General features: G+C 71.1%; 53 protein-coding genes and 2 pseudogenes (1 of these 55 only partly in view). 25 read left to right on the top strand and 30 right to left on the bottom strand.

The window, feature by feature from the left end:
- Both TN53_RS05330 and TN53_RS05325 read right to left on the bottom strand, forming a co-directional pair.
- A protein-coding gene (locus TN53_RS05330; protein WP_046257185.1) for a DUF11 domain-containing protein crosses the window boundary here: on the bottom strand, positions 1–36 show its 5' portion. 2016 nt of this gene lie to the left of the window's left edge; 36 of the gene's 2052 nt are visible here — the first part of the coding sequence; its start codon is at positions 34–36; the stop codon falls past the left edge of the window.
- 108 nt (positions 37–144) lie between these two features.
- Complete coding sequence (locus tag TN53_RS05325; protein ID WP_046257184.1) at positions 145–552, bottom strand: DUF5997 family protein; 408 nt, start codon at positions 550–552, stop codon at positions 145–147.
- A 58-nt stretch (positions 553–610) separates the two neighbouring features.
- Here TN53_RS05325 and TN53_RS05320 point away from each other — a divergent pair, with 58 nt between their 5' ends.
- Positions 611–1363, top strand: coding sequence for a LysR substrate-binding domain-containing protein (locus tag TN53_RS05320; RefSeq protein ID WP_046257183.1), 753 nt, complete (start codon positions 611–613; stop codon positions 1361–1363).
- A gap of 3 nt (positions 1364–1366) precedes the next feature.
- On the opposite strand, the gene TN53_RS05315 is transcribed toward TN53_RS05320, so the two are convergent.
- Positions 1367–4183 (bottom strand): beta-L-arabinofuranosidase domain-containing protein, encoded by a 2817-nt coding sequence (locus TN53_RS05315; RefSeq protein ID WP_046257182.1) that lies wholly within the window; start codon positions 4181–4183, stop codon positions 1367–1369.
- A gap of 209 nt (positions 4184–4392) precedes the next feature.
- Between TN53_RS05315 and TN53_RS49090 the strand changes: the two genes are divergently transcribed.
- On the top strand, positions 4393–7011 hold the full coding sequence (locus tag TN53_RS49090) for a helix-turn-helix transcriptional regulator (RefSeq protein ID WP_046257181.1): 2619 nt from the start codon (positions 4393–4395) through the stop codon (positions 7009–7011).
- 109 nt (positions 7012–7120) lie between these two features.
- On the top strand, positions 7121–8536 hold the full coding sequence (locus TN53_RS05305) for an FAD-binding oxidoreductase (RefSeq protein ID WP_046257180.1): 1416 nt from the start codon (positions 7121–7123) through the stop codon (positions 8534–8536).
- A gap of 111 nt (positions 8537–8647) precedes the next feature.
- On the opposite strand, the gene TN53_RS05300 is transcribed toward TN53_RS05305, so the two are convergent.
- Both TN53_RS05300 and TN53_RS05295 read right to left on the bottom strand, forming a co-directional pair.
- Positions 8648–9343, bottom strand: coding sequence for an HAD family hydrolase (locus TN53_RS05300; protein ID WP_046257179.1), 696 nt, complete (start codon positions 9341–9343; stop codon positions 8648–8650).
- Between the two features lie 13 nt (positions 9344–9356).
- Positions 9357–9833, bottom strand: coding sequence for an Lrp/AsnC family transcriptional regulator (locus tag TN53_RS05295; protein WP_046257178.1), 477 nt, complete (start codon positions 9831–9833; stop codon positions 9357–9359).
- Between the two features lie 211 nt (positions 9834–10044).
- Here TN53_RS05295 and TN53_RS05290 point away from each other — a divergent pair, with 211 nt between their 5' ends.
- A complete protein-coding gene (locus tag TN53_RS05290; protein ID WP_046257177.1) occupies positions 10045–11538 on the top strand; it encodes an FUSC family protein in 1494 nt (497 codons plus the stop codon).
- Between the two features lie 168 nt (positions 11539–11706).
- Positions 11707–12732 carry a lactonase family protein gene (locus TN53_RS05285; protein WP_046257176.1) on the top strand — a complete coding sequence of 342 codons (1026 nt, stop codon included), beginning with the start codon at positions 11707–11709 and terminating at the stop codon, positions 12730–12732.
- Between the two features lie 89 nt (positions 12733–12821).
- Here the strand turns inward: TN53_RS05285 and TN53_RS05280 are convergent, their stop codons facing one another.
- From TN53_RS05280 to TN53_RS05265, 4 genes are all read right to left on the bottom strand, one after another.
- Positions 12822–13742, bottom strand: coding sequence for a sirohydrochlorin chelatase (locus TN53_RS05280; RefSeq protein WP_095046303.1), 921 nt, complete (start codon positions 13740–13742; stop codon positions 12822–12824).
- A gap of 119 nt (positions 13743–13861) precedes the next feature.
- Positions 13862–14848 carry an N-acetylglucosamine kinase gene (locus TN53_RS05275; RefSeq protein ID WP_046257300.1) on the bottom strand — a complete coding sequence of 329 codons (987 nt, stop codon included), beginning with the start codon at positions 14846–14848 and terminating at the stop codon, positions 13862–13864.
- Positions 14849–14868: 20 nt separating this feature from the next.
- Positions 14869–15546 (bottom strand): uracil-DNA glycosylase, encoded by a 678-nt coding sequence (locus TN53_RS05270; protein ID WP_046257174.1) that lies wholly within the window; start codon positions 15544–15546, stop codon positions 14869–14871.
- A 72-nt stretch (positions 15547–15618) separates the two neighbouring features.
- Positions 15619–16704 (bottom strand): WD40/YVTN/BNR-like repeat-containing protein, encoded by a 1086-nt coding sequence (locus TN53_RS05265; protein ID WP_046257299.1) that lies wholly within the window; start codon positions 16702–16704, stop codon positions 15619–15621.
- A 283-nt stretch (positions 16705–16987) separates the two neighbouring features.
- On the opposite strand from TN53_RS05265, the gene TN53_RS05260 reads away from it, so the two are divergent.
- Positions 16988–17587, top strand: coding sequence for a hypothetical protein (locus TN53_RS05260; protein WP_046257173.1), 600 nt, complete (start codon positions 16988–16990; stop codon positions 17585–17587).
- An 11-nt stretch (positions 17588–17598) separates the two neighbouring features.
- Here the strand turns inward: TN53_RS05260 and TN53_RS05255 are convergent, their stop codons facing one another.
- Both TN53_RS05255 and TN53_RS05250 read right to left on the bottom strand, forming a co-directional pair.
- Positions 17599–19602, bottom strand: a complete 2004-nt coding sequence (locus TN53_RS05255) for a hypothetical protein (RefSeq protein ID WP_046257298.1) — start codon at positions 19600–19602, stop codon at positions 17599–17601.
- Between the two features lie 123 nt (positions 19603–19725).
- On the bottom strand, positions 19726–21381 hold the full coding sequence (locus TN53_RS05250; RefSeq protein WP_046257172.1) for a DNA alkylation response protein: 1656 nt from the start codon (positions 21379–21381) through the stop codon (positions 19726–19728).
- Between the two features lie 65 nt (positions 21382–21446).
- Here TN53_RS05250 and TN53_RS05245 point away from each other — a divergent pair, with 65 nt between their 5' ends.
- Positions 21447–22178, top strand: coding sequence for a PaaX family transcriptional regulator C-terminal domain-containing protein (locus TN53_RS05245; RefSeq protein WP_046257297.1), 732 nt, complete (start codon positions 21447–21449; stop codon positions 22176–22178).
- Between the two features lie 63 nt (positions 22179–22241).
- On the opposite strand, the gene TN53_RS05240 is transcribed toward TN53_RS05245, so the two are convergent.
- Both TN53_RS05240 and TN53_RS05235 read right to left on the bottom strand, forming a co-directional pair.
- Entirely contained in the window at positions 22242–23045 is an 804-nt protein-coding gene (locus tag TN53_RS05240; RefSeq protein WP_046257171.1) for a pectate lyase, read from the bottom strand.
- Between the two features lie 33 nt (positions 23046–23078).
- A pseudogene (locus tag TN53_RS05235) lies at positions 23079–23330 on the bottom strand (pectate lyase); the annotation flags it as partial.
- Between the two features lie 294 nt (positions 23331–23624).
- On the opposite strand from TN53_RS05235, the gene TN53_RS05230 reads away from it, so the two are divergent.
- Positions 23625–24977: a PHB depolymerase family esterase gene (locus TN53_RS05230; protein ID WP_095046301.1), complete on the top strand. Its 1353-nt coding sequence runs from the start codon at positions 23625–23627 to the stop codon at positions 24975–24977.
- Positions 24978–25282: 305 nt separating this feature from the next.
- Here TN53_RS05230 and TN53_RS05225 read toward each other — a convergent pair whose 3' ends face one another.
- The gene (locus tag TN53_RS05225; protein WP_046257168.1) at positions 25283–26362 is read right to left on the bottom strand and encodes an NADH:flavin oxidoreductase/NADH oxidase; all 1080 of its coding nucleotides are present in this window, start codon (positions 26360–26362) and stop codon (positions 25283–25285) included.
- Between the two features lie 120 nt (positions 26363–26482).
- Here TN53_RS05225 and TN53_RS05220 point away from each other — a divergent pair, with 120 nt between their 5' ends.
- The gene (locus TN53_RS05220) at positions 26483–26836 is read left to right on the top strand and encodes an ArsR/SmtB family transcription factor (protein ID WP_046257167.1); all 354 of its coding nucleotides are present in this window, start codon (positions 26483–26485) and stop codon (positions 26834–26836) included.
- Here TN53_RS05220 and TN53_RS05215 read toward each other — a convergent pair.
- On the bottom strand, positions 26756–28144 hold the full coding sequence (locus TN53_RS05215; protein WP_046257296.1) for a nucleobase:cation symporter-2 family protein: 1389 nt from the start codon (positions 28142–28144) through the stop codon (positions 26756–26758). The genes TN53_RS05220 and TN53_RS05215 overlap by 81 nt on opposite strands.
- Before the next feature lie 88 nt (positions 28145–28232).
- Positions 28233–29576 carry an FAD-dependent oxidoreductase gene (locus TN53_RS05210; RefSeq protein ID WP_046257166.1) on the bottom strand — a complete coding sequence of 448 codons (1344 nt, stop codon included), beginning with the start codon at positions 29574–29576 and terminating at the stop codon, positions 28233–28235.
- A gap of 199 nt (positions 29577–29775) precedes the next feature.
- Here TN53_RS05210 and TN53_RS05205 point away from each other — a divergent pair, with 199 nt between their 5' ends.
- Positions 29776–30237: a DUF6214 family protein gene (locus TN53_RS05205; RefSeq protein ID WP_046257165.1), complete on the top strand. Its 462-nt coding sequence runs from the start codon at positions 29776–29778 to the stop codon at positions 30235–30237.
- Between the two features lie 28 nt (positions 30238–30265).
- On the opposite strand, the gene TN53_RS05200 is transcribed toward TN53_RS05205, so the two are convergent.
- On the bottom strand, positions 30266–30904 hold the full coding sequence (locus tag TN53_RS05200) for a DUF305 domain-containing protein (RefSeq protein ID WP_046257164.1): 639 nt from the start codon (positions 30902–30904) through the stop codon (positions 30266–30268).
- 97 nt (positions 30905–31001) lie between these two features.
- Between TN53_RS05200 and TN53_RS05195 the strand changes: the two genes are divergently transcribed.
- The gene (locus TN53_RS05195) at positions 31002–32501 is read left to right on the top strand and encodes an LVIVD repeat-containing protein (RefSeq protein ID WP_046257163.1); all 1500 of its coding nucleotides are present in this window, start codon (positions 31002–31004) and stop codon (positions 32499–32501) included.
- Here the strand turns inward: TN53_RS05195 and TN53_RS05190 are convergent.
- The 6 genes from TN53_RS05190 to TN53_RS05165 form a co-directional block, all read right to left on the bottom strand.
- A complete protein-coding gene (locus tag TN53_RS05190; RefSeq protein ID WP_046257162.1) occupies positions 32489–33166 on the bottom strand; it encodes a TetR/AcrR family transcriptional regulator in 678 nt (225 codons plus the stop codon). The genes TN53_RS05195 and TN53_RS05190 overlap by 13 nt on opposite strands.
- A gap of 153 nt (positions 33167–33319) precedes the next feature.
- The gene (locus tag TN53_RS05185; protein ID WP_046257161.1) at positions 33320–34036 is read right to left on the bottom strand and encodes an HAD family hydrolase; all 717 of its coding nucleotides are present in this window, start codon (positions 34034–34036) and stop codon (positions 33320–33322) included.
- A gap of 9 nt (positions 34037–34045) precedes the next feature.
- Complete coding sequence (locus TN53_RS05180) at positions 34046–34546, bottom strand: hypothetical protein (RefSeq protein WP_046257160.1); 501 nt, start codon at positions 34544–34546, stop codon at positions 34046–34048.
- A complete protein-coding gene (locus TN53_RS05175) occupies positions 34543–35214 on the bottom strand; it encodes a phosphatase PAP2 family protein (protein WP_046257159.1) in 672 nt (223 codons plus the stop codon). Before TN53_RS05175 ends, TN53_RS05180 begins: the two co-directional genes overlap by 4 nt.
- 56 nt (positions 35215–35270) lie before the next feature.
- The gene (locus TN53_RS05170) at positions 35271–36206 is read right to left on the bottom strand and encodes a M56 family metallopeptidase (RefSeq protein WP_046257158.1); all 936 of its coding nucleotides are present in this window, start codon (positions 36204–36206) and stop codon (positions 35271–35273) included.
- A gap of 75 nt (positions 36207–36281) precedes the next feature.
- The gene (locus TN53_RS05165; RefSeq protein WP_046257157.1) at positions 36282–36812 is read right to left on the bottom strand and encodes a DUF5134 domain-containing protein; all 531 of its coding nucleotides are present in this window, start codon (positions 36810–36812) and stop codon (positions 36282–36284) included.
- A gap of 163 nt (positions 36813–36975) precedes the next feature.
- Here TN53_RS05165 and TN53_RS05160 point away from each other — a divergent pair, with 163 nt between their 5' ends.
- The 4 genes and pseudogenes from TN53_RS05160 to TN53_RS48145 all read left to right on the top strand — a co-directional run.
- Positions 36976–38586, top strand: coding sequence for an FUSC family protein (locus TN53_RS05160; protein WP_046257156.1), 1611 nt, complete (start codon positions 36976–36978; stop codon positions 38584–38586).
- Positions 38583–39119 (top strand): MarR family winged helix-turn-helix transcriptional regulator, encoded by a 537-nt coding sequence (locus TN53_RS05155; RefSeq protein ID WP_046257155.1) that lies wholly within the window; start codon positions 38583–38585, stop codon positions 39117–39119. The genes TN53_RS05160 and TN53_RS05155 overlap by 4 nt, the downstream gene beginning before the upstream one ends.
- A gap of 85 nt (positions 39120–39204) precedes the next feature.
- Positions 39205–41754, top strand: coding sequence for a cellulosome protein (locus tag TN53_RS05150; RefSeq protein ID WP_046257154.1), 2550 nt, complete (start codon positions 39205–39207; stop codon positions 41752–41754).
- A 132-nt stretch (positions 41755–41886) separates the two neighbouring features.
- Positions 41887–42168, top strand: a pseudogene (locus TN53_RS48145) (cupin); the annotation flags it as partial.
- A gap of 27 nt (positions 42169–42195) precedes the next feature.
- Here the strand turns inward: TN53_RS48145 and TN53_RS05145 are convergent.
- From TN53_RS05145 to TN53_RS05135, 3 genes are all read right to left on the bottom strand, one after another.
- The gene (locus TN53_RS05145) at positions 42196–43248 is read right to left on the bottom strand and encodes an aldo/keto reductase (RefSeq protein WP_046257153.1); all 1053 of its coding nucleotides are present in this window, start codon (positions 43246–43248) and stop codon (positions 42196–42198) included.
- A 100-nt stretch (positions 43249–43348) separates the two neighbouring features.
- Positions 43349–44113: a VOC family protein gene (locus TN53_RS05140; protein ID WP_046257152.1), complete on the bottom strand. Its 765-nt coding sequence runs from the start codon at positions 44111–44113 to the stop codon at positions 43349–43351.
- A gap of 191 nt (positions 44114–44304) precedes the next feature.
- A complete protein-coding gene (locus TN53_RS05135) occupies positions 44305–44697 on the bottom strand; it encodes a VOC family protein (RefSeq protein WP_046257151.1) in 393 nt (130 codons plus the stop codon).
- Positions 44698–44766: 69 nt separating this feature from the next.
- Here TN53_RS05135 and TN53_RS05130 point away from each other — a divergent pair, with 69 nt between their 5' ends.
- A complete protein-coding gene (locus TN53_RS05130; protein ID WP_046257150.1) occupies positions 44767–45297 on the top strand; it encodes a GNAT family N-acetyltransferase in 531 nt (176 codons plus the stop codon).
- A 15-nt stretch (positions 45298–45312) separates the two neighbouring features.
- On the opposite strand, the gene TN53_RS05125 is transcribed toward TN53_RS05130, so the two are convergent.
- Complete coding sequence (locus TN53_RS05125) at positions 45313–45996, bottom strand: glycerophosphodiester phosphodiesterase (RefSeq protein ID WP_046257149.1); 684 nt, start codon at positions 45994–45996, stop codon at positions 45313–45315.
- Positions 45997–46377: 381 nt separating this feature from the next.
- Here TN53_RS05125 and TN53_RS05120 point away from each other — a divergent pair, with 381 nt between their 5' ends.
- From TN53_RS05120 to TN53_RS05095, 6 genes are all read left to right on the top strand, one after another.
- Complete coding sequence (locus TN53_RS05120) at positions 46378–47775, top strand: DUF6421 family protein (protein ID WP_046257148.1); 1398 nt, start codon at positions 46378–46380, stop codon at positions 47773–47775.
- A gap of 50 nt (positions 47776–47825) precedes the next feature.
- Positions 47826–48575 (top strand): SDR family NAD(P)-dependent oxidoreductase, encoded by a 750-nt coding sequence (locus TN53_RS05115; RefSeq protein ID WP_046257147.1) that lies wholly within the window; start codon positions 47826–47828, stop codon positions 48573–48575.
- A complete protein-coding gene (locus TN53_RS05110; RefSeq protein ID WP_046257146.1) occupies positions 48572–49642 on the top strand; it encodes a threonine aldolase family protein in 1071 nt (356 codons plus the stop codon). The genes TN53_RS05115 and TN53_RS05110 overlap by 4 nt, the downstream gene beginning before the upstream one ends.
- 83 nt (positions 49643–49725) lie before the next feature.
- Entirely contained in the window at positions 49726–50319 is a 594-nt protein-coding gene (locus TN53_RS05105; RefSeq protein WP_046257145.1) for a transglutaminase domain-containing protein, read from the top strand.
- A gap of 8 nt (positions 50320–50327) precedes the next feature.
- Complete coding sequence (locus TN53_RS05100; protein WP_046257144.1) at positions 50328–51032, top strand: B3/4 domain-containing protein; 705 nt, start codon at positions 50328–50330, stop codon at positions 51030–51032.
- A gap of 26 nt (positions 51033–51058) precedes the next feature.
- The gene (locus tag TN53_RS05095; protein ID WP_159038098.1) at positions 51059–52252 is read left to right on the top strand and encodes a hypothetical protein; all 1194 of its coding nucleotides are present in this window, start codon (positions 51059–51061) and stop codon (positions 52250–52252) included.
- Positions 52253–52258: 6 nt separating this feature from the next.
- Here the strand turns inward: TN53_RS05095 and TN53_RS05090 are convergent, their stop codons facing one another.
- The 3 genes from TN53_RS05090 to TN53_RS05080 all read right to left on the bottom strand — a co-directional run bounded on the left by TN53_RS05090 (position 52259) and on the right by TN53_RS05080 (position 54684).
- Positions 52259–53281 carry a hypothetical protein gene (locus tag TN53_RS05090; protein WP_046257142.1) on the bottom strand — a complete coding sequence of 341 codons (1023 nt, stop codon included), beginning with the start codon at positions 53279–53281 and terminating at the stop codon, positions 52259–52261.
- A gap of 69 nt (positions 53282–53350) precedes the next feature.
- The gene (locus TN53_RS05085) at positions 53351–54079 is read right to left on the bottom strand and encodes a lysophospholipid acyltransferase family protein (RefSeq protein WP_046257141.1); all 729 of its coding nucleotides are present in this window, start codon (positions 54077–54079) and stop codon (positions 53351–53353) included.
- A gap of 188 nt (positions 54080–54267) precedes the next feature.
- A complete protein-coding gene (locus TN53_RS05080) occupies positions 54268–54684 on the bottom strand; it encodes a DUF4395 domain-containing protein (protein ID WP_046257140.1) in 417 nt (138 codons plus the stop codon).
- Positions 54685–54760: 76 nt separating this feature from the next.
- Between TN53_RS05080 and TN53_RS05075 the strand changes: the two genes are divergently transcribed.
- The 3 genes from TN53_RS05075 to TN53_RS05065 all read left to right on the top strand — a co-directional run.
- Positions 54761–55174, top strand: a complete 414-nt coding sequence (locus tag TN53_RS05075; protein ID WP_095046300.1) for a TlpA family protein disulfide reductase — start codon at positions 54761–54763, stop codon at positions 55172–55174.
- Between the two features lie 208 nt (positions 55175–55382).
- Positions 55383–55892 carry a flavin reductase family protein gene (locus TN53_RS05070; protein WP_046257138.1) on the top strand — a complete coding sequence of 170 codons (510 nt, stop codon included), beginning with the start codon at positions 55383–55385 and terminating at the stop codon, positions 55890–55892.
- A gap of 214 nt (positions 55893–56106) precedes the next feature.
- A partial coding sequence (locus tag TN53_RS05065) for an electron transfer flavoprotein subunit beta/FixA family protein (RefSeq protein WP_046257137.1) occupies positions 56107–56466 on the top strand: 360 nt, incomplete at its 3' end.

Here is a 56466-nt window from a genome sequence, read left to right as displayed (position 1 = left end):
TCGGCGCCGTGCCGACCGCACATGAGGTGTGAGCATGCGCGACAGCCTTGCGTCGCCGGGTCACACAGGCGGCCACCACGAGCGGCGTTGCACTCCCCGGACGCGGGAATCCATCCGAGCGGCGGATCGCGGGGGCACCTGAGGTCAGTCGCGGGTGTCGCGCTCGGCCTTCTCCGCCTCCTCGGCGTGCTTCTTCTTGATCCGGACCGTCTCGTTGCGGACGTCGGCCTGGGTGGCGCGCTCCTTGGCCAGCCACTCGGGCTGCTCCTGCTTCAGCGCCTCGATCTGCTCGGTGGTGAGCGGCTCGGTGACACCGCCGCGCGCCAGGCCCGCGATGGACACGCCGAGCTTGGCCGCGACCACCGGACGGGGGTGCGGGCCGTTGGCACGAAGATCCTGGAGCCACTGGGGCGGATCGGCCTGGAGCTCGGTGAGCTGTGCCCGCGAGACGACACCCTCACGGAACTCGGCGGGGGTGGCCTCGAGGTACACACCCAGCTTCTTCGCCGCGGTCGCGGGCTTCATCGTCTGGGTGCTCTGGTGCTGCGTCATGGTGCCAAGGGTATCGACTGGGTGAACGTCCGCCGACCACGGCCGGTAGCCTGGCCAGGTGACAGGCTCGGAAGAACCCCCGCAGTTCCGGCTCGCCTACGTCCCGGGCGTGACCCCCTCGAAGTGGGTGCGGATCTGGAACGAGCGGCTGCCCGACGTCCCGCTGACCCTTCTCCAGCTCTCCGTCGCCGAGGCGCGCGACGCGCTGCGGGGCGGGGCCGCGGACGCCGGTCTCGTACGGCTGCCGGTGGACCGTACGGTGTTCAGCGCCATCCCGCTCTACGACGAGACCACGGTCGTCGTCGTCCCGAAGGACCACGTCGTCGCCGCGGTCGACGAGGTCACCACCGAGGACCTGGCCGACGAGATCGTGCTGCACCCCCTGGACGACGTCCTGGAGTGGTCGCGGCTGCCGGGCCGGCCCGCCTTCGAGCGTCCCGCGACCACGGAGGACGCCGTCGAACTGGTCGCGGCCGGCATCGGCGTCCTCGTCGTCCCGCAGTCGCTCGCCCGGCTGCACCACCGCAAGGACCTCACCTACCGGCCGGTCACGGACGCCCCGGTGTCCTCCATCGCGCTGTCGTGGCCGGAGGACGCGACCACGGACATGGTCGAGGACTTCATCGGCATCGTCCGCGGCCGCACGGTGAACAGCACCCGCGGCCGCCCGGCCGCTCAGGACAAGGCCAAGGCGAAGGCCGAGCCGAAGAAGCAGCCCAAGCGCCCCGACGCGGCCGGCGGACGACGCAAGCCACCGGCCGCCAAGAAGACCCAGGGCGCCAGGCGCGGCAAGCCCCGGCGCCGCTCGTAGGACTCAGTTCACGTAGGTCGCCTGCCCCGCCGTGTTGATCACCACCTGGCCGCTCGCCTGGGAGAGCAGCCCGGCGGACACCCAGGCGTTCACGGTGCTCGTCACCTTGGTCACGAGCGCGTTCTTGCTCGCGAACGGCGCTCCGGCCCAGATCTCGTCGAGCAGCGTGGTGCCGTCGGACTTGGCGGGGTTGGCGATCCCGGAGTCGAGGGTGCCGAAGACGACCTTGGGCTCGGAGCGCCGGAAGTAGGCGTGCGTCGGATTCTCCGACCCCTCCAGGAAGGGCGCGAACTCGGTGCCGTCGAGGGTGTGGTGGAGGGGTTTGCCGCTCACCGGGGCGAGGGTGGGCAGCAGGTCCCCGGACAGGGCCGCGTTGGCGTACAGCCCGAACGACAGATAGCTGGTGGCCGAGTTGCGGGCGACCAGGTTGACCGGCCCGTAGAAGAGGGTCTGCAACGCCGGGTCGTCCAGGGCCTTTTCGACGCGCAGCCGGAACGGGACGGTGATCCGGACGACGTCGCCCGCCTTCCAGGTCCGGGACACCGTGAAGTAACTCCCGGCGGCCGGAGTCCCGCTCGCCGCACTGCCGTTGACGGTCACCTGGAATCCGGCCGTGGCCCACGACGGCACGCGCAATTTCAGGGCGAAGGCCGCGCTGCTGCCGCCGAAGGTGAGGGTGGTGCCCTGCTCGCGCGGGTAGTCGGTGGCCTGAGTGACCGTCACTCCCTTCTCGGCCCAGGTGAGTTGGGAGGCGATGTAGAGGTTGACGTGGAGCGCGCCGCCGTCGGCGGCCTTGAAGTACACCGAGTCCTGGTACTTGGTGGCGCTCTCCATGCCGGTGCCCTCGCAGCAGGTCGTGCCCTGCTTGGGTGTGTAGTCCCGCACATGACCGGGGGTCAGGCCGATGAAGTAGGTGACGAGCGGCTTCTCCGCGTCGGCCTTGTCCTGTTTGGAGCCGAGTACCTGGTTGAGCAGCGCCCGCTCGTAGTAGTCCATGTACTTCGGGGTCTGCTCGTGGAAGAACAGCGTCCGGCTGAGCTTGAGCATGTTGTACGCACAGCACGTCTCGGCGTTCGTGTCGCTGATCGTGCCCGCGATCAGCCCGGAGGCCTTCCAGAACTCGCCGGTGCTGGTGCCGCCGATGCCGTACATGCGGTTCGGCACGACCATGCCCCAGAAGTTCCTCGCGGCGGTCAGGTAACGCGTCTCGCCCGTCGCGTCGTACAGCCGCAGCAGACCGGTGAAGATCGGTATGTGCTGGTTGGCGTGCAGCCCGCCCAGCGTGTCGGTGTTCGCGGCGCAGGCGTCGATGAGGGAGTCGAGGTCGAACAGCCTGGCCAGCGCGAGGTGTTCGGCCTTCCCCGAGGAGGAGTGCAGGTCGACGATCGCCTCGACGATGCCGCCGAACTCACCGCTGGAGAACAGCCCCCACATGCGCTGGAGTGTCGCCTCGGGCAGCACGGACAGCCGGGAGTACATCCAGTCGCCCATGCCGGATGCGAGGTCGAGGGCGCGCGCGTCGTCCGTGGCGGCGTACGCGTCCAGCAGACCCCGCAGGATCTTGTGCGCGGTGTAGTAGGGCGCCCACACCTTCGTGTAGTCGCTGGCGGTCCTCGTCTCCAGGTCGATGAACTGCGTCTCCGGGTACGCCGCCAGGAACCCGGGGTGGCTCGGCCCGCCCCAGGTGCGGCGCAGGGTGGCGGTCAGGCCACGGCCGGAGCCGTCCGGGAACGTGCCGCCGGCGGTGGCCTGGAACCAGTACGAGGCGAGGTTGCCGAGTCCCGCCGTGGAGAGCTTGGCCTCGTTGGTCTGGAGCGAGGTGATCTCGGCCTGGGTCAGCGCGCGTGACCAGACGTTGAACTCGTCGTAGGCGCCCGCGTACACGGGATCGCCCGAGTAGTTCGAGCGGCCGAGCCAGTTGTTGGCAAGGGTGCCGAGCGTCGCCGGGTTGAGGGTCATCGCGGTGTTCGTGGCGACGGCCGTGCCGTTGACGTACAGCGTGCCGGTGCTGCCGGAGATCGTGACCGCCAGATGGCTCCACTGGTTCAGCGGCAGCGCGGCCGTGCCGTTGAGGGCCTGCTCGCCGCCCGCGCCGTTGGTGGTGATGGCGAACCGGGGCACACCGCTCGCGTTGCGGGTGGCCAGGTGCATGTACCGGGTGGTGTTGTTGCCGAAGTCGAAGGCGCGCTGCCAGCTGGCGTCGTGGGTGGGCCTGACCCACACCGACAGGGTGATCGCGGAGGCGCCGCCGAGGACCGCGGCGGGCAGGTCGACGTACTGGTAGGAGCCGCGCACGTTCTCGTGTGCGGCGCCCCACTTCCCGGTGGCGGCGAGCATCTTCGGGTCGGTGCGCAGGGCGGCGCGGGCCTCGGTCAGTGCGGTGATCACGGTCGCGATCCTGTCCGCGAACACCTGCTCGCCGGTGCTCGCGTACGCCTGCGACAGCATGGTCAGGAAGTGGCCGGTGTAATGCCCGCGCAGATTGCCGTTGGCCTCGCCGTCCAGGCCCTCCCAGCCGCCGGGTGCGACCGCGCCGCCGGTGGAGAGGCCCGCGTTGGCGCGGAAGACCTGGAGGAGCCGGTTCACGTCGTAGCCGCGCGCGTGGTCGAGCATCAACTGCCGCTTGTCGGCGAAGACACCGGGCCTGAGGGCCACCTCGTCGAGCGCGAAGGGCTGCACGGTCCAGGCGGCGGGCGCGGCTGCGGCTGCGGCGGAGGTGGCTGCGGTGGCCCGGCCGCTTGCCGCGTACGAGATCGCGGGTGCGGCCGCGGTGAGGGCGGCGGCCTGGAGGAGGTTGCGTCTGGAGAGGGGCGGTGCCATGTGTGCTCCTCTATCGGTGTTCTATATTTCGAACGCCATTCGAATAGTCGACCAGACGATAGGGAGGGGGCGGGTGAGCGTCAACGGGTCTGGAGCGATCAGTTCCGGCCGTTCGGTCAAGAAGTCACTGCTCGCCGGTCACCAGGTCGTGGCGGGCGGAAGGCGCGGAGGCGGGGTCCGTCCGGTGCCGCGGTGGCAGAATCTGGCGCGTGGATCGGTGGCTCCTCGAACGCGAGCCCGAACTGACGCGACTGGCCGCGGCCGCACGAGAGGCTTCGGACGGCGCCGGTTCGGTGGCGCTCGTCTTCGGCGAGGCGGGAATCGGCAAGTCGAGTCTGGTGAAGGCGATGCCGGAGCGGCTGCCCGAGCGGGCACGCGTCCTGGTCGGACAGTGCGACGACCTCGCCACCCGGCGCCCTCTCGGCCCGTTCCGCGACCTCGTCGGCAGCGTCGGCGCCGACCTGGCACGGGCCGTCATGGAGGGCGGCGACCGGCACCGCGTCTATGAGGCCCTGCACGGCGAACTCGCCGGCACCCCGCACCCGGCGGTCCTCGTGGTCGAGGACGTCCACTGGGCCGACGAGGCCTCGCTGGACGCCCTGCGCTTCCTGGTCCGGCGCATGGAACAGCTCCCCGCCCTGCTCGTCCTCACCTACCGCGACGACGAGTTGAGCCGCGACCACCCCCTGCGCCATCTCCTCGGCCAGGTCTCCCGTACCTCCCGGGTGCACCGGCTGCCCCTCGCCCGGCTGTCCCTCGACGCGGTCCGCACACTGAGCGCCTCCCGGCGCCTCGACGCCGCCCAGGTGTACGAGGTGACCTCGGGCAACCCGTTCTTCGTCGCCGAGATCATGGCCGCCGGCGGCACCGGGGGAGTGCCCCCGACCGTCGTTGACGCCGTCCTCGCCCGGCTGCGCGGACTGGACGCGGCCACGCTGGACGCGCTGGAGCAACTCGCCGTCGTCCCCTCGGCCGTCGAACGCCCGCTGGTGGACGCGCTGCTGGCCGACGGTGTGGCCGTACTCGCGGAGGCCGAGCAGCGCGGACTGCTCGCCGTGGCGCCCGAGCGCGTGGCGTTCCGGCACGAGCTGATCCGGCGCGCCGTCGCCGACTCCCTGCCCGCCGCCCGCCGTATCGAACTCAACCGCAACGTCCTGGCCGCACTCGTCGCCCGGCCCGGCTCCGACGCCGCCCGCATCGTCCACCACGCCGACCACGCCGGCGATCAGGACGCCATCGCCCGCTACGGCCCTGACGCGGCCAAGGACGCGGCCGGCGCCGGCGCCCACCGCGAGGCCGCCGCCCAACTCCGCCTCGTACTGCGCCAACGCCATCGCTACACCCCGGCCGAACTCGCCGACCTGCTGGAACGCCATGCCGTGGAGAGCTACACCATCGCCGACTCGGCCACCGCCGTCACCGCCCAGCGTGAGGCCGTCGCCCTGCGCCGCTCCCTCGGCGACACCCTCGCCCTCGGCGCCGACCTGCGCTGGCTGTCCCGCATCCACTGGTGGGCCGGGGACGCCGACCAGGCCCAGGAGGCCGCCCGGGAGGCCGTCACCGTGCTGGAACACGCCGGCGACGACCGCCTCCTCGCACTCGCCGTCAGCAACACCGCCCAACTGCGCATGTTGTCCGACCGCTACGCCGAAGCCGTGGAACACGGCGAACGCGCCATCGCCCTGGCCCGCAAGGCGGGCGACGCGGCGATCCTGTCCCACGCCCTCAACAACGTCGGCTGCGCCCGCTGGCGCGGTGGGGACCCCGCCGGGCGGTGGCAGCTGGAGGAGAGCCTCGACGTCGCGCTCGTCGCCGGCGAGGTCGAACACGCCTGCCGGTCCTACGCCAACCTGATCTGGACCCTCCTCGACACCCTCCGGTACGACGAGGCCGACACGTTCCTGGCCCCGGCGATGGACCTCGCCGACCGTGCCGAACACCTCGGTTTCCTCAATTACCTCCACGTCGAACTGGCCATACGGCGGCTCGCCGCCGCCGACTGGGACGACGCCGAGAGGCACGCCGAGTACGGCATGCACGACTTCGTGCCCGCCCGCTGCCCCGCGCTCACCGTGCTCGCCCGGGTCCGCACCCGCTGCGGCCGGCCCGGCGCCGGCGAACTCCTCGCCGAGGCCTGGCAGATCGCCGTACGGACCGGGGAACTGCAACGCACCGGGCCGGTGGCCGCGGGCCTCGCGGAGGCGGCGTGGCTGCGCGGCGACCTCGCCGCGGTCGTCGCGGCAGCGGGACCCGTCCACGCCCAGGCCGACCGCCTGCCCGGCATCCCGTACCGCGCCGAGCTCGGCTACTGGCTCACCAAGGCAGGGCACCGCGTGTCACTGGAGGACTCGGACCATCCTTACGCGCTCCAGGCCCGCGGTCAGTGGCGGACGGCCGCCACCCTCTGGGAGGCGGCGGGCTGCCCCTACGAACACGCCGTCGCCCTTGCGGAGAGCCCCGACCCCGCCGACAAACTCACCGCGCTCGCCGCCCTGGACGCCCTGGGCGCCGAGCCACGGGCCCGTCTGCTCCGCACCGAACTGCGGCACCTCGGCGTCCGCCACATCCCGCGCGGCCCCCTGACCGAGACCCGTGAGAACCCCGCCGGCCTGACCCGGCGCCAGCTCCAGGTCATGCGGCTGCTCACGGAAGGCCTGACCAACGCCGAGATCGCGGCCCGGCTCGTCGTGTCGGTACGTACGGTCGACAACCATGTACGCGCTGTGCTCGACAAACTTGGCGCGCCCACCCGACGTCATGCCGCCGACCGCGCCGCGCGGCTCGGGCTGCTGCCGGAACGTGAAGCTTCGCTTCCCGGCGAAACGTAGGTACCCGTCGGCCCCGAGCTGGGTGACGGCCACGGATGTCCGCTGTGTTGCGACGCGAGTAGAATATTCGAATTGGCATGATTCACCCGATTTCTGAACGGGGGACCGCATGACCAGCACGATCGCCCAGGCGGCACGCACGGAACTGACCGGATTCACCGGGGAGTTGATCGGCCCCGACGACGCGGCCTACGAAGAGGCCCGGACCGTCTACAACGCCATGATCGACCGGCGCCCCGCACTCATCGCCCGCTGCGCCGACGCGGACGCCGTCGCCGGCGTCATCGCCTTCGCCCGCGCACACGACCTGCCCCTCGCCGTCCGGGGCGGCGGCCACCACGGCGCCGGTCTCGGCACCGTCGACGACGGGGTGGTCCTCGACCTGTCACCCCTGAAGGAGGTCCGGGTCGACCCCGACGCCCACACCGTACGGGTCGGCGGCGGATGCGTCTGGGGCGAGGTCGACCGCGCCACCAACGCGCACGGTCTCGCCACCCCCAGCGGCATCATCTCCACCACCGGCGTCGGCGGCATCACCACCGGCGGCGGGCTCGGCCATCTCACCCGCAAGTGCGGGCTGACCATCGACAACCTGCTGGAGGCCGAAGTCGTCCTCGCCGACGGCCGCAAAGTACAGGCCAGCGGCTCCGAGAACAGCGACCTGTTCTGGGCGATCCGCGGCGGCGGCGGAAACTTCGGTGTCGCGACGTCCTTCCTGTTCCGGCTCCACGAGATCAGCACCGTCGTCGCCGGACCGACCTTCTGGGCCGTCGAGGACAGCGCCGAAGTCCTCGCCGCCTACCGGGACTTCCTGCCGAACGCGCCCCGCGAGCTCAACGGCTTCTTCCTGCACGGCACCGTGCCGCCGGCCCCGCCGTTCCCCGAGGAGATCCAGCTCCGCAAGACCGCGGGCGTGGTGTGGTGCTACACCGGCGCCGACCCCGAGGCGGCCGCTCGCGAGATGGCCCCGCTCCTGGACGCCCTGCCCCAGCCGCTGCTGCACGCCCCCATGCCCATGCAACACCCCGACATCCAGTCCGCGTTCGACGGGCTCTACCCGCCCGGCCACCAGTGGTACTGGCGCGCCGACTTCGTCGAGAACATCCCGGACGACGCCGTCGAACTGCACGCCAAGTTCGGCGCCGAGGTCCCCACCATGCAGTCGACCATGCACCTCTACCCGATCGACGGCGCCGCCCACGACGTCGGCCAGGACGAGACACCCTGGGCCTACCGCCACGCCCGCTGGGCATCGGTCTACGCCGGAGTCGACCCCGACCCGGCCAACGCCGAGCTGATCAAGCGGTGGACGGTCGACTACTTCGACGCGCTGCACCCGTACTCGGCGGGCGGGGCCTACGTGAACATGATGATGGACGAGGGCCAGGAACGCGTCCGGGCCAGCTACAAGGGCAACTACGCCCGGCTGGCCCGCATCAAGGCCGACCGCGACCCGGACAACGTCTTCCGTCTCAACCAGAACATCCAGCCGGCGCCGAAGCCCTCGCACGAGGCGCGGCCGTAGCGCCTCACCAGGTATCGACGAACGGGCGGTGCCCCGGCCGCGGGGCGGGGCACCCCTGCGTCGACCTCCGGACGGCACCCTCCAGCCCAGGAACCGCGCCATGACGTTGGATCAGGAGGATGCGGCCGAGCGCACGAGCCAGTCGTACGCGGACCGCGCCGTGAACTCCGCCTGACCGCCACGCAGCAGCAGACTCGCGGTGGTGAACTCCGGGGCGTCGGCCTGCGCGGCGACGTACGGGATCGCGATGCAGCGCATCCCGGCCGCGTGTGCGGCGGCGGCACCCGGGGCCGCGTCCTCCAGGACCACACAGTGCGCCGGGTCCGCGCCCAGCCGGCGGGCCGCCTCCAGGAAGACGTCCGGGGCGGGCTTGCCGTGCTGGACCTCGTCGGCGGAGACGACGGTACGCAGCCAGGCGCCGAGGCCGGTCCCCTGGAGGATCGCGTCGATGGCTTGCGGTGACGAGCCCGAGGCCACGGCCATCGGAACGCCCTCGGAGGCCAGCAGCTCCACGAACTTGCGCATCTCGGGGTAGGCGGGAGTGTTCGCGCGGGCCAGCTCCAGATAGCGGCGGTTCTTGGCGGCGAACAGTTCCTCGACGGAGGCGTCCAGGTCGTACTCCCGCTTCCAGAGCCCGACCGTCTCCAGGGTGCTGATGCCGACGTACCGCTCGTGCTCGGCCCAGGTGAAGTCCGGTACGCCGTGCTCGGCGAGGAGCTGGCGGCCCGCCTCGTAATAGTTCGGCTCGCTGTCCACGATCGTTCCGTCGAGATCGAAGATGACCGAGAGGGCGCCGAGGTTGCTCATGGTGTTCAGGATGTCAGGTACGGACGGAGCGGCCGATCGACTCCACCAGCGGCAGCAGCCGGTGCGGCACCCGCTCGCGCAGCGCCACCTCCGTACGGGTGCGGACCACGCCCGGCAGGCTGATCACCTTCTGGATCACGTCCTCGAGATGCGCGTTGTCCCGGGCCACGACCCGCGTCAGCAGGTCTCCGCCGCCCGCGATCGAGAAGGCCTCCACGATCTCCGGTACGGAGGCCAGCGCGTCGCCCACGTCGTCGAGCCGGCCCTGGGTGACCTCGATGTGCACGAAGGCCAGCACCGGGTGGCCGAGGGCCGCGGGGGAGAGGGCCGGACCCGTGCCGGTGATCACACCGTCGCGCTCCAGGCGGTCGAGGCGGGCCTGGAGCGTGCCGCGGGCGACGCCGAGGACACGGGCGTACTCGCGCACGCTCGTGCGGGGCTGTTCCAGGAGCAGCCGCAGGATGCGGGTGTCGAGCTCGTCCACTGCCATGGTGCGCGGCCTCTCCTCGTCCGTGGTCCGTTGGCCCGCTGATGGACGGACAGGGACCGTTTCCGCTGTACCAATGGTTCAGCGTATTCGATGCCACTTGAGCCAGTCGTGGCAGTGATGCTGCAATGAGCCTGTCGATGGCGCTGCGGACCCCGCGGCGCCTTTTTCATGCCGGGATTCAGGCCGGGATTTCAGTTGGGGGCGGGCAGCAGTGCTGAAGAGGGTGTTCATGGCCCCGGACCCGGGACGCGTACGGCTGCGCTTCGCCGCGCGGGCCGTCCTCGGCATCGGGCTCGCCGTCGTCGTCTGCGGCCTCGCCGGACACTCCCTCGTCGGCGCGGTCACCGGCGGGCTCGCCGCCCTGCTCGCCCTGTTCACCGTCACCGACGCCACGGTCCGCGGGCAGGCGGTGACCACCGCGCTGCTGCCCGTCGTCGGACTTCCCGTGCTGGCCGCCGCGGCCGAGCTGCACGACCATCCCGTCGCCCGTGACCTCACCTTCCTCGCCGTGATCGGCGCGGGCGTGTACGCGCGCCGCTGGGGCCCGCGCGGGCACAGCCTCGGCGTGTTCGGGTTCATGACCTTCTTCGTGGCGCAGTTCCTGCGAGCGACCCCGGACCGGCTGCCCGAGCTGTACACGGCCGTCCTGCTGTCCGTGCTGATCGCCGCCATGGTCCGCTTCGGCGTGTGGTGCTACGAGCGCCGACTGCCCCCGGCCCCCGTGCCCGCCCCGCCCGCCGGCACCGGCTTCGCCCGAGTGACCACCCGCCAGGCGGTCCAGGCGACCGCCGGCGCGGCCTTCGCGCTCGTCGTGGGCCAGCTGGTGTCCCCGGAGCGCTGGTACTGGGCCGTCGGCGCGACCTGGTGGGTCTTCGTCAACACCACCTCGCGCGGGGAGACCCTCGTACGCGGCTTCCGGCGGGTCCTCGGCACGGTGATCGGCCTCGGCCTCGGCCTGCTCGTCGCCGTTCCGGTGGCGGGGTCGGCGGTGCCCTCGGCCGTGCTTCTCGCCGTGTGTGTCTTCGGGATCTTCTACACGGCCGCGGTGTCGTACACGTGGATGATGCTCTGCGTCACCGTCCTCGCCGAGCTCCTCTACGGCGTCCTGGGCCTGCTCACCCCCGGTCTCCTCGCCCTGCGCCTGACGGAGACCGGAATCGGGGCGCTCGGCGCGATGCTCGCCGTGCTGTTCGTGCTGCCGGTCAGCACCCACACCACCACCGACGCCTGGATCCAGCGCGCCCTGCGCTGCGTCCACGCCTGCACCGCCGAGGCCGCCGCCCGCCTGCGCGACGTGGCGGGCGCCGACCCGGCCCCGCGCGTGGCCGAACTGGAGCAACTGCTGGGCCGGGTACGGCTCTCCGTCGCACCGCTGGTGCATCCGCTCAACCCGATGTTCGGCCGCAAGCGGCGCGCCCGCCGGGTGCTCGCCCTGCTGGACGACTGCGCCCGTGAGGTCCGCGGTCTGGTCGCCGTCGCCGCCGACCCCGAGGCCTCGCACGACGCCCGACTGGCCGCCGCCTGCTGGCGGGTGGAGGCCGCGGTGGAGGCGCTCACCGGTGGACGGAGCGAAGACGTGGCGTGGGTGGACGATCCGCCCGCCGCGGAGCCCGCGCTGGCCCATCTCCACGGCCTGGAACGGGCCCTCGCCGAGCTGGCCACGCCGCTGCGGACACCGTCCGGGTCGCCGTTGGTCGGTGCCTGACCTCCTGCCGAGTCCCTGGCCCGCGCCCGCGGCGAGAGCGTCACCGCTTCCGTCGCGGATCCGTGAAAGTCGCGGAAAGTCGACGAGATCGTCCCCCATTTGGTCTAGACCGTTGGTGATCCACTGCTACGGTCGCCCCGAACGGCACAGGACCGAGAGGGGACAGCGGTGGCAGAACGGCAGCGGAGGGCCTTCATCGGGTCGTTCACGGCGGCCGGGGGCCCCGGCATCGTGACGGCGGCAGTGGACCCGGACAGTGGCGCCCTGACGCCCCTGAGCAGCGTGGACCGCGTACCCGACCCCTCGTATCTGGCCCTGGCGCCCGACGGGGGCACGCTCTACGCGGTCAGCGAGACCGCCGACGGCGCGGTGGCCGCGTACCGGGTCACCGGCGACAAGCTCGAGCCGGCGGGCGCACGGGTGCGGGTCGGCGGCGACGGCCCCACCCACCTGGGCCTGTACGACGGCCATGTCCTGACCGCCAACTACGGCTCCGGCAGCGTCACGGCCGTGCCCGTCCGCCCCGACGGCACCCTCGCGTCCGCCGCCTCCGGTGTGCTGCGGCACACCGGCTCGGGCCCGCACGCCCGCCGCCAGCAGGGCCCGCACGCCCACCACGTCCAGGCCGACCCCAGCGGGCGGTGGGCCGTCAGCATCGACCTCGGCACGGACTCGGCGCGGGTGTGCACGCTGACCGGCGGCAGCCCGGTCCTCCATCGCGAGATCGCCCTGCGCCCCGGCTCCGGGCCCCGCCACCTGGCCTTCCACCCGGACGGCACCTACGCCTACGTGCTCAACGAACTCGCCCCGACCGTCACCGTCTGCCGCTGGAACGCCGCCGAGGGCCTCCTGGAGCCCCTCACGGAGGCCCAGGTGCTGCCCGGCGCCCCGGCCGGCGACGCCTACCCGTCGGGCATCGTCGCCGCACCCGACGGCCGCTTCGTATGGACCGCCACCCGCGGCGAGGACGTCCTGTCCACGTTCGCCGTCGAGGGAGAGCGACTGCGGCTCATCGGGACCGTGCCCTGCGGGGGCCACTGGCCACGGGCGCTCGCCGAGTCCGACGGCTTCCTCTACGTCGCGAACGAACGCTCCGGGGACGTGACCTGGTTCGCGGTCGACCCGGACACGGGGCTGCCGCGACGGAGCGGGTCCACCGAACTGCCCGCGGCGTCCTGCGTGGTCCTCGGCTGAGCCCCACCGCACTTCTCGGCAACGCCGAAGGGCCCGCTCCCGCGCCGGGAGGGGCCCTTCGGCATTTCTTACGGTGGTGAGGCGCGACGTCAGCGCGTCGGCGCGCCCTGCGGCTGCTGCGGCGCGATGCCCAGCGCCGTCGTGTACTTGGCCAGGGCCAGCTTGCCGATCGCCGGGTAGGGGCCGAGCGCCTCGGCGGCGGCACAGCCCGCCTCCTTGGCCGCCTCCTCGATCAGACCCGGGTCGATCTCCGGCCCTATCAGGTACGGCGCCAGCGCCAGGTTCTGCGAGCCGGAGCCGCGCAGCTGGTCGGCCACCGAGGCGATCGAGCCCTCCTGGTCGAGCGCGGCGGCCATCACCGGCACGGCGAGGCGCGCGGCGAGCAGCATGCCGGTGATCCCGGCCGCCTGCACCGCCTCGTCACCACCCACGGAGGCCAGGATGATGCCGTCCGCGGCGGTCGCCACGGTGAACAGCCGGGCCCGGTCGGCGCGGGCCAGACCGGCCTCCGACAGACGCACGTGCAGCGCCTCGGCGAGCAGCGGGTGCGGGCCGAGCACATCGGTCAGGTCGGCCGCGACACGGCTGTCCATGACGGCCTGGCGGACGACCCGTAGCAGCGCGCTGTCCGGACCGGCCAGCAGCGGCACGACGACGGCGACGGGGCCCTCGGGCTCCTTGACGTCCACACCGGCGGCCCTGGCCTGCTCGTAGCGTGCGGCGCGCTCCTGGGCGGTGTGCGTGAGCACCGACTGGAGCGTGGGGAACTCCGCGTCGTCCCCGTCGAGGTAACCGATCCGCGCGTCCAGGCCGGGGAGCTCGGAACGGGCGATGCTCACGACCTCTTCGGCGAGGCTGCGCGTGGCGGCGCTGGGCGTTCCCGGCACCGCGAGAACAAGCGCGGGCGCGCCCTCGGGAGCCGCCAGCGGCTCGGGACGGCGGTGCCGTCCGGGCTGGCGGGGGCGCGGCATTCGTACTGGCAGGCCGGCGGGCCCAGTGGGGGAGCTCATGGCGCCGCATGTTACTGGCTTACTGGGCTTCCCTGTTCGGGGAGGGTGCAGGTGAGCGGTATCCGTCCGGTTTTGTCTGATGAGTTACGTACGGATCGGAAGCGACGGCCGTGTCTGGATCACTCGCTCGATCCGGTCACCACATACAGCATCGCCCTGTCACTCGGCAGAGTGAGCGCCCCGGTCATGAGGTCGATCGCGATCCGCACGGACCCGTGCAACGGATCTCCGGCCGGCGGCACCCGGCGTGCGTGGGGCAGCCGTCTCGCCAATTCCTCCTCCAGGGGTACGAGAAGCGGGGCGCCGATCTTGAACAGGCCACCGGTGAGGGCGACATCGGGCGTTCCCTCGGCGGGGCAGACGGCGGCCGCGGACTCGGCCATGTGCCGGGCGGCGGTACGCAGGATGTCCGCGGCGACGGGGTCGTCCGGGGCGCAGGCGGCGACCTGGGGAACGAAGGAGGCGAGGACGGCCGGACGGTCCGGGCGCGGATAGAGCCGCCCGGGCAGCCCCTGCATCGCCCCGAACAACTCCTCGGCGCGGGCCAGCAGTCCGGTCGATCCCCCCGGCCGCCCGTCGTAGGCACGCAGCGCGGCCTCCAGGCCGGCCCGTCCGATCCAGGCACCGCTGCCGCAGTCCCCGAGGAGATGGCCCCAGCCGTCCGCACGGCGCCACCGCGTCAGATCCGTCCCGATGGCGATCAGACCGGTGCCGGCGGCGACGACGGCACCGGGTGCCGACCCGAGGGCGCCCGCGTAGGCGGTGACGGCGTCGGCGACGAGAGCGACCTGCCCGACTCCGAACTCCCGCGCCAGAGCGTCCGGGAGCTCGGCGCGCAGGGCCTCACCGAGGGTGCTGAGACCGGCGGCGCCGACGACGGCGGTGCGCAGCCGGGCGACACCCGTCTGGGCGGTCAACGTCCGCACCACCGGCACCAGTTGTTCCATCAGATGGGCCGGGTCGATGCCCCGCGCCCCGGTGCGCACCGGTTCCCGGGACTCCCGCTGCGCCAACGCCCCGCGCTTCACCGTCCCTACGACGGTCCGCAGCCCGGAGCCACCCGAGTCGACGGCGAGAAATCCGGGGTCGTCGACGGGGAGAGCCACGGGGGAGGCCCCCGCCCCGGTCACGGCAGGCGCCAGTCCACCGGCTCTCCGCCCTGTCCGACCAGCAGTTCGTTGGCCCGGCTGAACGGCCGGGAGCCGAAGAAGCCGCGGTCGGCCGACATGGGGGAGGGGTGGGCGGACTCCACGGACGGGAGGTTGCCGAGGAGTGGGCGGAGGTTGCGGGCGTCACGGCCCCACAGGATGGACACCAGCGGCTTGCCGCGCGCGGCCAGCGCCCGTATCGCCTGTTCGGTGACCTCCTCCCAGCCCTTGCCGCGGTGCGCGGCCGGCTTGCTCGGGGCCGTGGTGAGCGCCCTGTTGAGGAGCAGCACGCCCTGCTGGGTCCACGGCGTCAGATCGCCGTTGGACGGCTGGGGCAGGCCCAGGTCCGTGTTCAGCTCCCGGTAGATGTTGATCAGGCTGCCGGGCAGCGGCCGCACCTGCGGCCCGACCGAGAAGCTCAGCCCCACCGCGTGTCCCGGTGTCGGATAGGGATCCTGTCCGACGATCAGGACGCGGACGTCGTCGAAGGGCTGCTGGAAGGCCCGTAGGACGTTCGGCCCGGCCGGGAGATAGGTGCGTCCCGCGGCGATCTCGGTCCGCAGGAAGTCGCCCATCTCGGCGACGCGCCCGGCGACGGGTTCGAGGGCCTTCGCCCAGCCCGGTTCGACGATTTCATGCAAGGGTCGTGGAGCCACGGCGTCACCCTACTGCCGTACGGACAGCGGTGATCAACCGGTGGCCAAAGCCCGACCGTCCCCCCACATGGCTCATCCGACCACCGCGGCCCGCACACACAGCACGTCCGGCAGATGCGAGGCGAGCTGCTGCCAGTTGTCGCCGTCGTCGGCCGATGCGAACACCTCGCCGTTGCGGTTGCCGAAGTACACGCCCGCCGGGTCCGCGCCGTCGGTGCACAGCGCGTCCCGCAGCACCGTGCCGTAGTGGTCCTCCTGCGGCAGCCCCGCCGAGAGCGGCTCCCAGCTCTTGCCCGCGTCCGACGTGCGGAAGACCCGGCAGCGGTGGTCGGCCGGGACCCGGTCCGCGTCGGCGTTGATCGGGAACACATACGCCGTGTCGCCGCGGTGCGGATGGGCTGCCGCCGCGAAACCGAACGTGGACGGAAGCCCCTCGCCGATGTCCGTCCAGTGCGCGCCCGCGTCGTCGCTGCGGTACACGCCCCAGTGGTTCTGCAGATACAGCCGGTCCGGGGTCGCCGCGTCCTGGGTGACCTTGTGCACGCACTGGCCGAACTCGGGGTTCGGATCGGGCAGGAACACCGCGGACACACCGGAGTTGGAAGGTGCCCAGCTCGCGCCGCCGTCGGTCGTCCTGAACACTCCGGCCGTCGAGACGGCGACCGTCACGGCCTGCGGGTCCCGCTTGTCGGTCAGGACCGTGTGCAGCCCCTCACCGCCGCCGCCCGGTACCCACTTGGACCGCGTGGGGTGCTCCCACAGCGGGCGGACCAGGTCGAAGGTCTCGCCGCGGTCCTCGGAGCGGTACAGCGCGGCCGGTTCCGTGCCCGCGTACACCACGTCCGGCTCCGCGGCCGCCGGGTGCAGCTGCCAGACCCGCTCCAGCGAAGCCCCGGTGTCCTGGGGGAACTTGACGGCCGGCCGGGCCGGCTCGATCCAGCTGTGCCCCAGATCGTCGGAGTGGAACACGGACGGACCCCAGTGCGCGCTGTCGCCGCCGGCCAGCAGCCGTGGTCGCTCGCTGCGGATGTCGATCGCGACCGAGTACACGGCCTGTGCGTTGAAGTAGGGACTCTCGTCGAACTCCCAGGTCCCACCCCGCCTGCGCCCGATGAACAGGCCCTTGCGGGTGCCCACGGCGAGCAGTACCTCGGTCATGCCGATCACCTCCGTGACGTCGTTGTCCCAGATATCGGCCAGTCTGCACCCCGGCACTGACAGTCACCCCCGCAATCCGTTCCGCCGCAGGTCAGGGGCGAGTCAGAGGCGGGGATGGTAACCGCTTGCGGGGAGCTGTGGGCCGCTTTGCGCAACTCGCGGCCCCGAGGGTGTGACCCGTGCGACGGTCATACCGGAGGCCGGTCCCTGAGCACCGAGGAGCCGTCCCCCGTATGGAAAGGCGGTCCGGCAGGTTCGCGCGTTCTTGAGGAGGAAGCCTTCGATGGCGTTCCGTGGTTCGAAGGTGTGGTCATGGCGCTGGCGGCGCAATCCGCTCAAGCGCCGCGCCGACAAGGTGGAGGCCTGGGTCGTGCTCGGGGCCTGGCTGCTCACGGCCCTCACCGGGGTGCTCGCCGGTATGGGCGCCACCCGCTCGGTCGAGCACAGCCTGGCCCGCGAGCGCGTCGAGTGGCGGCAGGTCGAGGCAGAGCTCGTGGAGGAGGCCCCCGGGACGTTCGCCGGGCAGACCGGAACGGCGAGCAGCGACCAGGTGTGGGCGAAGGTGCGCTGGGCGGCGACGGACGGCTCGTCCCACACCGGCCAGGTCCGGGTGCGCCCCGGCAGTCCCTCGGGCACCACGGTCGGCGTATGGACGGACCGGGAGGGCCGGCTGGTCACCCGTCCCGCCACCGCCTCCCAGGCCGCCCTGCGCGCCTCCCTGATCGGCGGCCTGGTCGGCGCGAGCGCCGCCTTCGTGCCCTTCGTCGCCGGCCGTATGCTGCGCGGCCGCCTGGAATGCCGCCGCATCGACCAGTGGGACACCGAGTGGGAGCGGTTCGGGCCGATGTGGAGCGGGCGGCGGGCCGAGGGCGGCTCGTGGTGAGGAGGCCGCGTCTACGCGTCCCTCAACGTCTCCCGGCACACGTCCAGCAAGCGCTCGTCGGTGAAGACGTCGTGCATTCCGTATCCCTCGGGCGCCGTGTGCCGTCGCGGGGCGGCCAGTTCGGCCCGGAGCAGGTCGTGCAGTGCGACTCCTTCCGGGCCCATGGCCGCGACGCACTCGGCGATGGGGACGCGGGTGTGCACGTTCTGGGCCCACGCGTCGCGCAGCGCCGGAAGGGCAGGCTCCGCATCTCCCGCGATCCGCCACAGCGCGCACGCCACCGACTTGCGCTCCCACGGGTGAGACGCTCCGATCCGCCGCCGCAGCCCGTCGACCGCGGGCTCGGCCGCCGGTCCCATCCGGGCCAGTACGTCGGCCGCGGCCCAGAGCTGACCGGGGCCCTCGCCCTCCAACGCCCTGAGGAGAACAGGCAGGACAAGCTCGGCATCGCCCTCGATCGCCCACAGTGCATCCGCCGCCGCGACCGCGCTCCTGCCCGCCAACAGCCCCCGGACCACCGGTATCGCCTCGTGCGCTGCGGCCCCGAACGACCCGAGCGTCAGCAACCCTTCTTCCGCCAAGGTGTCCCTCGATCGGTGATCCTCCGGCGTCCCGAGCAGCAGCCGCAGCACCAGCGGAACGCTTTCCCGGTCGTCGAGTTCCCTCAGCGCCATCAGCAGCGGGCCGGCACGGTCGTAGACGTCCGACGCGTCGAAGGGGACGCTCGCCAGCCTTTCCCGCAGCGCGGGCGCGAGCGGAGCCGCGGCCGGTCCCAGGTGCCGGACGACCCGGCCCAGCTCGTCGGGGACGTCCGACCCCGCGAGCACCTCGCCCAGGACCGGCACCGCTCGTGGATCCCCGCACCTGGCCAGGGCCTTGAGCGGCCCGCCCAACCACGAGGGGCTGCGCTCGAAGGGCTGCACCCACAGATCGGGGCGGCGCGTCACCAGCGCGGCAAGGTCGTCGGCGGCGGGCACGGCCAGTTCGAACAGGCCCTCCAGGACGGACGTCGCGGCCTCGAGCAACCGGCCCTCCCCGGTGCTCAGTTGCGCCCCGATCAGTGCGACGGGTTCGGTGTAGTCGCCGCGCCACTCGCCGATCAGCCCCATCGACATCCACACGGCGTTGCACCGGTCGGTCGACTCCGGGCTGGTCAACTGCCCGTTGAGCAGGGCGATCCGGTCGTCCACCCGGTCGCCCAGCGCGGTGTGCAGGGTGCGCAGCAGCTGAGATCCCTCCTCGTCCGAGGGGCGCAGCCGCCGCAACCGGCCGACCAGCGTGTCCGTGTCCGGACGATCGGGTTCGCACGGCGCTAGGGGCCGGTGCCCGGACCGCTCCCGGAGCAGCCCGACGACCGTGGGCACCAGGTCGGCCGGTAGCCGGTCGGGAGCACAGCCCGCGAGCTGCCCGAGCGCGGCCAGCCGCAGCCCGGGGCCGAACGGCGGTGCGCTCTGGGCCTCCAGGAGGCCGACGGCCTCCGCCGCGTGCCCGGGGTGGTGGCGGGCGAGGAACCCGAGCCCCTCGGCCAGCGCGAGCAGCACCCGGTCGTCCCGCTCCACCGTGATCCGCTCCCGCAACAGGCCCAACACATGGGCCGGATCGTCGAGGAACCGCACGACGGCTCCCGCGGCCGCTCCGCGCACGGCGGCGTCGGCGTCCCCGGTCAGCCGCTCGAAGACCTCGGCACCTGACCGCACGGCCGTCCTGGCCATGGCGTACGCGTCGTCCTCGGGCACTTCGCCGTCCCCGCCGATGCTGACCAGGAGCTCCACGATCTCGCCCCGCTCCGGCACCTCCGCCCGCGTGACGAGCGCGAAGAGGAACGGCACACAGGCGAGTGTCGAGTCGTACACGTCTCCCTGGTGGTGCACGGCTCCGTACATCCCGTCGAGCGCGATCTCCCGTTCGGCGGCGTCCGCGGAGGCCAGTCCCCTCAGCAGGCCGGGCACGTCCTCCGCACTGCCGTACGCATGTCGCATCGAAGCCCAGTCGACCTCGTCGATCCCCGTGAACACGCTGTCCTCCCCCATGCGAAACGCCAACTGATCGGAGTCTGCACCATGGCACTGACAACGAAGCGGAATCGCGGGGTGACTGTCTGCCAACGGCCCTACCGTGGCCGGTCGTTGCTCCCTCGGTCAGTTTCCCCCGGGCAGCGCGCGGCCCAGGATCGCGCCCAGGTCGGCCGTGTCGGGAAGCGTGCCGAACGCGTGCCCCCAGTCACCGCCGAGCCGGGTCGCGCAGAAGGCGTCGGCGACCGGGGCCGGGGCGTGGCGGACCAGCAGGGAGGCCTGAAGGGTCAGCGCCATCTGCTCCACCAGCCGTCGGGCGCCGGTCTCGGACGCCGAGGCCATCAGCCCCCGCAACCGGGTGACGGCCGCGTCCAGGCGGGCGTCCGCCCCCTGCGCCAGGGCGAGTTCGGCGAACAGGGCGTCCGCCGTGCCGGGTTCCTTCACCAACGCCCGCAGCACATCGAGGGCGTTGACGTTCCCCGAGCCCTCCCAGATCGACAGCAGGGGAGCCTCGCGGTAGTGGCGCGGCATGCCCGAGTCCTCCACATAGCCGTTGCCGCCCAGACACTCCAGGGCCTCCGCGGTGAAGGCCGGACCCCGCTTGGTGACCCAGTACTTGCCCACAGCTGTCGCGATGCGCCGGAAGGCCTGCTCGCCCTCGTCGCCGCGCACCGCCCGGTCGGCCGCCCCGGCCAGCCGTAGCGTGAGCGTCGTCGCGGCCTCGGACTCCAGGGCCAGATCGGCGAGCACGTTGCGCATCAGCGGCTGGTCGGCCAGCCGGGCACCGAACGCGCTGCGATGGCGTGCGTGGTGGCCCGCCTCGACGAGCGTCTTGCGCATCAGCGTCGCCGACATCATCACGCAGTCCAGACGCGTGCAGTTGACCATGTCGATGATCGTCCTGACGCCCCGCCCCTCGGGCCCGACCAGCCAGGCGACGGTCCCCTCGAACTCGGGCTCGGAGGAGGCGTTGGACCGGTTGCCCAGCTTGTCCTTGAGCCGCTGGATGCGGAACGTGTTCCGGCTGCCGTCGGGCAGGACGCGCGGCACCAGGAAGCACGACAGCGCCCCTTTTTCCCTGTGAGGGGATGCCTGTGCCAGCACAAGGAAGACATCGCACATCGGCGCCGACGTGAACCACTTGTGCCCGCGCAGCGTGTACACGCCGGACTCGGCGGTGGGGGTGGCCGTCGTGCTGTTCGTGCGGACGTCGGAGCCGCCCTGCTTCTCGGTCATCCCCATGCCCGCAAGCAGACCGCGCTTCTCGGTCGGCACCCGCAGGACCGGGTCGTACTCCCGGGCGGTCAGCAGCGGTTCGTAGATCTTCGCGAGCTCCGGCTGGTGCCGCAGGGCCGGGACGGCGGCGTACGTCATCGAGGTCGGACAGCCGTGCCCGGCGTCGGTGTGTCCCCAGGCCAGCCCGCCCGCGGTACGGGCGACATGGGCGCCCGGCCGGCCGTCCGCCCAGGGCGCCCCGGCCTGCCCCTCGGTGACCGCGACCCGCATCAGGTGGTGCCAGCTCGGATGGAACTCGACCTCGTCGACGCGATGCCCGTACCGGTCGTGCGTGCGCAGCACGGGCTCGTGGCGGTTGGCGAGCTCGGCCCACTCCTGGGCCTCCGCGCTCCCGGCCAGCCGCCCGAGCCGCCGTGTGTCCTCCTCGGCCCAGCCGGCGCCCTCGCGGCGCAGCCCTTCCAGGAGGGCGGTGTCCTCGGACGCGTCGTACGGGGCCAGGGGAGGGGGCTGATTGGTGACGTCGTGCGTCGCGCTCGTGGAGTCCATGGATCGAGTGTTGCACTCTCGCTGCGGTCGCAGCAATTGTGCAACACGACATACAGTACGTGACCATGCGGACGAACATCACGGTGCGGCCCGACGGGCTGGAACTGCGCCCGCTCTCCGCTCGCTCGGTCGTGCTGAGCCTGCTGCTGGGGGTGCATCCGCCCGAACTGCCGGTGAAGGAGCTCGTACGCCGCGTGGAGCCCTTCGGCGTCGGTGGCTCCACCGCGCGGGCCGCGCTCAGCCGGATGGTCGCGGCCGGTGACCTGCGGCGCACGGACACCGTGTACCGGCTCAGCGACCGACTGCTGGAGCGTCAGCGGCGCCAGGACGACGCCGTGCATCCACGCACGCGCGCGTGGAGCGGCGACTGGGAGATGTTCGTGATCACCGCGACGGGACGCGGCCCTGCCGAACGGGCCGACCTGCGCACCCGGCTGACCGCGCTACGGCTCGCCGAACTCCGCGAGGGTGTCTGGCTGCGCCCCGCCAACCTGCGCCGCTCGCCGCCGGACGACCTCGCGCAGGTGTCCGAGCGGTGCACCGCCCGCCCGGACCGCCCCGCGGGCGAACTGGCCGCCGCCCTCTGGCCGCTCGACGCCTGGGCGGCCACCGGCCGGGCCCTGCTCGCCCACGCGGCACACGCGGATCGCCCCGCGGAGCTCTTCACCGCCTTCGCGGCGGTCGTACGACACCTGCTCGCCGATCCCGTCCTGCCCGACGAACTCCTGCCCGACGGCTGGCCGGGGGAGGCCCTGCGTGCCGCGTACGCGAACTACCGCCGGGAGCTGGGCACATGATGTGGCGGCCGTGCGAAGCGCCGTGCGGGGGCGCTTCGTACGGCCGCCTTCACCGTGGGGGGACTACTTGTAGGTGATGTCCGAGGTCGCGTACTTGCAGTAGGTGCCGTCGGGGTTGGTGCCGTTGGTGGTCGGCTCCTTGCCCGAGTTGTTGCCGATGTACTTCTGGCACGGGATGATCTTCTTGCTGCTGTCACCGACGATCGTGATGCCCCGCAGGGTCGCGCTGTCGCCGTAGTTGGTGTTGATGCCGACGAGCTTGCTGCCCTTGTAGGTCGCCTCAATGGTGTTGAGGTTGATCGTCCGCTTGTACTGCGTGGAGCAGTTGCCGCAGGAGCGGACGAAGGTGCCGAAGTTCTTCACGGCGAAGTTGGAGACGTTGAGCGTCCCGGCGCCGTTGAACTGGAACACCTTGTCGCTGGCTTCCTTCGCGCCGCCACCGGAGATGGTGTAGACGTTCGACGACGAGGAGCCGCGGAAGGTCGCCGCGTCCTCGCCGACGTCCTCCCACCAGACGTTCTGCAGCGTGCAGCTGCCCGAGCAGTGGATGCCGTCCGCGGCGGGGGCGCCGATGATGACGTTCTTCAGGACGGTGCCGGCCGCCAGCTCCAGGATCGGGCCCTGGTCCTCGTCCTGGTTGTCACTGCCCAGGGCGCCCGAACCGTACAGGCGCTTCATCCCGTAGTCCTTGGTGCCCGACAGCTGGATGGTCGAGGAGACGGCCTGGCTGCCGTTCGCCGTCGGCCATGTCGCGGCGCTCGCCGTCGGCGCACCCAATGTCGTGATCATGACAGACGAGAGGCCGAGGGCGGCCAGCGCGCCGGTCAGTGCGCGCCTGCGGGCGCGCGGTAGTGCTGGTGAAGTCATGTCCCGATGCCTTCTTCCAGTTGGGGGGGGTTGTCAGAGCTTTCCGGCGCCCGCGCCGGACGTCACCGAGGCGACGACCGTTGATGCGGACTCCGCGGTGTAGCTGCAGGGCGGCGCGGTGAACGTGCCGGCCCGGGAGATCTCGGTGGCGGCCCCGCCGAGATCCTTGCCGCGCAGATTCGCGTAACCGTCCACGTCACGGCTGCGGTTCGTGGGCACAGCGACTCCCGTGTTGCGCAGGACGTTGTTCTCCACGAGCATCTGGGCGCCCATGCGCGAGTAGACGTTGCCGAACGGGTTGTGGTGGCACGCGAGTACGCATGTGGGGTGCGTCCCTTCGGGCGGGCTACTCGAACATATACATGAATACTGTTCGCTACTCTGAACAATGGTGTGCGGACATTGTGACCTTCAGGGCTTCTCGTTCAGCCCGTTGGTCACGCTGCTGAACGGAACGTAGGGGGCAAGCGCTTTCTAGTCAACGCTTTGCGCACAACGGATTGAGTCGGCAACAGGGTGCGTGGGAGCGCTTCCATGACGGCCATGTGCATGTCACCATGCCTGTTGCTCCCCTCAGCGATGCCCCCACGAGCCGCCATCACGAAGGGACCCACCGTGTCCGCCACTGCCGGCACCCTCGCGAGGAGACCGCTGCGCGCGGTCCTTGTCGCGCTTCACGCACTGCTGGTGGCGTTACTCGCCGCCGCCTTCCTCGCCGCCCCGCAGGCCTCCGCCCGCGAGGAGGCCGCCCCGACCGCGACGCTCACCGAGATCACGAACTTCGGTACGAACCCCAGCAACCTGCAGATGTACCTGTACGTCCCGGAGAGCGTCACCGAGAACCCGGCGATCGTGGTCGCGGTCCACTACTGCACCGGTTCCGGCCCGGCGATGTACTCGGGCACCGAGTACGCCTCGCTCGCCGACCAGTACGGATTCATCGTCGTCTACCCGTCGGTCACCCGCTCCAGCAAGTGCTTCGACGTCGCCTCGCCCCAGGCGCTGCGGCGCGGCGGAGGCAGCGACCCGGTCGGCATCAAGTCCATGGTCGACTGGACGGTCGACTCCTACGACGCCGACACCAGCCGGATCTTCGCCACCGGCATCTCCTCCGGCGCGATGATGACCAACGTCCTGCTCGGCGACTACCCCGACGTGTTCGCCGCGGGTGCCGCCTTCTCGGGCGTGCCGTTCGGCTGCTTCGCCACCACCGACGGCTCCGAGTGGAACAGCGCCTGCGCCCAGGGCACCGTGACCCACACCGCACAGGAGTGGGGCGACATCGCCCGCGCCGCCTACCCCGGTTACACGGGGCCCCGGCCGCGCATGCAGGTGTGGCACGGCACCGAGGACGACGTACTGCGCTATCCCAACTTCGGCGAGGAGATCAAGCAGTGGACGAACGTCCGCGGCGTCGGTCAGACCCCGGCGGCCACGGACACGCCCCAGTCCGGCTGGACCCGCACCCGCTACGGCGGCACCGGTGACCAGGCCCCGGTGGAGGCCATCAGCCTCCAGGGCGTCGGCCACAACCTGTACGCCTGGGGCATGGCTGCCCGAGTCCTCACGTTCTTCGGTCTCGACAGCGACGGCCCCGCACCGCAGCCCCCGGCCGGCCCCTGCAAGGCGACCGTGACCACCAACGCCTGGAACACCGGGCTCACCGCCTCGGTGACGATCACCAACACCGGCACGACCACGCTCAACGGCTGGCAGCTCGGCTTCACCCTGCCCGCCGGCCAGACCATCACCAACGGCTGGAACGCCACCTACGCGCCGAGCTCCGGCGCGGTGACGGCGACGAACGCCTCGTACAACGCGACGCTCGCCCCGAACGCGAGCGTCAGCATCGGCTACCAGGCGACGCATACCGGCAACAGCGCGGCGCCGGGCGCGTTCACCCTCAACGGAACGGCCTGCACGACCGGTTGACGACCCCAGGGGCGGCCGGAACTCTCCGGCCGCCCTTCGGCGGTTCAGTACGGCAGCAGGCGCCCCGAAGGTGTCCTGCGGTCGATCTTCTCGTCCCGGGGTGCTGCGGGGCGGCGGCTGACGCGGATGCGGATCTGGCGGTTCATGGCGCCCTCCTCACGTTCGATGCGGCCAGCCTTGTCGTCGGGAGCCCCCGGCGCATCGTGCCTATGGAGACATCGACCCCGACCTTCCGGGAGTACGTGCCGGGGGCGCCGTACTCCGGAGGGAGGACCAGGGCCCTGCCCCGCCGCCCCGCGCGAGGCTCAGGCCGAGCGGTGGTACTGGTCCGGCACCCGCACGTCCCCGCCCAGCTCCCGCGCCGCGTGCCGCGCCCACGACGGGTCGCGCAGCAGCTCACGGCCCAGCAGTACCGCGTCCGCCTCGCCGTTGACCAGGATCTTCTCGGCCTGCTCGGGCTCGGTGATCATGCCGACCGCGGCCACCGGCAGCGAGGTCTCCGCCTTCACCCGGGCGGCGAAGGGGACCTGGTAGCCGGGGCCGGTCGGGATGCGGACGCGTGAGGCGTTGCCGCCGGTGGAGACGTCGAGGAGGTCGATGCCATGGGCCTGGAGGTCGGCGGCGAAGCGGACCGTGTCGTCCGCCGTCCAGCCGCCCTCCTCCAGCCAGTCGGTCGCCGAGATACGGAAGAACAGCGGCTTGTCGTCCGGCCACACCTCCCGCACGGCGTCCACGACCTGGAGGGCGAAGCGGGTGCGGTTCTCGTACGAGCCGCCGTAGGTGTCCGTGCGGTGATTCGAGTGCGGGGAGAGGAAGTTGCTGATCAGATAGCCGTGGGCACCATGGATCTCGGCGACTTCGAAACCCGCGGCGAGGGCGCGACGGGCCGCGTCCGCGAACTGGCCGACGACCTCCTGGATCTGAGTGACCGTCAACTCGGTCGGAACCGAGTGCCGTTCGTCGAAGGCGAGGGGGCTCGGTCCCAGCGGCTGCCATCCGTCCCCGTCCGTGCCGAGCGGCGCGCCGCCCTTCCAGGGCCGGTCCGTGGCCGCCTTGCGGCCGGCGTGTGCGAGCTGGATGCCCGGCACCGTGCCCTGGGACACCAGGAAACGGGTGATCCGGCGGAACGCCTCGACCTGGGTGTCGTTCCAGATCCCGAGGTCGTACGGCGAGATCCGGCCCTCGGGGCTCACCCCCGTCGCCTCGACGATGATCAGTCCCGTGCCGCCGGTCGCGCGCGCCGCGTAGTGCGCGAAGTGCCAGTCGTTGGGCGCCCCGGTCTCCGGGCCCTCGGGCGCCGCGGAGTACTGGCACATCGGCGGCATCCACACCCGGTTGGGGATCGTCAGATCGCGCAGGGTGTAGGGCTCGAAGAGGGCACTCACGGCGGGCTCCAATCGTCACGGGACCGAGTGGTCGGCTCGTACGATAGGCATCGTAGTACGTAGAGTGTCAAACTACGAGAGGTCTCGTACAATGGGCTCCCCGCAGAGTCTGGAGCCACCGTGACCTCTCCCACCCTCAGCAGCCGCGATCTTCCGCACCCGGCGCGCGAGGAGATCCGGCTGGAGCCGATTCTGCACGCGCTCTCCGACCCGATGCGGCTCCAGATCGTGCGGGAGCTCGCCGCCGTGGGCGACGAGCTCTCCTGTTCGCAGTTCGAGCTGCCGGTCACCAAGTCCACGACCACACACCACTTCCGGGTGCTGCGCGAGGCCGGGGTGATCCGGCAGGTCTACCGGGGCACGGCCAAGATGAACGGTCTGCGCAAGGACGACCTAGACGACCTCTTCCCGGGACTTCTCGACAGTCTCCTCGGCGCCGCCTCCCGTCAGGCCGGCCGCCTCGGGAGCGACTGAACCGGCCTTCGAGGGAAGGTGGTTGAACAGCAGGTTGAGCACGATCGCCGTCAGGCAGCCCGCGCTGATGCCGCTGTTCATCACCGTCTGGAACCAGTCCGGGAACTTCTCGTAGACCGTCGGCACCCCGACCGGCAGCATGCCGACGGCCACCGAGACGGCCACCACCGTCAGGTTGTTGTTGCCCTTGAAGTCGACCTGCGTGAGCGTCCTCAGTCCGCTCGCCGCGACGGTCCCGAACATCACCAGGCCCGCACCGCCGAGCACCGGTGCCGGTACGGCGGCCACGACCGCGCCCAGCTTGGGCAGCAGGCCGAGCAGGACGAGGATGCCGCCCGCCGCGGCGACCACCCAGCGGCTGCGGACCCGGGTCATGCCGACGAGGCCGACGTTCTGCGCGTACGCCGTGTACGGGAAGGTGTTGAAGACGCCGCCGAGGACGGTGGACAGGCCGTCGGCGCGCAGACCGTCCGCGAGCGAGCGGGGCTCGACCTTGCGGTCCGTCATCTCACCGACCGCGATCAGGTCACCGGTCGTCTCGGTCATCGTCACGAGCGCCACGACCAGCATCGAGACGATCGCCGAGAACTCGAAGGTGGGCGCACCGAAGTGGAACGGCGTGCTGATGCCGAGCCAGTCCGCGTCGCCGACCCCGCCGAAGTCCGTGAACCCGAACGGAACCGCGACCGCGAGCCCGACCACGATGCCGGTCAGGACGGCGATCCGGCTCAGGAAGGCCGGCGCGAAGCGTTGCACGGCGAGAACGACGACGAGGACGAACCCGGCGAGCCCGAGGTTCTTCGGCTCGCCGAAGTCGGCCGAACCGACGCCGCCGGCCGCCCAGTTGCCCGCGACCGGGAGCAGCGACAGTCCGATGATCAGGATCACGGTGCCCGTGACCAGCGGCGGGAAGAAGCGCAGCAGCTTCCCGAAGACCGGCGCCAGCAGCATGATCGCGAGTCCCGCGACGATCACCGAGCCGTAGATCGCGGGCAGTCCGCCCCCGGTGGTGCCGATCAGCACCATGGGCGACACGGCGGCGAACGTACAGCCCTGCATGATCGGCAGGCGCACGCCGAAGCGCCAGAACCCGATGCACTGGATGAGCGTCGCTATGCCGCACACCAGGAGGTCGGCGGTGATGAGGTACGCGAGGTCGGCGGCCGACAGTTTCATCGCGCTGCCGACGATCAGGGGGACGGCCACGGCTCCGGCGTACATCGCGAGGACGTGCTGGAGGCCGAAGGCGGCCAGTTGGCGTACGGGTGGGACTTCGTCGACGGGGTGCACGGGAGCGGTTGTCGTCATGAGCGAGACCGTAGGCTCCTTGAACAGTTTGTTGATTTCCGAGCTGTTGCCGCTGTGTGTCATGCCCACCCGGACGCATTCCACTCTGCTACGAGGTGCTCCTCCGCGCCGCGGCCAGCAACGATTCCCAGTCCGGCAGCTTGACCACACTCCGCCCGAGCGAGACCCCCAGCTCCGCCTCCGCGCGCTCGATCGCGCACCAGCCCGCCCACTCCACCGGCTCGACCCCGTCCGCGCGCAGCGCCGCCAGTGGATCGCCGGGCACCTCTTTGCGTACGAGCGTCCCCGCGTCCTCGATCAACGACGTCACCGTCTCCTTCGAACACGGCCGATTCGTGCCGATGACTCCCGTCGGGCCCCGCTTGATCCAGCCGGCCACGTACTCGCCCGGTGCGACGGCCCCCTCGCGCAGCACGCGCCCGGCAAGGTGCGGCACCGTCCCGGTCGCGGGGTCGAAGGGCAGCCCCTCCAGCGGCACCCCGCGATAACCCACCGACCGCAGCACCAGTTGCGCCGCGATGTCCTCGTATTGGCCCGTCCCCGTCACCCCGCCCCGCCCGTCCGGCACCGTCCGTTCGAAGCGCACCGCGGCCACCCGTCCTGTCTCGGCGAGGAGTTCGACGGGGCGCAGGAAGAAGCGCATACGGATCCGGCGCCCGGCGGACCGCCCGGGAGCGGTGGCCCAGCCGCGCAGCACCTCCACATTGCGGCGCGGTGCGGCGGGCAGCGCGGAGGGGTCGAGATACGCCGGGTCCAGCGCCAACTCCTCCGGGTCCACCGTCACTTCGGTGTCCGGCAGACCGCCCAGCTCACGCAGCTCCTTGGTGGTGAAGCGAGCCTGGGAGGGGCCTCGTCGGCCCACCATGTGGATCTCGGTCACCCGGCTCGCGGCCAGCGCGGAGAGCGCCGCCTGAGGCATGTCCGTGGGGCTCAGGTCCGCGGCACCCCGGGCCAGCATCCGCGCCACGTCGACCGCGACGTTCCCCACGCCGATGACCACGGCCGAGCGGGCGTCGCGGACGAATCCGTCGTCGACGGCGTCCGGATGGGCGCTGTACCAGGACACGAACTCGGTCGCCGACCAGCTGCCCGGCAGGTCCTCACCGGGAACGCCCAGATGGCGGTCGGTGGCGGCCCCCACGCAGTACACGACCGCGTGGTACAGCTCGCGCAGCCGGGCGGCGGGCACCCCGCCCTCGCCCACCCGCACCCCGCCGAGGAAGCGCACCCGCTCGTGCTCCAGGACCGTGCGCAGATTGTTCTGGAGGGACTTGATCTTCTCGTGGTCCGGCGCCACCCCGTAGCGCACCAGGCCGTACGGGCACGGCAGCCGGTCCAGGACGTCGACACGGACCGACGCGTCCAGCTGGACGAGACTCTGGGCGGTGTAGCACCCGCTCGGCCCGGAGCCGACGACGGCGACACGAAGCACGGCGGTACTCCTTACCCGGGGGATCAGAGGAGATCGCTGATGTCTCCAGCATCGCACCGTCGCTGCTGCGCTGACAGGGTGCTGTACGAGTCCGGGGACGCGTGTCCGTTGGTATGGAAAGTGATCATGCGGTTACGTTGCGTGTGTGCTAGAAGCATCGTTTCTTAATCTTTCTGATCGTTGTCCGACGGACGGCGCGGTGTCCGTGTGGCCCGCGTGGGAAGTGCAGGAGGGCGAGGCCGCGACCGTCTGGTTCAACGTCCGGCTGGCGTTCACCGACGGTGCCCGGGTCGACGCGCTCGCCGTCGTGGCCGAGGGGCAGGTCTCGATCGAGGACGTCCGGGCCCGGCCGGCACTCTCCCTGGACGACCTCGCGATCTTCGCCGACTGGATCGAGGGCCCGCTCTTCGAGGCGTGCGGTGCCGGACCGGCGGAAGGGGACGACGAGCCGACCGGCTCGCGGCGGGCCCGGCCGGCCTGGCCGCGTGGCGTCGAGGGCCGTTGGCTGCTCGCCCAGGAGTACCGGGCGGCCCAGGAGGACGGCGTCGACCCGGTGCTCGCGGTGATGTGCGCGACCGGGCACAGCCGCCGCAAGTCGCTCAGGATGATCGCGCAGGCACGCGACGCCGGATATCTGACGCCGCGTCACGCCCGCCGCTGAGTACGGTTGTTGTGGTGGGCGAGGGTCCTCACAGCATGTCCCGCATCCGGGAGATCTCGGCCGTCTGCTGGGCGACCACGTCGTCGGCCATCTCCTCGATCCGGATGTTGTTGCCCTGTCCCTTCACGTCGGTGGCCATGGTGATCGCCCCTTCGTGATGCGTGATCATCAGGGTGAGGAACAGCTGGTCGAAGGCCTTGCCCTTGGCGGCCCGCAGCTTGCCGATCTGCGCCTCGGTGGCCATCCCGGGCATCGAGGAGTGATCGTGCGCGTCGCCCCCCTGGGTCTCCTCCTTCTTTCCGTACGTCTTCAGCCAGCTCCGCATGGCGGCGATCTCCGGCCCCTGGGCCGCCTCGATCCGCTCGGCCAGCTTCGCGACCTTCGCGGACTCCGCGCGCTCCGGGGCGAGTTCGGTCAACTCCAGTGCCTGTGTGTGATGTTCGATCATCATCCGGGCGTACGAGACGTCCGCCGAGTTGGGGGAGTCGTCCTCGGCGCGCTGGTCCGCGGCCTCGTCGGCGGAGAGGGTGCGGTTCGCCTCGCCGGGCTTGCCGGGCACGAGCACCGACGGTCCGCTCGGGGCCGGTTCCGCGTCCGAGTGCGTGTCGCAGGCCCCAAGTCCCAGCATCGTGAGGGCGGTGAGGGTCACCGGGGCGAAAAACTTCATTGCGATCTTGTTGCCCCCTGTTGGTATGTGCATGGCGAAGACAATACTTCGGTGGTGCGTGAACCGTTCCGAGGTGAACGGAACCAGGGAGGAAACAGTGATCCTGTTGAAAAACCCCCGAACCCGGCACAGACGACTGGGAGTTGCCACGGCCGCGGCCGGACTCCTGGCGGCGCTGCTGACGGCGGGACCCGCGGCCGCGACCCCCGACCCCGGGGACGGCCCGACCGTGGGCGAGGAAGTGTCCCAGAGCACCGAGGCCGAGGTCCGCGCCGCGATAGCCGACGGCGAGATACCCGGCAAGGACGAGATCGTCCACTCCGACAACATCGAGCACGTGGCCAACTCGCCCAAGGCGCTGGCCAGTCTCAACTCGGACCTGGCCTTCCAGGGCCGATACGCCTTCTCCGGCAACTTCGACGGCTTCGTCATCTACGACATCAGCAACCCGAAGGCACCGAAGACCGTTTCCCAGGTCCTGTGCCCCGGTTCCCAGAACGACATCTCGGTCTCCGGAGACCTGCTCTTCCTGTCGACCGACTCCTCGCGCACCGACAACAGCTGCAACAGCACCACGCAGCCCGCGACGGAGAAGTCCTCCTGGGAGGGCATCAAGGTCTTCGACATCAGCGACAAGGCGAACCCGAAGTACGTCGCCGCCGTCGAGACCGCGTGCGGCTCGCACACCCACACGCTGGTGCCCGAGCGCAAGAACGTCTATGTCTACGTCTCCTCGTACTCGCCGAACGCCGCCTACCCCGACTGCCAGCCGCCGCACGACGGCATCTCCGTCGTCAAGGTGCCGCGCGGCGCCCCGGAGAAGGCGGCGGTCGTGAGCTTCCCGGTGCTGTTCCCGGGTGAGGGCCCGGACGGCGGCGGCAACCCCGGCGGGCCTACCAACCCGGGTGTCTCCAAGACCACCGGCTGCCACGACATCACGGTGCTGCCCTCGAAGGACCTGGCGGCGGGCGCCTGCATGGGTGACGGGATCCTGTTCTCCATCAAGGACGCCGAGAACCCGAAGGTCATCGACCGCGTGCAGGACAACGTCAACTTCGCGTTCTGGCACTCGGCGACCTTCAACCAGAAGGCGAACAAGGTCGTCTTCACGGATGAGTTGGGCGGCGGCGGCGCGGCCACGTGCAACGCGGCGGTCGGTCCGAACCGCGGTGCCGACGGCATCTACGACATCGTCGGCAAGGGCGACAAGCGCAAGCTGGTCTTCCGCAGCTACTTCAAGATCCCCCGTCACCAGGCCGACGTCGAGGTCTGCGTGGCCCACAACGGCTCGCTGATCCCGGTCAAGGGCAAGGACATCATGGTCCAGGCCTGGTACCAGGGCGGCGTCTCCGTCTGGGACTTCACCGACTCCGCGAAGCCGAAGGAGATCGCCTACTTCGAGCGCGGCCCGGTGAACACCGAGCAGCTCACCACCGCCGGCCCCTGGTCGGCGTACTACTACAACGGCTACATCTACTCGAACGACATCGCCAAGGGCTTCGACGTCCTGAAGATCAAGGACCGGCGCACGGACCCGGCGAAGCGGGTCCGGCTGGGCGAGCTCAACGTCCAGACGCAGCCTGACTACTTCGACTGACCGGCCGCGGGGTCCCCGGTCGCGAAGAAGCGCGACAGGTCGTTCTCGTACGTCCCGCCGGACGCCTCATCGGTGTCCGGCGGGGCGCCCAGCTCCCAGTCCAGCCGGTAGCGCCCGAACAACTCGGCCCGCAGTACCGGGATCGCCATCGGGGCCCCGGGCACCAGGGCCGCGTAAACGGAGCCCATGAGCAGGGCACGCAGCATCGGATAGTCGGCGTCGACGTCGTCCGAGCCGTTACGGGCGACGGTGTCCCGTAGGAGTTCGGCCAGGCGGCGCTGTTCCGGGCACGGCATGAAACCCTCGCCCTGCAGCAGTCCGGCCATGTGCTGGCGCATCAGCACGGGCCGCTCCCGGGCCAGGCCCAGGATCGCGTCGATGGCCCGCGCCATCCGCTCCTTGCCGTCGTCGGTGCGTGGCTCGCGCTCCAGCGCCTCCTCCAGCGTGCGGTGCATCAGCCGGTGCACGGCGGACTGCACGAGCTGGCGTTTGCCGGGGAAGTAGTACGACGTCAGCCCTCGCGCCGAGCCGGCCCGGTCCGCGATGTCGCCGAGCGTCGTCGCCTCGTAGCCGTGCTCGGAGACCAGCTCGACGGCCGCCTGCAGGAGCCGCTCCCGGGAACGGCGGCGCAACTCTTCATTGACCGAGGCGCTGCGCGGGGACATGCTGTAACTCCTGCGTTGACTGGTTACCAGCCAACTATACTCAGTACGTCCGGACCGACCGGTGAAACGGCTGGTCAGGGCTGCCGTCTGTCTCGGGCGACGCGGGGGATCGCCCGAGACGGGCGGTTATTCCGCCCCAGTGGTGGCCTGAGGCTACTTACCGGCGACGTCCTCCCGTGCCCCGTCCACGAGATCCAGCACCGCCAGCAGCCCGTCCGGGCGCTCGGTCACCGGCAGATGGTCCACGAAGTGCAGCCCGCATCCCAGCGCGGCCGCACCGCCGTCGGCCCGCCGGTCGTCACCGACCATCAGGGTTCCGCGCGGATCGGCCCCGAGGCTCTCGCAGGCGAGGGCGAACAGTCGCGGATCCGGCTTCTGGACGCCGTGCTCGTACGACAGCGCATACGCGTCGACGTACGGGTCGAGGCCGTGCTCCCGGAACACGGGCCGCAGGTCCCATCCGATGTTGCTCACGATCCCGACGCCGATCCCGCGCTCGCGCAGCGTCCGGAGCACCTCGGCGGCGTCCGGGTAGGGCTGCCAGGCGGACGGTGACCGGTGCCGGTCGTAGAGCCTGTCGTACAGTCGCGGGTCGGGCAGCGGCACCTGCCGGGAGAGCCCGGTGTAGGTGGCCCGGTGCAGCTCGGCGCTCTCGTCCCGGGTCGCCCACCGGTTCGCCAGTTCCTCGGGCACCCGCACCGGATTCGCCCCGCCCGGCAGTGCCCCCGCCACCTCCAGCGCCTTCGCAGCCGCGGTGATCTCGGCCTCGGGCAGCGCGATCCCGGACTCCGCGAGCGTTCCGCGCAACCAGGACTCGGTGGACTCGATACGGAACAGGGTCCCGGAGAAGTCGAACAGCACTGCGATCATGCGCAGATCCTACGAGTCGACGTTCCACTCGACCGGAAGATCACTGCCGCAGAACACGCACACGAACTCGCCCTCACGCACCACGGAACACTCCCGGCACCGCTCGCAGCGACGGAACACCACCTCGTGGGTGAAGCGGCCGGGATGGCCGACACCGGCGGTCTCCAGGGCACGGGCGACCGCGTGCCACGACGTGAGGTCCGGGCAGTAGCCGGTCGACTGGTTGCTGATCTCGTGGGCCGTCCACTGCCCGGACGCGCGGCCGAAGGCCATCTCGCCCGCCGCCGGCACAGGACGGCCGCCCGCGCAGGCCACGTGCTCGCTGCGTCGCGGCGCGAGCCGCAGCCGGCCTTCCAGGTCCACGACGAAGGTGTACGGCTCCCGCGCCTCGGCCTTGCCGCGCTCGGTCACCCAGGCGTCCAGGTCGGCCGGTGAGCCGATGGCACGGCCCCCGGCGCCGGGACGGACCGCCGCCCGGATCTCCGCCGGTCCCACGTAGCGGTGGCTCACGTCCTTCGCCGTGCGTGCACCAGCACCGCCATGGCCACCACGAGCACCCCCAGCAGCCAGCCGCCCACGACGTCCGAGGTCCAGTGGACACCGAGCCAGACGCGGGTGAGGCCTACGCCGACGACGGAGACGAGGGAGACGGCCAGGACCGTGCGGAAGACGCGGCGGTCGGCGCCGTGGTGGTGCAGGAGCCACAGCAGGAGGCCGCAGACGACCGTGGCGGTCATGGCGTGGCCGGAGGGGTAGGCCGCGTAGTGGGCCGAGTCGACGGGGTCCGGCCAGACCGGACGGGGACGGTCGACGGCGGCCTTGAGTCCCTGTTGCAACAGGGTGCCCAGCAAACACGTGAGCCCCAGCCACAGGGCCGTCCACCACGCCTGGCGCCGCAATATCAGCCACAGCGCGACCACCGTGCACAGCAGTCGCATCGTCCACGGGTCCCACACCCAGTCCGTGAGGATGCGGAAGGCGTGCGTGAGTCCTGACTCGTCCACCGCCCAGCGGTGCGTGGTCGTCGCGATGTCCTCGTCGACGCTGATCAGGGGATGCCACCGGACCGCGACCAGGGTGAGCAGGAGTGCGGAGCACACGGTCAGGACACCGGCCGAGCGGAGGGCGGTGCGCTGGTCCCTCGGGCGGGACGGGGCGTCGACGGGCGGCGAGTGCATACTGCGATCCTCGCCGACCGGCGGGGCAGGAGGCGAATTCCGCCGTGCACCGACCGTCAGCCGAGCGCCCGCAATCCCGGCACGAACGCCACCAGCACCGGAACCACCGGCACCAGTGCCGCCGTCGCCGTCAGGCGCAGCCGACGGGCCGCCGTGAGCCGGTCCGGGGGAGTGAGCAGCCGGTTCACCCGCTGCGGGACATGGGCCTGCGGGGTCGGGCAGGGGCCGAACACCCCCCGGTCCTCGTTGAGTTCCACCAGTGCCAGCGCGGTCGTCAGACGCCCGAAGCGGCGGGAGGCCATGTCGTCCGCGGCGAGCTCGACGAGCCGGTGCATCTCGTCGCGGAACGCGGCGAACACCGGAACCTGCGGAAACCCGCCCGCCAACGCGCCCGAACTGTGCAGCAGCCAGTCGTGCCGGGCCTGCGCGTGACCCTCCTCATGGGCCAGCAGAGCGTCCAGCTGCCGCCCCTTCAGGCGGCGCAACGCGGCCGTGGTGATGACCAGTTGGGGCGCCGACCCGGGCAGCCACCACGCGTCGGGCCGCTCGCCCTCCAAGACCACGAGTCGACCGGCGCCCCGCTCCTCGCCGGGCAACATCGGGGCCCGCACCAGGAGTTCGGCCCTGCGCAGCCGCCGCCGCGCACGCGCCCGTGCGACCTCCCGCACCAGCATCGCCGCGCTCCACACCCCGCCCAGCGCCAGAGTCACCGCGGTCGTCGCCGCCCAGCTGCCGCCCCTGCCGAGCGCGTACGCCTCCACGACCCCGGACGGCGCCGGCGCGAAGACATGGCCGCGCACCGCCTGCCAGGCCGCTGCCGCGCTGAGCGTCATCGACAGGGCACAGCACAGGAGTACGGTCGCCACCGCGCACTGCCACACCCACAGGGCGACCACGGGTTCGCGGTCCACCCAGTCGACCCGGGCGAGCAGCCGGGGGGCGAGGACGGCGGTCAGCGCGCCGAGCAGCAACAGTGCCGCGGGGACCATCATGGGAGCACCCTACGAGCGGCTCACCGCCCAGGGGTACGGCCCACGAGGCCAAAGTGACGCAGGACACGCAGGCGTTCAGAGCGTCGCCAGCATCGCGACCATGGCGATCCCCATCGACAGCCGGCACGCCCGCGCCAGCTCCGGCCGGTCGCCCCAGCCGACGGTCCCGCTCCCGGCGGCCACGGGCACCAGGCGCACTCCGGACAGCAGGACGTACCCGGCGAAGTAGAGGAGCAACACCCCTGTCAGCAGGGGGATTCCGGATCCCGCGTGATGCCCGGGCGAGGCGGCCATCACGACCGCCATGTAGACCATGGCCGACGCCCCCACCAGGTGGTGCAGATGGTGGGTGCTCGCCCGTGCCGCCCACAGGGCCCGTAAGGCGGCCGCGCCGAACACGAGGGCATAGGCCGACCAGGCCCACGACGGAGGGGTGTACACCGCCGCCGGTACGGCCATCGCGGCCATGCCGAAGCCCATGAGCGCCTCGCCGCCCGCCGCACGGCGCTGCTCCTCGACATCGCTGCGCATCCGCAGCAGGCAGTAGGCCCCGGTCGCCGCGCACAGCGTCACCAGCAGCCAGCCGGGCGAAGCCGGTCCGTGCACACGCACCTCCCCGCTCGACGGTCGGTCAGGGATGCGATGCCCCGCTCCCGTGGCGCGCACGCGGGCGCAAGGGTGTACACGGGGAGCATTCGGTGGAGCACGGCAGGTCAGCGAATGCCCGGCAAAATCCTTTACGAGTAAAACACCTGCTAAGGTTATGGGTATGAGCAGCGCGACCCCACGACTCCCCCTCGCCGGCGTCCTGCGCCTCGGTCGACCCTCGGACATCTGGTTCAAGCCCGCTCTGAGCGTGGTCGTCGCGGTCGCCCCGCCCAACCTGACCCTGCTGGCGCTCGGCCGGCTCGACCTGGCGATGTACACGATGGCCGGGTCCCTGTGCGCGCTGTACGCCCACAACCGCCCCTATGCCGCCCGGGCCCAGGCCCTGACCTGGGTCGTGCTCGGCATGCTCGCCGGCCTCGCCGTCGCCCTCGTCGCCGCGTCGCTCACCACGAGCGCCGTGGCACTGGTCACGGTCGGCGCCCTCCTGGCCGCGGCGCAGAAGGCACTGTGCGACGCGGCCCGCATCGGCCCGCCCGGCAATGTGATCTTCACGTTCATCAGCTCCGCCGCCCTGTTCGCCCCGCAGACCCTCGCCCAGGTCCCCGGCCATCTGGCCCTCGCCGCCGCGGCGGGCGTCTGGGCCTGGCTCATCGGCATGGCACCCGGCCTGGTCCGCCCGCACGGCCCGGAACGCCGGGCCACCGCCCACGCGCTACGAACCGCCGCCGCGTACGCCGAGAAGCCCGACGACCCCCGCGCCAGGGCCGCCGCGGCCGCCGCCGTCCAGACCGCCTGGCGGGCGCTGCTGTCCGCCGGCGCCCGCACCGAGCCACGCCGAGCCCTCGACCGCCTCGTCGTCCGTGCCGAGGTCGCCCTCGCCGCCCCGTACGACACCGACCCGGAACGGCTGCGGGCCTGGGCGCGCGACCTGCGTGGCAACGGAGCGGTCCCGCGGACCGAGGACCGGGGTGAACTGCTCGGCATCGACGCCGAACTCAGCCTTGAGAGCGTCCCGTCGTGGCGCCGGCTCGGCCCCCTGACCCCGCTCGCCCTGCGCACCGCCCTCGGGTGCGCCCTCGCCGGATACGCCTCCCTGGCCTTCGGAGTGGGCCGCCCGTACTGGGCCCTGGTCACCGCCGCCTCCCTCTACCAGGCCAACCTCACCCTCACCTGGAGCCGCGGCGTCCAGCGCGTCGTCGGCAACCTCGCCGGCCTCCTCCTCTTCGCCGCCGTCGTCCCCCTCGCCCACCTCGGCCCGGCCGCCCTCGTCCTGTGCTGCCTCGCCTTCAACTTCGGCGCCGAGGCGCTGATCAGCCGCAACTACTGGCTCGGCAGCGTCTGCGTGACCCCGATGGCGCTGCTCATCACCGAGTTCGCCGGCTTCCAGGAGCCCGGCCGGCTGATCACCGAGCGCCTCGTGGACACCGTCGTCGGCGCCCTGGTCGGCTTCGTCGCCGCGATCGCCGTCACCGACCGGCGCGCCGGCGACCGCGTCGAGCACGCCCTGACCGTTGTCGACCGCGCCCGCGAGCGCGCCGCCCGCCTCCTCGCCGGGCCGTCCCCCGCACCCGCCGCCCTGGAGCCGGCGCGCCGGACCCTGGCCGCCGCCCTGGTCGAGCTGCGTGCCACCGTGGACGCCGCGTCCGGCGAATGGTGGCAGCGCGCCCTGTCCCAGGAGCGGGTCGTACTCGCCGAGCAGACGGGACACCGTACGCTCGCCGCGACGACACGACGGCTGACCAGCACGACGACGGAGGACGTACGGCCATGACGGCGCAGACCAGCGGGGGAGACGGCCCGCGGACGGACACGGTCGCGGCGGTCGTCCGGCAGTGGCAGACCGTCCATCCCGGCCTCGGCACCGGACCCATGGAGATCATCGGCCGCATCAACCGCTCCGCCGCCCTCCTCCAGCAGGCCGAGGACGCCCCGCTGCGCCGGGCCGGTCTCAGCCGCCCCGAGTTCGACCTGCTCGGCGCGCTCCGCCGCACCGGCCATGAACTGACCCCCGGCGATCTGGCCCGTGAGACCTTCTCCTCGGGCGCCGCCGTGACCAAGCGCCTCAAGCAGCTCACCGAGCGCGGACTGGTCGAACGCCGCGGCGACACCCGCGATCGCCGGGTGGTCCACCTCCGCCTCACGGACGCCGGCCGCGATCTCGTCGACGGGATCCTGCCCGAGCAGCTCGCGTACGAGACCGCGGTGCTGTCCGTGCTCGACGGGGAGAAGCAGGGGGAACTGGCCTCACTGCTCGGCGAGTTGCTGACGCGGCTGGAAGGCCGTCTCGGAGCGCTCCGCGTCTGATCGGCCCTTTCGGGAATTTCGGAGGCGGCCCCTCCATTGACGTGATCCACACCTGCTCCCTAGGTTCGGTTCGATTCGCCGACACATGTGCGAAATACCGGACGAAGGAGAGACTGCCGTGGCAGCCGAAACGCTCACCGTCGACCTCGGCACCGAGACGGGCCCCTTCCACGGCGGCGCGAGCGGCACGCTCTACGGCCTCTACGGCGACGGCGTGCCCAGCCGTGCCGTCGTCGAGGGCATGTACGTCCGCACGGTCGCCACCAAGGCCCAGGACGGCATCCAGCACCCGGGCGCGGACGCCCTGGAGATCCTGCCGTCCTTCGTCGCGGCCGGCGGCCAGGACGTCTACCTCTACATGCCGGACATCCTGCGCGGCTTCCCCTACGAGTGGCCCGGCGCCACCGGCGAGGATCGGCTGGCCGGCTTCACGGAGAGCATCGGCAAGCAGGTCGAACAGGTCCTGACCATGGGTGAGTTGAAGTCCCACGTCGTCTACGTCCCGTTCAACGAACCCGAGGGCAACATGTTCGGCGAGGGGGAGTGGAGCTACGACGGCGTCTCGTGGCACACCGACCCGAGGCACTACTTCGCCGCCTGGCGGGACATCTACCGGCTGATCAAGGGCCTCGACCCGGGCGCCCGTGTCGCCGGACCCAACACCTGCATCCTGTACCCCGAGGTCAAGGGCTTCCTCGCCTTCGCCAAGGAACACGGCGTCCTGCCCGACGTGATCACCTGGCACGAACTGTCCTCGCCCGCCGAGGTCCGCACGAACGTGGCCAAATACCGTGAGTGGGAACGTGAGTTGGGTATCGGGCCACTGCCCGTCAACGTCAACGAGTACGCCCACAACTACCACTTGTCCGTCCCCGGGCAGATGATCCAGTGGATCGCCGCGATCGAGGAGTCCAAGATCGACGCCGACATGGCGTACTGGAACATCGCCGGCAACCTCAACGACTCGGCCGTCGAGGCCAACAAGGCCAACGGGCAGTGGTGGCTGTTCAACGCCTACGGCCAGATGACAGGGAACACCGTCGCGGTGACCGCGCCCCGGCCCAACGTCCAGTACACGCTCCAGGGTGTCGCCACGCTCGACCGGGAGAAGCGGCAGGCACGGGTGCTGTTCGGCGGATCGAGCGGTTCCGCCGACATCGTCGTGAAGCGGCTCGACCTCTTCGGCGAGATCGTCCGCGCACGGCTCCAGGAGATCCCCTGGACGGGCCAACTCGGTGCCTCCGCCCAGCCGCTGATCCTGAAGGACGAGGAACTCCCGGTGGTGGACGGCAGGGTGACGCTGCCCCTGACCGGCCTCGACGAGATGTCCGCCTACCAACTGATCCTGTCGCCCGGCGGCGACGGACCCGTGCGCCCGCAGCCGCCGGCAGGCTGGCGGAAGACCTACGAGGCCGAGGACGCCACCTACACGGGCGGCGGCTACTCGAAGAACGGTCCCGAGGGGTCCCCGGCGGACGTCGACAAGTTCGCCACCTCCGGCGGCTACCACGTCGGCGGTCTGCGCACCGGCTCCGACGGCGTGCTCGCCTTCGACGTCGAGGTCCCGCGGGACGGGACATACGAGATCCGTGTCTACGCCAATGCGCACAACCTCGCCGAAGCGGTGCGGGAGCACGGTCCCACCAACGTGTTCCTGCGCGTCGACGGAGAGGACCCGCGCGAGCTCCTGCTGCCGCTCGGCTACAAGTGGGCCGTCTGGGGCCACACCGACACCGAGGTGGAGCTGACCGCGGGCCGCCACCTGATCACCCTCGCCGCACAGGACCCCGACCTCGGTGCCACCCGGGGCGACGCGGTCGTCGACCGGCTGGACCTGGTCCTGCGCGACAGGGAGAGGGTCGCGCGGTACGACGCCGGGTACGCCGCCCTCGCCGACGGAGCGCGCGTGAGCGGCCCCGCCGCCGTGCTTCCGCGCGGTGGGAGCGCGACCTTCTGGGTGCACGCGGCCGACGACGGGGAGGCGACGGTCCGCCTCGGCGGAGACGGCGAGGGACTGCTGACGGTCAACGGGGAGGAGATCGGACGGATCGGGACCACATGCCTCCCTGTCTTCCTCGCCGGGGGCGTCAACAAGGTCAGGGTCGAGGCGACTTCGGAAGACCTCCTCGTGGAACAGTTGACCGTCGGTCCGGCGAGCGGGCTGCTGCCCACCGCGACGTACCCGGCGCAGGACGGCGTGCTGACCGGCTCCGCGAAGGTGACCGCGTTCTCCTACGCCACCGGCGGCAAGGCCGTCGACGGCATCGGCCGCGGCCCCGCCAACGCGCTCACCCTGACGGTGACGGCGGACCGCCCCGGACGCCACGCGCTGACGATCCGCTACTCCAACGGCGAGCAGCCGCCGAGTACCCACTACAACCCGGACCCGGTCTGCCGGCACGCGGACATCAGCGTCAACGGGGACGACACCCGCCGCGTCCTGTTCCCCACCACCTTCCACTTCAACAACTTCTGGCAGCTCTCCGTCCCCGTCACTCTCCAACAGGGCGCGAACACCGTCACGTTCACCGCCGACGAGCTCCCCGACTTCGACGGCACCGGCACCAACGCCCACGGACAGCGCTCCGCCCACGCCCCGGTCCTCGACTCGGTGACGGTGACGCCGCTCGCCTGACGACCGCCTCCCGCACCAGTCCTAGGCCCGAGGCCCTCGTTCCCGGATCCGCCGAGATCGTCCGGAGCCCCGATGCCGCCGTCCGGGGGCGCGAGCGACCCTTCCGGTGGAGACCTGCCAGAAGGAGCAGTCATGTCCTACCCGGAACAACTCCCGTACCCGGAGCCCCGCTACCACGGAGACAAGGGCGAGGTGAACGCCGTCTTCCGCCCCGCCGACACCCCCGCGGACCTCTCCTCGCCCGGCGGTTCGACCCCATACCCACGAGCCGATGTCCATGCTCATGCTCTTCTCCCCGGGCTCCCCGCGCGAGGAGTACTTCGAGCGCGTCGCGGGGACACGCGGCGCGGGGGCGAAGAACTGGAGGGGTTCCGCGTCCGGCACGACAGCTACTTCGTGGACCAGAAGCGACCAGAAGCGACCAGAAGCGACCAGAAGCGACTAGAGCACGTCCGTCGCCGTACGCCGGTACCCGGAGCGCCGGTCGTCGATGTCCGCCCAGCGGTCGCCGTAGATCGTCCGGACGACGTCCGGGTCCCGTACGAAGTCGTGCGGGAAGCCCAGCGTCACCGCGCTCACCTCGTCCAGGCGGGTGACCGCGTCGGCGTCGAGGCGGACGTCGACGCCGGCGAGGTTGTCGGCGAGCTGGTGCTCCTTGGTGGCCGCGATGATCGGAACGATGTTGCCGGGTCGCTGGAGCAGCCAGGCCAGCGCCACCTGGGCCGGGCTCCAGCCGCCCTGCTCGGCGATCTCCAGGACTGCGCTGACGACCTCTTCCTCCTGTGCGCTCGGCTTGCCGCCCCAGGAGTCGAGCCGGCCCGACTCGCCCCGCCGGTACTTACCGGTCAGCTTCCCGGCCGCCAGCGGCGCCCACGCCAGCACCGCCTGGTCGAACGCCCGTGCCTGCGGCAGCAGTTCACGCTCCGGCGTCCGCTCCAGCAGGTTGTAGCGCAGCTGCGAACCCGCGAACGCGGTCCAACCCCTCAGCTCTGCCATGGTGTTGGCCTGCGCGATCTCCCAGGCGGGCCAGTCCGAGACACCGATGTACAGCACCTTGCCGGTCCGTACGAGGTCGTCGAGTGCCCGCATCACCTCCTCGACCGCGGTGAAGTTGTCCCGCGCGTGCACCCACAGGACGTCGAGCCGGTCGGTGCGCAGCCGCTCCAGGCTCGCCTCCACCGACCGCACCAGGTTCTTGCGGTGGTTGCCGGCCGCGTTGACATCCCCCGCGCGTGTGCCGCACGTGTACTTGCTGGCCAGCACGAACTCCTCACGCCGACCCTCCAGCAGCTCGCCGAGGATCCGCTCCGAGCTGCCGCCCGAGTAGATGTCGGCCGTGTCGATGAAGTTGCCACCCGCGTCGGCATAGGCGTCGAGGAGCTTGGCGCTGGTCTCCTTGTCGGAGCCGGCGCCCGAGTCCTCACCCATCACCATGGCGCCGAGGCCCAGCTCGCTCACGCGCAGACCGGTCCTGCCGAACAGTGTGTAACGCACGATCAGTTCCCCCTCCGGGCGGTTCGTGCGGCCGACGCTATGAGCTGGAGCGCACTTCAACGCAAGTGCGTTTCGGGGACACCGAATTCGCCCCCAGCTCTCAGCGCTCCGCACCCGCCAGATACACCCCGAACATCGCCCCTTGGGGATCCCGCAGCACGGCGATGCGCAGACTGTCGGGCACCGTCGTGGGCTCCATCAGGACCGTGCCGCCCGCCTCCGTCGCCGTGGCGGCGCTCGCGTCCACGTCCGCCACCGCGAAGTACGGCAGCCAGTGCGGCGGCACCTCGGGCGGGAACTTGTCGTCCATCGTCACCATGCCGCCGAAGTCGGCGCCGTCGAGGCCCCACTGTGTGTAGTGCTCCGAGGCGTTGACACTCCAACCGAACACCGTGGTGTAAAAGTCCACCGACCGCTCGGGCTGCCTGCTCATCAGCTCCACCCAGCCCAGCGAGCCCGGTTCGTTGACCAGCCCCGCCCCTTCGAAGCCCTCCGCCTGCCACACATGGAAACCGGCACCCTGGGGATCGGCGACGGAGGCGAAGCGCCCCATACCGGGAACGTCCCCGGGCTCGAACACCACAGCGCCACCAGCCGACTTGATCTTCTCCACCGTGGCGTCGACGTCCGTCACGGCGAACGTCACGAACCACGTGACCGGCTGCGGCTCCTCGCCCAGCGGCACGAGCGCGGCGACGGGGAGATGACCCACGTACGCGATCGTGTAGCCGCCCAGCTCCGCGCGGGAGTCGGTCTCCGTCCGCCAGCCGAAGAGCTCGCCGTAGAAGCTCCGGCCGGCCTCCAGATCCGGGGTTCCCACCTCGGCCCAGCAGGGTCCACCGGCCACCGGCTTGTCGAGTTTCATGGCGTCACGGCCTTCCTGCCGACGCGGGCGTCCCCTTTGGCACGCTAGCCCCGCTCGACCGCCGCTGCCATCCGACGTCGCGCTCCGGCCCGCACCGGCCGAGGCTGGGAACACCGGGCCTGGACGAGGGTCCGGATCCACACCGTCACGTCACGGCCCGACCCACCGGGCCGCTCTCTCCGCGGCGGTCGTCAGATGCCTGGGCGGAAGCGGATCGGGTGGTCCTCGGGTACCTCGACGAGGACGATCTTGCAGCCGTCCGGATCGGCGATCCACATCTCGATCAGCCCCCAGGGCTCCTTCAGCGGCGGCCGTACGATCTCGACGCCCTTCGCCACCAGCTCCTCGTGTGCGGCTGACACATCCGCGACCTGCATCCACAGCCGCACGGCCGGGGACGGGGGTGCCTCGGAGCGTCCCGAGAGCTCCAGGAAGCCTCCGCCGAGGAAGTAGACGGTGCCGCGCTCGGGCCCCGTGCCGAACTCGCGGTAGACGCCCAGGCCGAGCTGCTCGCCGTAGAAGACCCGGGAACGCTCGGGGTCGGTGGGGTGGAGGAGGGTTCGGCCGCTCAGTACATGCACCATGCAGCGGAGCCTAGTGGGAGCGCTACGCTCGTCCGTGCCCTGCCGTGCCCGAGAGCGGAGATACGCCTGATGACCGCTGGACTCACTTTCCGCGATGCCATCGACACCGATGTGGACGCCCTGGTCGCGCTGATCGAGTCGGCGTACCGCGGGGACTCCAGCCGGACGGGGTGGACCACCGAGGCGGACATCCTCGAGGGGCAGCGGACCGACCCCGAGGGCGTTCTCGAGGTCATCAAGTCGCCCGAGAGCCGGCTGCTCGCCGTCGAGCGCGACGGCGAGGTCGTCGCCTGCTGCCAGCTCGAACACCGGGGGGCCCACGCCTACTTCGGGATGTTCGCGGTCAGCCCGAAGCTCCAGGGCGGCGGCCTCGGCAAGGTGATCATCGCCGAGGCCGAGCGCCGGGTCCGCGAGGAGTGGGGCGCGACGGAGATGCAGATGACGGTGATCTCCGTACGTGACGACCTGATCGCCTGGTACGAGCGCCGCGGCTACCGCCGTACGGGCCGGATGACCCCGTTCCCGTACGGCGACGAGCGCTTCGGTGTTCCGCAGCGCGACGATCTTCAGTTCGAGCTGCTGGTCAAGCCGCTGGTGTGACGTTCATGCAGGGGGCTATGCGGTGAAGCGGGCGGTGCGTTTGATCTCCGGGTAGTCGGTGGTCGCGCCGTCCAGCTGCAGGGCCCGTACGAGCCGCAGATGGTCCTGTGTGTTCACCACCCAGCCGATGATCCTGAGATCCGCCTTGCGGGCGGCCTCCACGACCTCCAGCGTGATCCGGCGGATGTTCAGACAGACGGTCGCGGCACCGGCCTCGACGGCGCGGTCCACGATGTCGGTGCCGTACCGGCTGGCGATCAGCGCGGTCCGTACGCCCGGCACCAGGCGGGAGATCTCGGCGATCGCCTCGTCATGGAACGAGGACACCTCCACCCGGGCGACCAGATCCCGCCTGAGCATGACCTCGGCCAGTGCCCGGGCCGCCTGCATGTCCTTGATCTCGGCCTGGAGCGGCGACCGCACCGCGTCCAGGACCTCCTCGAAGACGGGCACGCGCTCACCGCGGCCCGCGTCCAGGGCGCGTAGTTCGGCGAGGGTCTTCTCGGCGATCGGACCGGTCCCGTCGGTCGTGCGGTCCACGTCCGTGTCGTGCATGACGACCAGGGCACCGTCCTTGCTCAGGTGCAGGTCGAGTTCGATGACGTCGAGGCCGGCCTGCTGGGCGGCCACGAAGGAACGGAGGGTGTTCTCGGGTTCGAGACCCATGACCCCGCGATGACCGATGGTAAGGAAGTTCAAGGTACAACTCGCTTCCGTCGACGGCGGCTCGGCGTCCGCGCGGACCGGAGCGGACGATCGCGCGGGCAGATCCGCAGCCTAGTGCGCCCGGCCGGTGATGTACCCGCGCGTACACGGGGGATCGGGGTGACACGAGGGGCGGACCTGCCCGGTACGGCTCCGGGTGGTCACCCTGGGGTGGGCGAGTCCTGCGGACATTGACCACGCAGGTATGCCGAGACATTCACGTCTACCCACCTGAGTGGCCCTCATGGCATCCGGCAGGAAAAAGTTTCGTGACCATGCGGGCTCGCAGGACGATTTCCCGAGTCTGCACTTGCTGGAAGGAAGCCCCTATGCATACGGTGTCCTGACGTGAGGTTCTCCCGTGGAGGATGGGACATGACGGAAATTCTTGTGCAGGCGGCGACGGGGGAGCAGGCTCCTCCCGTGACCAGGGTGGTGGAGCACCCGGCCTGGCCCGTGCTCAAGGATGCCGTGGAGCGGATCCGGCCCTGGCAGACCAAGGACGGGTCGATCGACTTCACCGCCGAGGGCGCCCCGGCGCGCGCGGACGCCGAGGCTGTCCTGCGGCAGGTCGCCGACGCCGTCGAGGAGCTGTCCCCGCTGCTCCCGCACGACAGGGCCTACCACGAGGCCCTGGTGAAGGACCTGAAGCGCTGGGCCGACGGTGGCTTCGAGGTGCCCGACTTCCTCGACTCGCTGCTGGCCTTCCAGCCCGCCAAGGGGCGCGCGGACGGTCTCCAGCACCTGGTCGTCTTCCCGATGTACACCCAGAACGGCAACCCCGACCGCAATCTCGAAGCGGTCGTGCTGCGCATGGTCTGGCCCGAGTGGCTGGCCGAGCTGGAGCGCACGCGCTACGACAACCCGCTGTTCTGCGGCATCAAGTTCGAGGACTTCACGGCCGGCTACGACACCAACTCGGCCGTCCTCTTCCCGGAGACCATCGCCGTGCGCGAGGCGCCGGAACGATTCTCCTGGGGTGGCATCTTCTGCGACCGCGAGGCCGCCCGCTTCCGCCGGGTGACCGACGCCGCAGTCGGCATCCTGGGCCTGGAGCTGCCCGAGGACGTCGCCGCGATGGTCCACGACCAGACGCGCTGCGAGGAGGCCTTCGTCCTGTGGGACATGGTCCACGACCGCACCCACAGCCACGGCGACCTGCCCTTCGACCCCTTCATGATCAAGCAGCGCCAGCCGTTCTGGATGTACGGCCTCGAAGAGCTGCGCTGCGACCTCACCGCCTTCAAGGAGGCCGTGAAGCTGGAGGCGGAAGGCGTCTCGCAGGCCCGAGACGTGCAGTTCGCGGTGCTCTTCGACCGCATGTTCCGCTTCCCGGTCACCGGCGAGCGCGTCCGCAACTACGACGGCCTCGGCGGCCAGCTGCTCTTCGCCTACCTGCACAAGCACGACGTCGTCCGCTGGACCGACAACCAGCTGCACATCGACTGGCAGCGCGCCCCGCAGGTCACCAACCAGCTGTGCGCCGAGATCGAGGACCTCTACCGGGCGGGCATCGACCGTCCCAAGCTCGTCCACTGGTTCGCCGCCTACGGCCTGGTGTCGCAGTACCTCGCCCCGCACCCCGGCTCCCGCTGGGCCAAGGGCCCCGACGCCCTGGACCTGACCCAGCCGCCGCGAAAGCTCGTCGATGACGTGCTTCCGGACGAGTTTCCGCTGAGCATGTTCTATGAGGCCCTCTCCAAGAAATTGAAGACGGTGATCGCCTCGACCCGGGGCATTACCGCGGAGAGCGCCGAGCGGATCGCCGCGTGAGCGTTCGCGGCACCGAGAACACTGCACAGCAAGCTCAGGAGGCGAAGAACATGGCGGGGAACGGAGCTCTCAGCGGTGCGGTGATCGCGGTGGCCGGCGCGGGCGGTCCCGCGGGCCGCGCGACACTGCTGCGCCTGGCCGAGGCCGGGGCGACGGTCGTCGGCGCCGACAACGACCCCGAGCGCCTCGCGGAGGCCGTGGACGCGGCCCGTTACAGCGCCGGTGGCGCCACGGTCACCGGTGAGCCGGTCGACCTGCTGGACCTGGAGTCCACCCGTGACTGGGCCACGCGTATCGAGAAGGACTTCGGCGGCGTCGACGGCGTGGTCCACCTCGTCGGTGGCTGGCGCGGCAGCGAGACCTTCATCAAGACGAGCCTGGACGACTGGGACTTCCTGGAGCTGCTGCTCATCCGCACCGTGCAGCACACCTCCCTGGCCTTCTCCGAGGCGCTCCAGCGCAGCGACCGCGGCCGCTACGTCCTGATCAGCGCCGCGGGCGCGACCAAGCCCTCCGCGGGCAACGCCGCCTACGCCGCCGCCAAGGCGGCCGCCGAGGCCTGGACGCTCGCCATGGCCGACTTCTTCCGCAAGGCGGGGGCCGGTGAGGAGCTCACCTCGGCCGCCACCATCCTGGTGGTGAAGGCGTTGGTGCACGACGCGATGCGCGCCGAGCGCCCCAACGCGAAGTTCGCGGGCTTCACGGACGTCAAGGACCTCGCGGGGGCCATCGCCGACGTCTGGGAGAAGTCCGCCGGGGAAGTGAACGGAAACCGTCTGTGGCTCACCGAGAAGCCGTGAACCCTCCGAAGACCGACGCCCGCCGGCACCACGACCCGGACAGCCGGGGCTTCGCCAGCGACAACTACGCCGGCGCCCACCCGGAGGTGCTCGCCGCCCTGGCCCTGGCCAACGGCGGGCACCAGGTCGCCTACGGCGAGGACGACTACACCGAGAACCTCCAGACGATCGTCCGCAGCCACTTCGGCGCCACGGCCGAGGCGTTCCCCGTCTTCAACGGCACCGGCGCCAACGTCGTCGCCCTCCAGGCGGTCACCGACCGCTGGGGCGCGGTGATCTGCGCGGAGAGCGCGCACATCAACGTCGACGAGGGCGGCGCCCCCGAGCGCATGGGCGGCCTCAAGCTGCTCACGGTGCCCACGCCGGACGGCAAGCTCACGCCCGAGCTGATCGACCGGCAGGCGTACGGCTGGGACGACGAGCACCGCGCGATGCCGCAGGTCGTCTCGATCACCCAGAGCACGGAGCTGGGCACCCTCTACACACCGGACGAGATCCGCGCCATCTGCGACCACGCCCACGCGCACGGCATGAAGGTGCACCTGGACGGCTCCCGCATAGCCAACGCGGCCGCCTCCCTGGACGTCCCGATGCGGACGTTCACCAACGCGGTCGGCGTCGACATCCTCTCGCTCGGCGGGACCAAGAACGGCGCACTGTTCGGCGAGGCCGTCGTGGTCATCAACCAGGACGCCGTCAGCCACATGAAGCATCTGCGCAAGCTGTCCATGCAGCTCGCCTCCAAGATGCGTTTCGTGTCGGTCCAGCTGGAGGCGCTGCTCGCCAAGGACCTGTGGCTGCGCAACGCCCGCCACTCCAACGAGATGGCCCGGCGGCTCGCGGAGGGTGTCCGTGCCGTGCACGGCGTGGAGATCCTCTACCCGGTGCAGGCCAACGGCGTGTTCGCCAAGCTCCCGCACGAGGTGAGCGTGCGCCTGCAGAAGCGGTTCCGGTTCTACTTCTGGGACGAGACGGCGGGCGTGGTGCGCTGGATGTGCGCCTTCGACACGACCGAGGAGGACGTGGACGCGTTCGTCGCGGCGCTGAAGGAGGAGATGGCGCACTAGCGGCCTCTCGATCTATGCATAGGTATGCGGTCACCCGAAAAAGAATTGACTCCAGGGTGATCGCATTCCTATGCTCTGCGGTCATGGAGCTGATCCAGAACACCCCTGACCTGTCCGCTTACTTGGCCGCTGATGAGGTCATCGACCATGACCATCCACGGGTACGCGCGACGGCTGCGCGCCTCGCCGCAGACGCCGCGGACTCGTATGCCTATGCGCAGCTGGCTTTCGAGTTCGTGCGCGACACCATCCCCCACTCGCAGGACTCCGGCGACCTGCGCGTCACCTGGCGGGCCTCCGATGTGCTCGAACAGGGCACCGGCGTCTGTTACGCCAAGGCCCATGCGCTGGCCGCGCTGCTACGGGCCGAGGACATCCCGACCGCGCTGTGCTATCAGCGGCTGGCGGACGACGACGGGGACGGGCATGTCGTGCACGGCCTGGTCGCGCTGCGGTTCAACGGGGCCTGGCACCGGCAGGACCCGCGTGGCAACAAGCCGGGGGTGGACGCGCGGTTCTCCCTCGAAGGGGAGCGGCTGGCGTGGATTCCGGACCCGCGGTCCAATGAGGTGGACTATCCAGTGCTGTACGCTGAACCGCATCCCACCGTGTTGAGTGTCCTGCAGGCCGCCCCCGACCGGCCCTCCCTGTGGAAGACGCTCCCTTCCGCACTCTGAGGCAGTCGATGACCTTCTCCCTGACCGTGTCCGACGAGGCGCGCGCGCTCGCGCCCGGCTTCACGCACGTCGCCGTCGAGGCGCACGGCCTCGTCAACGGACCGAGCACCGACGCGAGTTCGGCGCTGCTCGACGACGCCGCCCGCCGTCTCGCCGTACGCCTGGACGGGCGGGCCCCGCACGAGGACCCGCACATGGCCGCCTGGCGCGAGGCCTACACGGCGTTCGGCTCGAAGCCGTCGCGCACCCGCAACTCGGCGGAGGCGCTGGCCAAGCGGGCGTCGGCGGACGGCGGGCTGCCCCGGATCAACCTGCTCGTCGACCTCTACAACGCCATCAGCGTCGCTCATCTGATCCCGGTCGGCGGCGAGGACATCGACCGCATCGAGGGTGGGATGCGCCTGGTGCGGGCGACCGGAGACGAGGACTTCGTGACCGTCGCCGGCGGCGAGGAGGTCGTCGAACACCCCGACGCCGGCGAGGTGGTCTGGCGCGACGCGCGGGGCGTGACCTGCCGGCGCTGGAACTGGCGCCAGGGACCGCGGACCCGGCTCACCGAGGAGACCGTCTCCGGGATCTTCCTGCTGGAGAGCCTCGCGCCGATGCCGGTCCCCGAGGTGGAGGCGGCAGCGGCCGAACTCGCCGAGCTGCTGGAGAAGTTCAGCCCCGGTGCGCGTATCGAGGTGCATGACGCCGACCCGGTGCGCGGCTGATCCGTCGCAGTCGCTAATCTCCCGGCATGCGTGATGGGGGAACGGTGGACGACAGTACGAGCGTGGACGCGGAGCGGCCGACAGGGACTCTCGCCCGGCTGAGGAAGCACTGGCTGCTCACCTCGGCCGTGGCGCTGGCAGTGCTGGCGACGGCCACGGCCGTGCCGGTCGTCCTCGCGGACTCCGGGGGCGACCCCCCGTGCCAGGAGATCCCCGCGTCGACCCGCGCGCTCGCGAAGGATCCGGCGGCCGCCACCCGGGCCCTCGACCCGGGCGACCAACTGACCCTGTTCGGCGCTGTGCGCGACCTCCTGGTGCACGAGAACCCGTGCGGGGACGGCGGCAAGGTGCTCGGCCAGGTCGTCGACGCGGCCACCCGTGCCCCGGCCGGCGGCAAGCCCCACACCCTCGCCCAGGCCCGCAGCGCCTACGCGGTCGTGGCCGCCTTCGACGACAAGGACGTGCCCGCCGGGATGGCACCCGGCCTGGCCCGCCTGCTCGCCGAGTACGTCGTGGACGCGAACCGCTATCTGAGCCCCGACGACGAGTCCTACACCCCGGCCGCCGACGCCACGTCGGCCGCACCCGACGACACCGGCTGGACGCCGTACGGCCGCTTCCTCGCACCCGGTGAGGCGCACGCCGACTTCGAGCACACCCAGCCGTATTCGTCCGTACACGCGGACCCGGAAGCCCTGATGGCCGAACTGGCCAAGGACCCCGAGGCGTTCGCGATCCTCTACGACGCCCAGCGCGCGTACCTCGCGTACTACCTCGAACGTCTCACCCGGGCGGGCGCGGACCCCGACTACCACCCGGAGCCGGACAAGGACGGGACAGTCCAGCCCACCGACACCTGGGTCGACATCGACCTGGAACACCTCACCGACCGCGTCGGCGCACTGATGAACCGCCGGGCGCGCTACGCCCGGGAGGGCACGATTGCCGACCTCGCGGTCTTCGACAAAGCCGTACGGCGGCACACGCGTGGCGCCTACCAGGCGGCCGCGCGGCAGTTGAGCAGCCGTCCGCCGGTGGGGGACATCGCCGAGCGGCCGGTCTCCGGACCGGTCGGAGGAGACCTGATGGACGGGAGGCATCAACTGTTCACCGTGCTGGACGCCTGGACGAAGGCGCGGAACGTGCCGCGGAAACGCGCGGCGGACCTGCGGCAGTTGATGGACGACCGGTACGTCAGGGCGCTCTGGATGACGTTCTGAGCGGACTCAGCCGCCGAGCCGCAGATCGGTGCAACCCCGCTGCCGCACCTGCTCGCGGGCGAAGGCCGCGAGCAGCTTCCGCTTCCCGGCCTCGTCGACCCCCGGAGCCTCTTTGGCGGCGCTGAGGGCGAAGTCGGCCGCCTCGCCGTCGCATCGGGCCGTCGCCGTAAGGGCCGCGGGCAGGCGGCCGTCCTCGGCGATCAGACGGCTGCTCCAGTCGCCGTACCAGGCGGCGAACGACAGCTGGTTCTCCATCTCGCCGGAGTCGGTGTCACGCGCGTACAGGTCGCAACGTCCCACCGGACCCGCGTCGTTCATGAGCGTCGCGACCTGCCACTGGGACGTCTTGAGCAGCCCCGACTTGAGGGCCCAGCCGCAGGCGGTGTCCGCGGACCTGTCGAGAGACACCGTCTTCGGATCCTTTTCCGGATCCACCGGTGCGGCATCGCCTCCGGGTGCCTTCAACGGCTCGGCGCCGCAACCGAGCCGCTCGGACGCGGAGTTGGTGAGGGTCACGGCCGTCTCGTAGGCGGCGGGCGTGCCCCGCAGAGTGTCCCGGCCCAGCCGGGTGCGCACCAGCAGCTTGGGCTGCCGGCCGTCGTCGTCCTTCTTGAGGGCCGGGCAGGGCACCAGGAGCTGGAGATCGCCGAACTGGTCGATGAAGCCGGGCATTCCGTTCGGCATCGGCGCCATGGTGTCGAACCCCGTCTCCGGGAAGACCGTCATCAACTCCCGGTCCAGGTCGTCCCGTCGGGTGTACGCCTCCATCGACAGCAGGCGGTCGCTGCGCAGTTCGTCGCCCTCGAAGTCGAGGGAGCAGCCGTAGTCGCCCAGCTCCGGATGGGAGGCGCTCGTCGCGTCCTTGAAGTGCGAGCCGCTGCGCCCGAGTTCACGCACCGCGTCCACGGGCAGCGCCCCGTCGCAGGCGGTACGCAGCAGCCACCAGTCGTTGACGTACGGGGTGGCGACCCAGCCGCCGATCCCCAGCACGACCGCAGCCGTGATCGACACTTTGACCCAACGCCGCATGCGTAGCCCCCGTAGCGCACCCCGGACACCTGGCGTCCGGTTACGCGCAGCACACTATCGGCCGAGCTCTCAGCGAGCCTCCGCCGCCTTGACTTCCTCGGGCGTCGGCGCGGTCCCACCGAGATGCGCCGGCATCCACCACGTATCGTCGGCGTCCTTCGGCCGCACCGGATAGGCGCGCTGCGCGGCCACCAGCATCTCCTGGACGCGCTCGCGCAGCTGACGGGTGATCGCGCCCGCGTACTTGTCCTTGGACGCCTCGATCGCCTCGCCCACCCGGATCGTGATCGGGATGTGGCTGCGCTTGAAGTTTTTGGGGTGGCCCTTGGTCCACAGTCGCTGCGTGCCCCACACCGCCATCGGGATCAGCGGGACGCCCGCTTCCTGGGCCATGCGCGCGGCACCCGACTTGAAGGACTTCAGGGTGAACGACTGCGAGATCGTGGCCTCCGGGAAGACCCCGACGATCTCGCCGGAGCGCAGCGAATCCAGCGCGTGCTGGTAGGCGGTCTCACCCTGCTTGCGGTCCACGGGGATGTGCTTCATCCCGCGCATCAACGGTCCGGAGATCTTGTGCCGGAAGACGGACTCCTTCGCCATGAAGCGAACGAGTCGTTTCTGCGGGAGCGCCGCCAGGCCGTCGAAGATGAAGTCCAGGTAGCTGATGTGGTTGCTCACCAGCACGGCGCCGCCCGAGCGCGGGATGTTCTCCGAACCCTGGCAGTCGATCTTGAGGTCCCACGCCTTGAACAACGTGAGCGCGAGGCCGACAGCGGGTCGGTAGACAAGCTCTGCCATGGACGGGGTGGACCCTTCCTTCTCTGCTGGGAAAGACGGTTCCCGGCGGGAAAGTTACGGCGCCGTAGGTTTACGGCATCTCGCAGATCGTGCCCCAAGAACGGACCGGGGGCCAGTCCTCGTGCCCGTGAACGGCGAGATCCTTGTCACGTCGGCTGCTTGATCCACCTCGTGCTTTTACGTGGCCTTTACTGCGTGCGCACCGTCACCCGCCGTACGAGCAGGTACATCTCGCAGCCCAGGCAGTACCCGAACGCGGAATTGAGAAAAGCGGCCGCGAGCGCCGCACCGGTCGCGGCGAGCCCCAGCCACGTCGGTCCGAGCGCGTAACCGACGAGTCCCACGGCGGCGAACGCGAGCCCGACGGCCTGAGCGAACCGTGGCGGCTCCGGCGCCTCGAACTCGGTCGGTGGGCCGATCCGGGGCCTTACGGCCTTGCGGAACAGCCAGCCGTACGGCGAACGAGCCGCTCCGCCGGCCGCGCCCAGTGCGAACGCCAGGGTCTGCCAGGCCAGGAGCCACACGCTGCCGGTGATCAGTACGACCGCCAGTACTAGGGTCGTCACGGCCGCCCCGAAGCGCGGTCCCCTCACGTCGATGTCCATGAATCAAGCATTCCGCATGGGGAAGTGTCAGTGGCGCCGGGAATCTTTGCAGTCTTGTGAACGCTGGAGCTGGGTGATGGCCGGAGTTGTGGTGTGTGTGATGGTGCTCGTCGCCGCGAGCGCCTATGGAGTGCTGCACAAACGGCGGAGCGGGAGAGTACGCGTGCGCGGGCGTGACGACGGCAAGCGGCTCGGCTCGGCGGAACTGGGCGGGGAGTTGGGGGAGCGCGCCACGCTCGTCCAGTTCTCCAGCGCCTTCTGCGCGCCCTGCCGCGCCACCAAGCGGATCCTGGGCGAGGTGGTCGAGATGGTGCCCGGAGTCGCCCACATCGAGATCGACGCCGAGGCCCATCTGGACCTCGTGCGCGAACTCGACATCCTCAAGACGCCGACCGTGCTCGTGCTGGACGCCGACGGTCGTGTCGTGCGGCGGGCCGGCGGGCAGCCGCGCAAGGCGGACGTCATCGCCGCGCTGGGGGAAGCGGTTTGACGGGGCTCACGCGGACGGTGAGGCATCTCCCATATGCCGGGACGTACTTGACTGTGCGCGCCACCTATCGTCAGCCTGACCGTATGCCTTCGGAACTCCTTCTCTTCGGGCGGGTCCACGTCGACCTCGCTCGCACGGCGAGCGCGCGCTGTCCGGGTTGTTGAGCACCCACGGACCCTCTCGCCCCTCCTTGCCGAAGGATCACTCGATGACGGCCTCGCCGGAACTCCGTACCCCTCAGCTCGCTTCCGCCGACCTCCTGCGCTCCGTCTTCCGGCGGCACGCGGCGGGGGTCGCCGTGATCACCGCCGGTGGTGACGGGGGTCCCGTCGGCTTCACCGCCACCTCCCTCACCTCGGTCTCCGTCGAGCCCCCGCTGCTCTCCTTCGGGATCGGTGTCGGCGCCTCCAGCTGGCCGGCGATATCCGAGGCCGACCATGTCGGCGTGCACATACTCGGCGAGCACCAGCAGGAGCTGGCCGCCACCTTCGCCCGCAGCGGCGCCGACCGCTTCGGCGCACCGACTGCCTGGCGGGAGGGCCCCGAGGGCGTGCCCGTCCTCGACGACGTCCTGGCCTGGCTGGTGTGCCGGGTCGTCACGCGCGTGCCCGCCGGGGACCATCGCATCGTCCTGGCCGAGGTGCTCCTCGGCGATCCGGCCGGTGCCGGCCGTCCGCTCGTCTACCACCAGGGTCGGTTCGGCGGTCTGCGCGACTGACGCCCACTTCTGCGAAGCGGTCGAGTTCCGATTACGCTGCGTTGCGAAGGTCACAGTTCAAAGCGCTTGCTTAGCGGGAACGAACTGGGTGTACTGACGAGTAATATTTCGTTCGGAGCGCGGGTCGCCCCGATCGGGATCGGCCGCTTGGGGCGCCTATGCTGCCTGCAAGTAGGCAGCAGAGAAATGTCGACGCAGCAGTAGGAGAGCCGGCGTGAGCTTGAGGATCGTTGTCACCGTGAAGTACGTGCCCGACGCCACCGGCGACCGGCACTTCGCCGATGACCTGACCGTCGACCGTGACGATGTGGACGGCCTGCTCTCCGAGCTGGACGAGTACGCGGTCGAGCAGGCGCTGCAGATCTCGGAGAACTCCGACGACGACGTCGAGGTCACGGTCCTCACCGTCGGTCCGGAGGACGCCAAGGACGCGCTGCGCAAGGCGCTGTCCATGGGCGCCGACAAGGCCGTCCATGTCGAGGACGACGACCTGCACGGCACGGACGCGATCGGCACCTCGCTGGTGCTGGCGAAGGCGATCGAGAAGGCCGGCTACGACCTGGTGATCTCCGGT

This window comes from Streptomyces sp. WM6386 (genome assembly GCF_000972385.1).
In the GTDB taxonomy this organism is placed as follows: Bacteria; Actinomycetota; Actinomycetes; order Streptomycetales; family Streptomycetaceae; genus Streptomyces.
Note: the sequence above shows the minus strand (reverse complement) of the source record. Positions and strands in the feature narration are given on the sequence as shown.

What these genes read in the sequence shown, in the direction of transcription:
- TN53_RS05325 (WP_046257184.1), bottom strand. Translation starts at nt 552, where the DNA reads ATGACGCAGCACCAGAGCACCCAGACGATGAAGCCCGCGACCGCGGCG.
- TN53_RS05315 (WP_046257182.1), bottom strand. Translation starts at nt 4,183, where the DNA reads ATGGCACCGCCCCTCTCCAGACGCAACCTCCTCCAGGCCGCCGCCCTC.
- TN53_RS05305 (WP_046257180.1), top strand. Translation starts at nt 7,121, where the DNA reads ATGACCAGCACGATCGCCCAGGCGGCACGCACGGAACTGACCGGATTC.
- TN53_RS05300 (WP_046257179.1), bottom strand. Translation starts at nt 9,343, where the DNA reads ATGAGCAACCTCGGCGCCCTCTCGGTCATCTTCGATCTCGACGGAACG.
- TN53_RS05295 (WP_046257178.1), bottom strand. Translation starts at nt 9,833, where the DNA reads ATGGCAGTGGACGAGCTCGACACCCGCATCCTGCGGCTGCTCCTGGAA.
- TN53_RS05280 (WP_095046303.1), bottom strand. Translation starts at nt 13,742, where the DNA reads ATGAGCTCCCCCACTGGGCCCGCCGGCCTGCCAGTACGAATGCCGCGC.
- TN53_RS05265 (WP_046257299.1), bottom strand. Translation starts at nt 16,704, where the DNA reads ATGACCGAGGTACTGCTCGCCGTGGGCACCCGCAAGGGCCTGTTCATC.
- TN53_RS05260 (WP_046257173.1), top strand. Translation starts at nt 16,988, where the DNA reads ATGGCGTTCCGTGGTTCGAAGGTGTGGTCATGGCGCTGGCGGCGCAAT.
- TN53_RS05250 (WP_046257172.1), bottom strand. Translation starts at nt 21,381, where the DNA reads ATGGACTCCACGAGCGCGACGCACGACGTCACCAATCAGCCCCCTCCC.
- TN53_RS05245 (WP_046257297.1), top strand. Translation starts at nt 21,447, where the DNA reads ATGCGGACGAACATCACGGTGCGGCCCGACGGGCTGGAACTGCGCCCG.
- TN53_RS05240 (WP_046257171.1), bottom strand. Translation starts at nt 23,045, where the DNA reads ATGACTTCACCAGCACTACCGCGCGCCCGCAGGCGCGCACTGACCGGC.
- TN53_RS05230 (WP_095046301.1), top strand. Translation starts at nt 23,625, where the DNA reads ATGCCCCCACGAGCCGCCATCACGAAGGGACCCACCGTGTCCGCCACT.
- TN53_RS05215 (WP_046257296.1), bottom strand. Translation starts at nt 28,144, where the DNA reads ATGACGACAACCGCTCCCGTGCACCCCGTCGACGAAGTCCCACCCGTA.
- TN53_RS05200 (WP_046257164.1), bottom strand. Translation starts at nt 30,904, where the DNA reads ATGAAGTTTTTCGCCCCGGTGACCCTCACCGCCCTCACGATGCTGGGA.
- TN53_RS05190 (WP_046257162.1), bottom strand. Translation starts at nt 33,166, where the DNA reads ATGTCCCCGCGCAGCGCCTCGGTCAATGAAGAGTTGCGCCGCCGTTCC.
- TN53_RS05185 (WP_046257161.1), bottom strand. Translation starts at nt 34,036, where the DNA reads ATGATCGCAGTGCTGTTCGACTTCTCCGGGACCCTGTTCCGTATCGAG.
- TN53_RS05175 (WP_046257159.1), bottom strand. Translation starts at nt 35,214, where the DNA reads ATGCACTCGCCGCCCGTCGACGCCCCGTCCCGCCCGAGGGACCAGCGC.
- TN53_RS05170 (WP_046257158.1), bottom strand. Translation starts at nt 36,206, where the DNA reads ATGATGGTCCCCGCGGCACTGTTGCTGCTCGGCGCGCTGACCGCCGTC.
- TN53_RS05160 (WP_046257156.1), top strand. Translation starts at nt 36,976, where the DNA reads ATGAGCAGCGCGACCCCACGACTCCCCCTCGCCGGCGTCCTGCGCCTC.
- TN53_RS05155 (WP_046257155.1), top strand. Translation starts at nt 38,583, where the DNA reads ATGACGGCGCAGACCAGCGGGGGAGACGGCCCGCGGACGGACACGGTC.
- TN53_RS05150 (WP_046257154.1), top strand. Translation starts at nt 39,205, where the DNA reads ATGTGCGAAATACCGGACGAAGGAGAGACTGCCGTGGCAGCCGAAACG.
- TN53_RS05140 (WP_046257152.1), bottom strand. Translation starts at nt 44,113, where the DNA reads ATGAAACTCGACAAGCCGGTGGCCGGTGGACCCTGCTGGGCCGAGGTG.
- TN53_RS05135 (WP_046257151.1), bottom strand. Translation starts at nt 44,697, where the DNA reads ATGGTGCATGTACTGAGCGGCCGAACCCTCCTCCACCCCACCGACCCC.
- TN53_RS05130 (WP_046257150.1), top strand. Translation starts at nt 44,767, where the DNA reads ATGACCGCTGGACTCACTTTCCGCGATGCCATCGACACCGATGTGGAC.
- TN53_RS05120 (WP_046257148.1), top strand. Translation starts at nt 46,378, where the DNA reads ATGACGGAAATTCTTGTGCAGGCGGCGACGGGGGAGCAGGCTCCTCCC.
- TN53_RS05115 (WP_046257147.1), top strand. Translation starts at nt 47,826, where the DNA reads ATGGCGGGGAACGGAGCTCTCAGCGGTGCGGTGATCGCGGTGGCCGGC.
- TN53_RS05105 (WP_046257145.1), top strand. Translation starts at nt 49,726, where the DNA reads ATGGAGCTGATCCAGAACACCCCTGACCTGTCCGCTTACTTGGCCGCT.
- TN53_RS05100 (WP_046257144.1), top strand. Translation starts at nt 50,328, where the DNA reads ATGACCTTCTCCCTGACCGTGTCCGACGAGGCGCGCGCGCTCGCGCCC.
- TN53_RS05095 (WP_159038098.1), top strand. Translation starts at nt 51,059, where the DNA reads ATGCGTGATGGGGGAACGGTGGACGACAGTACGAGCGTGGACGCGGAG.
- TN53_RS05090 (WP_046257142.1), bottom strand. Translation starts at nt 53,281, where the DNA reads ATGCGGCGTTGGGTCAAAGTGTCGATCACGGCTGCGGTCGTGCTGGGG.
- TN53_RS05085 (WP_046257141.1), bottom strand. Translation starts at nt 54,079, where the DNA reads ATGGCAGAGCTTGTCTACCGACCCGCTGTCGGCCTCGCGCTCACGTTG.
- TN53_RS05080 (WP_046257140.1), bottom strand. Translation starts at nt 54,684, where the DNA reads ATGGACATCGACGTGAGGGGACCGCGCTTCGGGGCGGCCGTGACGACC.
- TN53_RS05075 (WP_095046300.1), top strand. Translation starts at nt 54,761, where the DNA reads ATGGCCGGAGTTGTGGTGTGTGTGATGGTGCTCGTCGCCGCGAGCGCC.
- TN53_RS05070 (WP_046257138.1), top strand. Translation starts at nt 55,383, where the DNA reads ATGACGGCCTCGCCGGAACTCCGTACCCCTCAGCTCGCTTCCGCCGAC.